The organism is Leptolyngbya sp. AS-A5, from assembly GCF_039962495.1.
GTDB lineage: Bacteria > Cyanobacteriota > Cyanobacteriia > Leptolyngbyales > Leptolyngbyaceae > Leptolyngbya.
This window is the reverse complement of sequence record NZ_JAMPLL010000004.1, coordinates 227,693-285,363: the sequence shown is the minus strand read 5'-3', so window position 1 is coordinate 285,363 and position 57,671 is coordinate 227,693. Positions and strand designations below refer to the sequence as shown.

The window sequence follows — 57,671 nt, the reverse complement described above, 5'->3', positions numbered from 1 at the left end:
TTGCGATCGCCGTGATTTTGCAGAACGCAGTGGATATGGTTTGCATTTTCTTTCCGTCCGCGCCGCTCGTGACATCGCCGCCCTGCCCGAATTAGACTGGCAATGGTTCACTGAGCTTTGCATTAGCGAAGAGTAGGGAGAGAAAGAATGAAGTGCGGCAATCAAAGCCCTAAAGTTGATCGGCATTTCCGATCGTTTCTATCAATGGCTAGATCAGTTGAAATGGAAGAGAATGTCTGATCCGGACGCTGCACCTGATCCGAATTCTACGTAATGTATGGAAGTCCATAATTCCGCAATTCCGCTCATGGGAAAACCTCGAAAGAAAGTGCAGCGCGATCGCGATCTTGCAGAATAGAAATGCTAAGTGATATTCAAGACCCGTGGATGGCTTTCCAAAGATTTCCGTCAGAAGAGCTATTCAATCACGTTGCTCCACAGGTCTTGAATACAACTAATTTGCTCAGTCAGCGATCGCGCTTTTCAGGCTTATACCGAATTAAACATAGAATGCGACAGATTCTCGCCCCCTAAGTCCCCCAGAATGGGGGACTTAGGGGGCGAGAATCTGTCGCATCCACAAATCAATCTGGTATTATTTTCCATTGCTACTTAATCTTTACAAGAGCCTCTAAGCAGGTCGAAAATGACTTCTGTAACATCGCTAACAGATGTTCTCCTCAACTCCATTAGAAGAACAGCAGTTTGGCATCTATGCTTACTTTTTCTTATCTTTGCGCTTCTTTTTGCCCAATTTTTTAGATGCCACAGGTTCAGTAGGATGCAATTTATCGATCAAAGTTTTCGCACCTGAAACCGCACCCTCAACTGCTGTCATCGTAGTGTTACCTGCTGTTCCAACTGCCTGCTGTACCGATCGCCAAGTCCCCACTTTAAGCGTATCCACCACGTCGTCTAGTGTTGGTGCCACGTCTCGAACAGCATCGCGAACTGCCTCAATCACATCTTGTACACCCAGTGGCGAAGCTCCCATCCCGGAGGCTAGGGTCATGCCAGGTTGCTCTACTGGATGCGCGATAGTATGAGGAAGTTCTTGACCATTGCTGCCGTTCTCAGCCGTTGCAGGCAAAGGAGCATGAGCAGGAAACTTTTGCAGGAGGCGTTCGATCGCCGCTTCTATAATCTGTCCAAGCAGCACACTCGCCATCACCATGCCCGCAGTCTTGATGCCTTGTCCAGCGCTATCTAAGCGGGTCTGATTCTTCTGGTCTTTAGTCTCTTTGTCTTTAGCTTTTTTATTGTGTTTCTTTTTAGATTTTTTCTTAGTCATATCACTACTTCAATCACAGGTGTTCTACTCTAGCTCTCTGCTCTTGCTCACGCCTTCTGCATTAGGAGAGAGCATTTCCGGCAGTTGAGCAAGCAGCCGTTTGAGTTGAGGATGTTGCACCTTTTTGATTGCTTGTAAAACGCTAAACCAGCGCCGCTTTCTGACTTTCGCTTCTGCCCAATCTTCGAGAACGACTTCAACTTGCATGAGAAAGACTTCGACTCGACAAGGCAAACCTAGCTTTCGGCGCTGATAGTCTCCGATCGCCGGAGTTTTGACTAAACCGCGAACTCCTGCTTCTTCGTAAGCTTCTTTTGCTGCCGAGTCCGCTGCGGACATGAACGGTTCAATCCAGCCCTTGGGAATGCTCCAACGATCGGCGTTTTTGGCGGAACTCCGTTTAGTTGTAGTAACTAAGAGCACCTCAATGTTACCCGATTGAATACGGTACGGAATCACGCCAGACTGATGGATTACTGAAAATTCTTTTTGATCAGAATGAGACAGTTTCAACATGAGACAGTTTCAACGATCGTGCGATTGAACTCTTCTTTATTATCTTCTTTATTAATAGTGTCTGTTCAAAGGGAAACTTGCAATCCTGAGAAATTTAAACCTAGCTGCCTCTGTCTGTAGCTAGGTTCAGCGGTCTATCTCTGGCAGGTCGAGTAAAACAGTCCGTCTTGCTACGGTTTGGAGGTCGAATTGGTAACTACTTTATGACCTATACAACTTCGGGAACGGCAAACGATTTAGTCGAAGCGTTTCAGCAATTGGATGCTGATACTCAGCTTGCGTTGTTCTGGTTTATTTACAAGGAAATGGGCGGCGCGATCACACCAGCCGCACCTGGTGCAAGCACCGTTTCGCCCGCGATCGCAGAAGGTATCTTCAACCAAATTAAAGAACTCCCCCACGAAGAACAATTAAACGTACAGCGCGATTTGATTTGCCGCCGCAACACCCAACTCACTCGCGAATATGGCGCACTGGGTGATACAACCAAGCTGCTCGTCTGGTACTTGTTGGCGCAGGGCATGGAAAATGCAACGATCATCCCCATGCCGCCAGGATATCAGCTTGCAGAAGAGGCACAGTCTTTGCTCGATCGCGTGAAGCAAATGGAGTTTGAACAACAAATCACCTTCTTCAGAGACTATGTTGCACCGATGGGCGTTGATCCAACTGTGGCTGAAGTTGATCCTGAAACCGGACTGTAATTTTTAAGTTTCACAGGAAGTAAACTACTCCCTCTAACCCTAAGCGGGTATGGAGGGAGTAGTTTACGCCGATTTAGTTGAATTAGGGGTTGTTCCGTCTTAATTTCCTGGTTTTCCTCAACAAACACTTGATCGACCGTTCCTGACACTCGTGAGCCGATCGAGCGAACCTTTCCAGTGACAGTCGCATTATCCGTCGATTGATGCGCCGAGGAAAATTGCCAATAGAGTTAGCCGAATGTACCCGCAGCGATCGCATTGGGAGATCTCAGATGATTTGGGTTGATAATCATTTAACGAGGCAGCTTTCATTGGAAATTTCACAGTGAAGCGATGAACAGATTAGAGCTAAAGAGTATTGATATACCTGTTTATTTAGCGCTAAATATTTTAACTAGAATGCTCATATGCAAAAGTTATTTAGCATACGTACTATTTAAGAAAGAGAAAACTGCACCCTTTAATCGGTTCTCCAACAGAAGCGGAGGTATAGCGATCCGAAAGGAAGTGGGGAGTGGGGTGTCGATATAGCTCAGCTCTCTCTTTCAAGTTAAAGCCTGCTGCTAAGCTCAAATATCGGGCTAAATCTCTGATAAAGTTTGCTATGACCCCTGGGATTCATGTCACATGGACGAGACTTTAGACCCGAATCCTCCTGAGCTAGAATTACGCATTCGTGCCTTTAGAGCACAAGTTCAGGCGTTTCAGCGATCGATCACTGCTCTGCCGCAACCCGTTCAACCCGCGATCGATCACTCTCTCTCGACTGTCCTTGTTCAACTCGAAACTCTGCTCAATCCGCACTCTGCGTCGCTGCTGATCGCAACCCACCAAACCGAAGAACAATGGTTAGCACTTAGTGCCTGTCTACCCTTTGGCATTTTTAGCTGTAATGTGCAGGGACAGTGTACCTACATCAATTCCCGTTGCGAAGAGATTGTTGGACATACGCTCGAAGAAAGTATTGGAGATCGTTGGCTAAAGTATGTGCATCCCGACGATCGCGATCGGATCTTGCCTCGCTGGATCGAAGATGCTAGGGCAGAGCAACCTCACACTGAGCAATTCCGGGTTATTACCTCGGCTCAAGAAATCCGATGGCTGCACGTCAGAACTGCTCCGATGTTTTCAGAACAGAACGAGTTAATTGGGCATACCGGAACGATCGAAGACATTACTATTCAGAAGCTAGCAGAAGCCAAAGTCCAAGCGTCTCTACAAGAAAAAGAAGCATTACTCAAAGAAATTCATCATCGCGTCAAAAACAATTTGCAGATTATTTCGAGCTTAATTTATTTACAAGCACAGCGCATTCAAGATCCTGAAGTAAAACAAATTTTCAAGGATAGTCAAAGCCGGATTAGTTCGATGGCATTAGTTCACGATACTTTATACCGCTCTGAAGATTTTGCCAATGTCAACCTCTCAGAATACGTACAATCTTTGACGCTGAGTTTATTCAACACTTATCGAATTCAGCCAGAGCGCGTGAATTTATCGGTTCAAGTTCAGCCAAATATCGTAGTCAGCCTAGAGAAAGCAATTCCATGTGGTCTAATCCTGAACGAACTGATGACCAACGCTTTGAAGCATGGATTTATGGATGAAGAAATCGGAGAAGTAACCGTCATCTTGAACCATGATTCTTCTAAGGTTTGCTTAATCGTAGAAAATGACGGAAAAATTCTTCCTGAAAGTTTTGAGCTACAGGAAATTCGATCGATGGGGTTACGCTTAGTGAATGCTTTAGCGAATCAATTAAACGCTCAGATTACAGTTGAAAAAGCTCAAAAAACTCGGTTCAATGTCACATTCAATTGTGCTTAAATCTGTTGCTTAAAATATCTCAACAGAGCCTACAATAAGAGCGAATTAAGAAGTGAGAACGGTGAGCGTGAAAAGAATTCTTGTGGTCGAAGACGAAAGCGTTGTCGCTTGGCACGTGCAGGAAGTATTGCAAACATTTGGATACCAGGTGATTGCGATCGCAACCAGTGCCCGTCAGGCAATCCAAATTGCCACCACCCAGCGCCCGGATTTGGTCTTGATGGATATTTGCTTGCAAGGAAAAAGCGACGGCGTTTCTGCGGCAGAATATCTCTATCTCAAGCTGAATCTTCCCGTTGTTTATCTCACGGCTCACGCAGACGAATACACGCTCAGACGTGCCACCGAAACCTCTCCGTTCGGCTACCTGATTAAACCGTTTCACGAAGCAGATTTACACACCACGATTCAGGTTGCCCTGCGTCGTCACCAGATGGAAGCGGCTCTTAAGGATGTCCAGCAATGGTATGCCACCACCTTAGTTAGCATTGGGGATGCCACGCTCGCCACCGATGTCGATGGATTCATCACGTTCATGAATCCCGCCGCCGAGTTCTTCACAGGCTGGACGCAGGAGCAAGCCTTGGGAGAATTTGCAGGACGGGTACTGAATCTAATCGATGAAGAGACCGGAGCGCCCATCAACAACCCGATTCTGGCAGCTTTATGCCAGGGTGATACAATTACATTGCCCGCTCGTGCAGTTTTACGATCGCGCGACGGAACAAAGCGCCCTGTCGGTGACAGTGCCTCTCCAATTCGCAACCGAGATGGAGAGATTATTGGTGGCGTTATGGTGTTTCAGGATATGAGTGATCGCTGCCAGCGCGAGTCGAGTCTAGATGCCCAAAAGCAAATTCTGGAGACCACGCAATCGCTGTTGAGCGCTCAGCTAAAAGAGCGTACTGAACAGCTTCAATTTGCAATCGCGGTTGATCGACTCCGCCAGCGTATTTTCGATCAGTGCGATACCGATCGAACGGAATTTCTCCAGTGGATGCTGCAAGAAATTGGGCAAACGCTAAACCTTCACTACAGTTGGATTGCCTTTCACGACCCAGCCGCGACGATTTCGACGATCGCAGCGGAGTTTAATGCTGAAGATGCGGAACCGAGATCGCTGCTGCGGCGCACGGTAGAAATTGCGAAATTCTCGTCGTTTTATTCGCGGCTGTTTCAGCGCCAGTGCTGGCTCTGTCCACCCCTAGAGACCCTACCGCCGATTTATCGCGCCCTGGCTCAAGTGATTGTCTGCCCCATTCAGGGAAAGCACGGCACGATCGGCGAATTCGGCATTATTCTGTCAGAGTACCTGCGCTGGAGCGAGTTTCAAGCCGAGGCGATCGGACAACTGGTCAGCCAAGTGATCCGAGCCTATCAATCTGCCCAGCAAAACCAGATTGCACAAGCGCAGATTGTGGAACTGAGTCAGCTCAAGGCGCTCCAGGATGAATTTATTGAGGCGCTGTCTCACGAACTGCGGACACCGCTAACAAATATGCGAATGGTGATCGAGCTAATGCAGCACGGGGTTGCTTCTCTGATCGATCCAGACGTTCCCAACCCTCATGTTCAACGGTTAGATCAATACTTGAACATTCTGCGGCAGGGGTGGCAAGAAAAATTCCGCTTGGTGAGCGATTTACTCGTGTTTCAAAATTCTTCAAGTTCTTCAGATGCGATACCCCTGAACGAAGTGCAAATTCATGATTGGTTAGCGCTCTTAATCGAGCGATTTTCGCGAGACACCACGATCGTAATTCAGCTTAAACAAACTCTAGACCCAGTTCCCAAACTGCTCGTTCACTTGCCTACCCTGGAAAAAGCGCTGAGTCAAATGCTCTTGTATCTCAATCAGTTGACTCCTGATTTACCGATTCAACTCCACACACAAATCGATCTTGAGCAGCAAACGTTTTGCCTCTCCGCCAATTGTGCTTTGAAGAGCGGCAACGAAATCGGGCTTCAGCAAGAACAAAATATTTCTAGCCTGAGATTGGCATTGCTGCGGCGATTTGCATTTGATTTAGGTGCAGATTTAATCGTGAACCAGCAATCGGAAATGACGGTTCTGAAGCTGGCTCTACCCATCAGAATTGCCTAATCCTTATTCCAAACCTAGCTCTCGTCTCAGTAGATTAATCGATTTGCCCACAATAAAGTTTTCGCAGCAGATGACTTGAGGCGGGCGAATGATGTCATCGCGAGAAGCTGAGATCGTTGCTTTTACGCTTGCACAACTTATCTGATCAAAGCAGAAAATCGTTTGTGCCGTTCTCACCATTGCATTGAGTTTATAGCGATCGTCTATCTGTGCGGTCATGACTAACAGGTCATCGCCGCGCAAGCTGTGGATAATCACCTCCGCTACGCCGACAGTGCCACCGCTCAGGCTGACAATGCCTAAACAAGTGCCTTTTGGCATGACTTTGACCAGCTTCAATTCCTGCTCAAAATCGTAGATATCGATCGGAATAACTCGCGCTGCTTTCGGAGACGCGATCGCTTCAGCTTGGGCGATAAAGTAACGACTGGTCACGACGGTACTCGATCGCGTTTGATCTAGCACTTGTCCAAGTTCTTCCATTGGCACAAGCTGCATCGGAATTGCCAGAGCGCGCTCTAGTTCCCGCATCAAAACTTCCCCGTTTGCCAAATCATGCTGGGGAGCCGTCACGAGAACTGAAGCGCTACACCGCAATCGCCAATCAATCTCTGCAAGAAATAATTCTCGCGCTTGTCCGAGTGAACAGCCTTGTTTGACCAGTTCATCCAAACTAGATTGAATGATTTTGTGGGCTTGGGGATATTGTTCAAGCAGGGGAGACTTGATGTGTGCCCCTGTATCGTGCCCTTGATCGCGCACATAAATTCCAGACCCCGCTTGAGCATCGACCACGCCTGCATCTTCTAGTTGGCGATACACTTTGCTAATTGTGTTGCGGTGTAGTCCGGTTTGCATTGCCAGTTGTCGAGTGCTGGGTAAACGATGTCCGGGTGGAAATTGCCGCGATGCGATCGCAAATAAAATCTGGTTATACAGTTGAGTTGATGCCGGGATATCGCTATCTGGCTGAATATGAAATTGCACCATGCCCGTGCCCTCAAACCTCAATCATGGAATCTTACTAGGAAAAATCTTTTAGTTGTTGTGCTCTTAATTAGCCCACAAACGTTGTCCTCATTTTAGAAGAGACAGGAGGCAATGAGTTGGGTACTTCTTCGGGGTTGCGATTTTATCTGGTTGACATTAATTCTACTGACCCTGATACAGACAGTATAGCCTGCGACATTTCGATCCCCTTTTGAGTTTGTCACGGTAGTTAAAGTCAGAACGGTCTGTTCTCGTCGATCTAAAGTTGCGTTTTTCGTTCAGAATACGGAGTGTTGTGTTGTGAGACGCGATCGTGAATTCCTCCTGGATCAAACTTTCAACTGGTTCGCTTGATATTGATGCCTACATCAGCGAACCGGATGTTTCCGCATTGGGTGCCATTATTGTGGTTCAAGAAATTTTCGGGGTGAATTCGCATATTCAAGCAGTGACAAAGCGATTGGCGCAAGCGGGCTACTTGGCGATCGCGCCCGCGATTTTTCAGCGAACTGCACCCGGATTTGAGGTGGAATATAGCGAGGAAGGCACCAAGCTTGGGCGATTCCACAAGGATCAAACGACAGCAGATCAATTGCTGAGCGATTTGAGCGCGACGATCGCGTTTCTGCAAACCAAAGGCTTTAACGAAGTGGGTACGATCGGGTTTTGCTTCGGTGGGCACGTTGCCTATCTGGCAGCAACGTTGCCCGAAGTCAAGGCGACCGCTTCCTTCTATGGTGCGGAAATTGCGACGATGACACCGGGCGAGGGAGAACCAACGATCGCCCGAACGCCAGAAATTAAAGGAACGCTGTATGCTTTTTTCGGTACACAAGATCCACTGATCCCGATCGACCAAATCGACCAAATCGAAGCCGCGCTGAAAGAGCATCACGTTGATCATCGCGTCTTTCGTTACCCAGCAGGACATGGATTCTTTTGCGATCAGCGATTGGACTACAATTCAACTGCGGCGGCGGATGCTTGGGGACAAGTTAAGACGTTATTTTCGAGACTAAGGCACTAGAATTAGAAAGCCAGTTAAGTGGCGATCGTATTTTTCAGGAATCAGTAGAAATGCCAGATCGATCGACTAATGCTTCCTTTTCGATGGAAGATTTCGCTAAAGCTCTAGAGCAGCACGATTACGAGTTTCAAAAGGGGAAACGAGTGACGGGTAAAGCGTTTAGCTATGAAAGCGATGGTGCTTTAGTCGATATCGGAGGAAAATCTCCGGCGTTTTTGCCGATCGAAGAAGCGAGTGTGCGACGGGTGACGGATGTGTCAGTAGTGCTGCCGTTGGATGAGGAGCGAGAATTCGTCATTGTGCGCGAACAGGATGCCGATGGGCGCGTGACCATTTCTCTGCGTCAGCTTGAACTTCAGAAAGTTTGGGAACAGCTCGCGGATTTGCAGGCAACCAATCAGAGTTTACAGGTTCGGGTGACTGGCTCAAATAAAGGTGGTGTTACCGTTGATGTGCAAGGATTACGAGGCTTTATTCCACGATCGCACTTAGTCGAACGCGAAAATCTCGATGCGCTGAAAGGGCAGACACTATCTGCGACGTTTTTGGAACTGGATCGCGATCGCAACAAAATCGTTTTGTCAAATCGTCTGGCAGCACGAGCGGCAAACTTCAGCCAGTTAGAAGTGGGTCAACTGGTCGAAGCAACGATTACCAGTCTCAAGCCGTTTGGTGCGTTTGCCGAATTTGATGGCACAACGGGTCTACTTCACATCAATCAAATTAGTAAGAACTACATCGAATCCCTTCCCTCGCTGCTGCAAGTCGGACAGGTGATTAAAGCGATGATTGTCGATTTGGATGAAGGGCGAGGACGAATTTCGCTTTCGACTCGTGTGTTCGAGAATTATCCGGGAGAAGCGATCGAGGACTTTGCCAAACTGATGGACGAAGCCGAATCGCGGCAGGAACGCGCTCGGAAAAATCTGCTGGGTTAAGGATAAAGAGGGCGATCGGGCTTGGACTAGAGCGATCGCCCTTCTAAGCAGCATTAAAGCCTCAAAGTTCTAGGGCTTTGAGCAATCTCGCAAAGTTTCTTGATTGTTGTATCGCTTCCAATATTCGATCAATCGATAGTCTGGCTTCTGGAACAAGTTCCACCTGCTAGATTTGAGCAACTTCTGATACTTTTTCGGAGAAACTATCTTTAATGTTGCTGCGGCTGTGCGTAAATATAGCGATCGTAGTCCGGTCTTTTGTAAAAATCTAGCAGCCGCTTCATTGCGATTGATTGCAGTATCAATCAAAAGGATCGGAAAGCGCGTGAGTGCTACATATTTCCAAAACTGTAGCTTCTCTCCAGGAGCAGCAAAGAACTCTGTATCGTGAATGTGTGTATGGCGCTCTTCGGGCGCAGGAAGTTCGGTGTAGTAGTAAAAATTGATTGCCTTACGAGTCATCCCCGCTGGCAAAGTGACATCAGAAACACTGTGAAAAGCATATCTTGTATTTTCAAAGACAACGCAGCGATTGAATAATGGCTCGATCACCACGTTTTGCTTGATTTTCCTATCCCATAAGTTCAGTTCGCCGCCATACCCAGGTTGCCATCCTCGATTGAAGTAAGTGAGCAGGGTGAGACGACGGTAGAAGTGGGTGTTTAAGTGACGATTGCGATCGCGGTGGATTTTATGTACGCCCCCCTTTTTCGCAGTTAAAAATCCGGCACCCTGGTAGAGCGGATCGCAGAATAAGGGTTGCTCTACCCCAAAAACTTCTTGCATATACTTCCTGAATTCTGGAGATTCAAGCAGCTTGAACAAGCTTCTTGAGCTTGCGCGTTGAACGATCGTTTGGTGGCGGGGATTGAGGTGCCAACCGTCTAGCAATCCATAATCTGGGGAGTGACGTGGCATTTCCTCTGGCTTCGGAAAGTTCCGCTCGATTTGGTGAGCCAAGTCATCGTCTAGAAAGTTATCGATGATGATGTAGGGAAAAGGGTCACGAACGACTTGGATGTTGTTTAGCGTGTGAGTCAATGTCATAGCACTTCGTCAGGAAATGTACGTGTACGAAATGGTAGAAGTCCATCTGAGATGGCGGGAGCGATCCTTGCTTACAATTCTGCGCTCCAAGTTTGGGCATAGTTGGGCATAAGTTCAATCCAGACACTAGGGAATAGACCCGCTGTATGTATGAGGGATCGCTCTGTCTGATACTCTTACTTTCAAATTCTTCGATCGCACCCCTGAGCAAGCTTATCTCTATGAGTAAGCGACACAACCTTGATGCGGTTCAATGTATAAGAATTAATCTAACAGTGCAAGGTTTAACGCCAGCCTAAAGCGATCTCTAGCGTTATCTTTTTCTTACTGTAAATTCTTTGTAAAGAAGACCGAAATTCAACGGAATAGATCGCTAAATCGCATCGTCCTGAATTATAAAAGCAAGATCAAGCTAAAACAGTTCGATAGTAATATTTTGGGTAATGGAAGAATAATAAAATACAGTTGCGAACAGCGCGAAAGCAGGGTATTGCTTCACTCTATTTCAAAAAATTCCTTAATAACACTGTTATTACGATTAATTATTTAATTATTTGTAAGCAGTACAGTGAGAGTACGTAAATTGATTTACGTACTCTCACTGTACTAAGTAGCAAGTCCTACTTCGTTTAAAGGTTGGGCGTTGCATCGCTGCTCGATCGCACTTAACACCTCCGCTTCTTGAGGAGAAATGCCGTCTTTGCTTTCAGCAATGCGGCGACACTGAGCCAGCAAAGGTGCAGCAAAATCGCAGTTTAACTGATCAAGTAATGCGCCGAGCGGTTGAGGCGATCGTAAGTTTGTCTCGATTGTTTTAAGCGAAGAAGGTTCTAGCTGTAGGGTCTTCAAGTCTGGAAGAATTGACTCCCAGGTTTTTCCTGGATAGCTAGCAAGCAGCATCTGTGCAAGAACTTGATCCATGATGGCTTGCTGATTGATGGCTAGATTGAGATAGTTTTCGCTCTGCTGATGAATGCGTTGGAGTATTTCAGTCTCGGGTTCATTGTTTGCCAGCTTTGCTTCATAAAATCGACTGGCAGCATAGCCCAAGGAGTAAAGAATCGTCGCATTGGTGCTAGCTCCGATCGCGGCTCCCGCAAACGGCACATTTCGCAAGAATCTTAAGCCTGCCTTTAAAGCATTGCTTCCACCCAGCGCTAAACCAAAAATTGCTAATACTTCTCCTTTGCGCTCCGGCTCCCACAGATTCAATCCGTAAGCGGCTGCAATCTCATACACTAATGCAGTTTGTAGTGCCGTGGTTGCGGCGAGATCGAGCGCTAACAATGCTGTTGCAAACCCTGGAAGGATACTTGTGACAAAACCTGTGCTTCCAGCTTGTACTGCTTTTTTGACAATTAAACGATGTGCAATCTGCGCCGCAGTTTCATCGGGAAATTGGCGTTGAAGTTTTTTCGCTGCTTCCTCGGCTTTTTCGAGGTCAACTTGATTGCTAATTCCAATCAGCCATTCTAGCTTCAGAACCCCTGCGAACCGTCTGACAATGGGATTTCGCAGGAGTGGAAAGTTCCCGACAAAATCTAAGACATAACCTGCACGTCTGCTTAAACGCCCGATCCAACCGATCGAGCCTTGGGCGATCGTTCTCCCGAAGTCGAATACGTTTGCAGCGCTACTTTTGCGGGTGCTTAAAGAATTGTGGGTGGGCTTGTTGGAGGGTGCCATCGATTTAGATTGCAGAACTTTAATTAACAATAATGACTGCTATAAAGAGCAATTCCATCATTCTTAGTGAACAACCTTGAACAGCCCAGAGTGTTAGAAACACTGGGCTGCTGACTAAAAGCGTTTAGTTTTTATTGGTCGTATGATCCTGCGTTATGTTTTTGCTATCAGGATTTGGAGCGTCTGGCTTTGCTGCTTGCTTGGTTTTAACTTTGAGTTCAACGGCTTTGACCCCGTTAATCTGCCTAGCTAAAGTTCCGATTTTACCGAGTTGGCTTTGATCCACAACTGTACCGCTCACTGTAACCTTTCCATCTTTCGCATCTACTGCTAATGCACTGTTTGGCAGATTGGCCTCGAGCTTCGATCGCACTTCGCTCGCGAGGTCACTATCATCCCTTACATTTGGATCGCCAATCGCTTGATTGCGCTGCTCCCGCGATCGAATATCGGAATTCAGTTGCTTTCTGCGAGTTTCGTCAGTCGCATCATTCTGACTCGCCTGTGCAGCAGGTTTGTCTACGTTTTGACTGTCTGGCGCTGTTGTGGTGGTATCAGGTGCTTCACTACTCGTTTTTGCAGGGCCGCAAGCTGCGGTACTAATTGCCAACAGACCACTGAGGAAAAGAAGAGTAACTTTTTTCATGACTTTACAAAATAATTGGCTAAGGAGCGAGAGCATTCTTTCCCGCTCCTGATGTTGATTTAACGTTGGTCTAGATCACGATCGACGATCGCATTGCCTTCGGTGTGGACATCGATTTCTTCACGACGCAGGGTTTCTTCGACGGCAAGAGTTTCTTGAACCACTTCCTTGCGAACAACCACTTCCTCACGCACAAAAGCTTCCTTCTGAATTTCGGGAGTTTCTTCGTACACTTCTACGTGAATTTCTGCGTTACTAAAAGCATCGCTTCCTGCCACCGCTTCTGTGTTGGTCGGAGTGATCCGCTCGATCACAACCCGCTCTTTCTCGATCGGAACCGAGACTTGACGAGTTTCGGTTTCAATATGCTTACCGATCGCGACTTCTCCAGTCTTATTGCGATCTTTGTCTACAATCAAGCGTTCTTCGTACAAGCGAACCGCTTCATCATCGGTTGCAGGAGTGCGATCGACAATGGGTGTTGCAGGCGTTTCCATTCTGGTGGGAGCGACGACCGGAGCCGTTGTCTCAACTCGCTTTTGGGTTGCGACCGGGGCATCGGTCAAGGCGGCACTGCTTTCGAGCGGCATCATTGCGGGCGTAACAGCAGCCTGATGAGTATTCGTGGGCTGATCATAAACTGCCCAGTCGTGCAGTCCATTTTGGTGATTGAGGATTGTTTCAGCACGTCGGATTTCTTCGTCTGTGCCATCCACAACCACAAGATAGTCGCCTTGCTGAACGCGATCGTTGTAGATCTTAGCTTCACGTTCAGGAATTCCGAGTCCGACTAAGCCACCAAGCAATCCACCCGATGCTGCACCGATCGCGGTTCCTGCGGCTGCGGTTGCCAGCGTGGTTGCGGCTGCACCCGCCAACATAATCGGGCCTACGCCCGGAATCGCCAGAGTTCCTAAGCCGACGAGCAAGCCTGTTAAGCCACCCAATGCGCCGCCAGATACGGCTCCAACACCTGCGCCTTTGTCCGCTTTGTTGCCCATGCACTTGGTTGTCTCTGCGCCTGCAATGTTCTTGTCGTGATCTGCATCACGAGCAATCACAGAAACGTGATCCATATTAAATCCTGAAGCCTTCAGCTCATGCAGCGCGTTTTCTGCATCTCGGCGATTAGAGAAGATTCCAACTGCTCTTTTGTGGTTGCTCATAGGGGTGCTTTGATGACCTAAAACCATAATATTTAAATTCCAAAATGAGATTGATTAATGAACAGGTCCGTACAGGCTCAATTAACACTAAATTGAATGACAAACTCATCAGCTAAAGGAGGCATTGATCAATAGAAAATCTATCCACCTTGAGAGAGATAACGATCTTCAATCAGTCGCGAAGTGGGGAGTGGAGTGCCGTTTCCTTTTCAACATCCCTACTCCCTACTCTTTTTAGCGCTCACAACTCAACCAGAATCGTTATAGATTCGGGGATCGAATTGGGATTAGCGATGACCGAACCATTTCGCTGCGATCGCGCCGAGGGCTGCCCCTACCATTGGATTACTCAGAAACTTCACCAACGCAGGCTGATCCGCCAACACTTCTTGGAAAATATCGGGATGGTTGTGGTACGCAAAACTCGCTAGCTTACTCACATCATCCGCGCTCATCCGGCTAGGATGGTGGGTCGAAAGACCAAGCTGATGTTCTAAATCGCGATCGTGAATACCGCGTTTTTTCAGATGGCTGAAGAACTCACGCGCAACATCATCGCGCTCGTTCGGTTGAATTTGCGCGATCGCTTTTTGCAATTCGGGTTCCATTTGCTGAGTGGGGACTCGATCAGGATGGAAAGACCGTTGGAACAATTGATGGCGCTGATCGCGGGTTGTTCTTTGAGCAAAATCATCAAAGTTTTGATAGTCCTGCGAGCTGTCTGTATCTCCCAGGCTTTCTTTGTTTCCGCCTGCTAAGTCTTGCATCACCTGACGCTTATATGCATCACTACTTGTCATTGTTTTATCTCCTAAGTCAAATCGCAATTAATTACTAACCAGCTTGATACTGGATCTGCTTCGATTGCTCATCATATTGAGCAGTCAGAATCAGCTTTTTATCAGGCGCATAAACTAAAACTGTTAAATCTTGATTCGGAAAGTTCTTGTGGAAGCCTTGAGCCAGCGATCGGGCTAAGTCTCTCACTTCGTTGGGTTTGACCTGCGGCGAAATCACTACCCCTAGCTTGTTGTTGTCCCGCACATAAGCATCCTTGATCAAGCCTTTACTGGCACTGATCACCCAGGTACCAAAGTCTTGACCCGCAGACGAATTGCCATAGGCAAGTTGTCCATAGCTACTGGTGCGATCGATTTGCGCTTGAGCGGGGGGTTGTTTTGCCGTTGCTGCCCCACCGCACGCAGTCGTTAGGGTTAATAAAAGAACGAGCGCGATCGCGGTTAAAAATCTACGCCCTTGTTGAAAAAAACTCACATTTACCTCCTTCTTTTCTTAAGTAATCGGAGTGCTTTTACTTAAGAGTAAAGAGGCTGCGCGATCGCAATTCACCAGTCTGTGGTGTGATCCCCAAATGCGTCTAACGAAGCCCTAAGATAGACACGATAGACAGATGATGCTTTGATGCCGGATTCCTACGCTGAACATCAGTACACTCGTTTCGATGTTGTACTCAATAGGAATGATTGGATATTAATATGAATTCATTAAAGCTAAATTCTGATGAGTGCTCTGCTTTTGGTCAGCTTGTGTTGCAGTATTTAGAGGAAAATCCGCAGACGAATATGAGCCAGCTTGCAAGAGAGGTGAACATCTCGCGGGCGGGATTTGGGTGGATTTGCCTCAAGCAAAGCAACCCCGATGAAGAAACGGCAACTAAAGTGGCTCGATTAATCGGTGCTGATTTAACGGAGGTGGCGCGACTGGTGCATGAGAACAAGCTAGAGAAGTTGGCACAGCGCCATCAGCTTGTTTATGCAACTCGCTTCAGCAAAGATGCGTTTCACGCTGCGATTCCGCTTGAAGATGCGATCGCTGGATTGAATGCTCTGTTTCAAGCCTTTCACACGGTAACGCAGAGTATTCCAGAGCCTGAAAAACCGACTGATTTTCAGATTTATAAGCAAGCTTATGAGATTATCAAACGAGATTTTTTAAGCCGAAAAATTTCAAGAAAGCACTACGATTCCCATCAGGATCGAAATTAAATTTGGGCGATCGCACTTTTCTGAATCTTAGGCAAGTTAGAAACCTGTCACATTGTCGATCCTCTTTGGTCTGCATCTCCTTTTAGATAGAGAAAGCACAACGGGGATGTGTTCTAACCACTTCACCTGAATAATCCCCGATTCAGGCGATGAGACAGATTATGTTGAGAAGATTTCGGCGATCGCTACAACAATTTTTTACGCGAACTCGATCGATCAACAAGCAACCACTGAATGCAGTGAGTTTGATTGTGATCATTTTGATCGATATCTTCATTTTAGTTAATGTATTTACGGGTCTGAATGATATTAGTAATTGGACAATCAGCCCGAATGAGGCTTATCCCTGCTATTCGGAGTGGCGCGACTATCGAACTTCTACCGCACAAAACAAAGATTTCGAGAGAGTTCGTAGCGCCGTGGTGAATAACTCTCCTGAGATATTTCCAGGAGAAACATCGCCGCGATCGCTGGGATTTCAGGAGCGATATCAGCAAGCGAATCAGGGGAGATTGGGCAGTGTTTCACCGACTTGTCTAGCGTTTGGAGGACTGAAAGACAAGGTTGATAATCCTACAAACCAGAAGCTTGTTAAAACGCTTGACCAAAAACAAAACAGCATTGGCAATCTAGAAAATTCTAATCGCAACATTCGCGCTCAATACGATTCGACACTGCTGGAAAAGATTGCAGGACAAGATCGTGACCAATCGATTAATAATGTGGGTGCCGAGAAAGCCAAAGCACAACTCGATCAAAACAATCAGCAGATTGCTCAACTGAGAGGAGAGATTGCCAAGCTGAGAACAGAATTAGTCGCGAAACCCGAAAGCGTTGAGTTTTTTAATCTTCTTAGAAATGATGGAGCGTTCACTGAGGTTGAGCAGGGATATAAACAAGCATCTTTTTGGTATCCCAGCATTCAGCTAGCATTTCAAGCCTTGTTCCTTGTACCTCTGTTGATTGGTGCAGGGTTGGTTTATCGGTTTGCGGAGCGGAAGCGCTATGGGCTGGTTGCACTGATTAGCTGGCATTTGCTGATCATCTTCTTTATCCCGCTGATTCTGAAAATCTTTGAATTTCTGCAAGTTGGTGCATTATTCAAGTTCTTGTTCGATATCATCAGCGCGATTTTTGGTGGATTGCTGTTTCTGGTGAGCTATGCCTATATTTTGCTCATTCCGATCGCAGGATTTGCCCTGATCAAGCTCTTCCAAAAGATTGCCGTTCGGACTAAACTCCCGCCTTCTGCATTAGTGCAACAGTCTCGCTGTCTTAACTGTACGAGAACCTTGAAGCACAATGAAAACTACTGTCCGCACTGTGGCTATCATCAAAATTTAGAGTGCCACAACTGCCATCAGCCAACTTACAAGCACTTACCCTACTGTCGCAACTGTGGAACAGAGCAAGATTTGAGTCGATCGGACTAAGGCTTTAATCTACAATAATCTCGGTTTGCTTCTCAAGCTCCGAAATTCAGATTGCTCTAATTGATTCTACAAGGACTCTTTGTGCTCAGAAAAGCGATGTTCAAAAAAGCCATTATTTCAACTCTACTGCTGGCTGGAATTTGCGCCCTTCCAGGGATTTCAGAGGCACGTCCTTCTCGTTCCAAACCTGCTCAGCAAACTCGAAATGTTCCAGGGCAATTCGATTACTATGTAATGGCGCTTTCTTGGTCTCCGGATTACTGTGCAACAAATGGCAACCGTGATCCTCAACAATGCGGCACAGGACGGCAATTAGGCTTTGTACTGCATGGCTTGTGGCCCCAGTACGATCGCGGCTATCCACAAAACTGCACTACCGAAGCATTTAACCCAAGAATGCAGCAACAGTTTCCGGGTCTTTATCCCAGTTCAAAGCTATACAGCCACGAATGGGAAAAGCATGGAACTTGTTCAGGTCTATCTCAAGTGCAATACCACCAATTGTCAAAAACGTTCAAAGAGAGTGTTACGATTCCCGATCGCTATGTCCGCCCAACTCAACCATTTCGTGTGACTTTGACGCAGCTTAAACAGGATTTTGTCAGGGCTAATCCTGGTTTTACAGCAAACAGTGTTGCTCCGAGTTGTTCGGGGTCAGGACGGTTTTTACAAGAAACACTGGTGTGCTATTCAAAGGATGGCAAGCCTGGGACTTGTAGTGAAGAAGTGTTACGCCGATCGCGAAGAAGTTGTGGTCAGGCGAACTTTTTAGTGCGGAGTGTACGGTAAGAATTACAGATATACAGTTTTGCTGCGTTGCAAGTAGTTTGCAACGCAGCAAAAAAGTCGAACGGAACTTTTAAGCGACGATCACTTAAATCGCCTGAATCCATTCTTTGATGTCGTATTCCGTCCAGATTTGGTTTTGCCAATATGGATCAGACTCAATCAAATCACGCACGATCGCTTCATTCTCAGCCTCGTAAATTCCAAACACTTTAGTTACATCTTTGGTCGGGCCGATCGTAATCAAAATTCCATCTTCCTTTTGTTTGGCGAGTCCATCTAAATGAGCTTGGCGATATGGTGCTCTTTTTTCTAGCACATCTTCGCAATAGCTCCCCCAAACCACATATTTAGGCACAATCTCACTCCTTAGCTTCTCAGTTCTACGCGGAATTTCTCGGTTAATGCTTCACGCACTTTCTGATGAACCGGATCGACATCTTCATCTTTCAAGGTGCGATCGTCGGCTCGATACACCAATCGAAATGCTAAACTTCTTTGACCTTCCGGGACACGATCGCCTATGTACTCATCAAACAGTTCCACAGATTCGAGCAGCTTACCGCCTGCTTTAACGATCGTGCGCTCTAAATCACTCACCGCAACGTCACGCGCTGCGAAGAACGCAATATCGCGATCGGAAGCGGGATAAGTTGAGAACGGCTTGAAGATCGAAACCATTGCTTCGTCCGTCTCAAGCTGTTGAATCACGACATCGAGATTAAGCTGGAACACATACACTTCATCCGGTAATCCGCGCTCTTGACGCAGTTGGGGATGGAGTTGCCCAAAGGTTCCTAAGCGTTCACCTTTCACCCACAATGAAGCAGTACGTCCCGGATGTAGTCGAGCATCACGACGATCGGGCTGGTATTCCACGGTTAAACCAACACGATCGAAGACGCTATCTAAAACGCCTTTTGCTTCAAACCAGGTCATCGGCTGGTCTTTACCCCCACGCACCCACTTACCCTGAGCCGGATCGCCGCCGAGAATGCCCGCGATCGCTTCAGATTCGATCAGTTCTTCTTCTTGAGCAAAGATGTGACCCACCTCAAACCCGTTCAAGGCTCCATTGCCTTGCTCTAAGTTGTATTGGAATGCCTCGATCAAGCCATTGATCAAATCAGTTCTCAATGCAGAGTATTCGGTAAACAGTGGATTTGCCAGAACAACCTGACGTTCTTCTCCAGGTTTACCCAAGGAATAGTGCATCACTTCGGTTAAACCTGCGGCTCGGAATGCTTCGCGAACTTTGCGCTTAATGACCTGATCGATCGACAAATACCCTAGCTCAGTCTTATCCGGCAAAGTATCTGTGAACTTGTTGTATCCATACAGCCGCGCAATTTCTTCGATCAAATCGATCTCGCGCTCTAAGTCCCGGTAGCGATAAGGCGGAACAGTCACAATCCAGGTTTCTGAGCCATTCGACTGCAACTCACAGCCCAAAGCCGTTAAGGTGCGTTCGATATCACTCGCTTGCAGTTCGCCTAAGTCCTCATCGAGTTCGACCATACCTAACACTTCGCGAACGCGCTCTAAGCGAAGCTCGATCGTTCTCGTTAAAGTACCTTGTCGATGGTCGATCGTGCTTTGCGCCGTAACCGTTCCGCCTGCCGTTTCGAGAATGAGTTCGATCGCTCGGCGGCAAGCGGTTTCCAGTCCTGCCCAGTTCACCCCGCGTTCATATCGGGCGGATGCCTCGGTTCTCAAGCCTTGCGATCGTGCCGATTTACGAATTGCCGCAGAATCAAAAATCGCCGCTTCGAGCAGTACATTCTGAGTCGTATCGCTGACTTCTGTTTCTTCTCCGCCAAACACCCCTGCTAACATCGTCGGCTTGTCGTTCACCGTGATTAACAAGGCTTGCTCTTGCAGTTTGCGGTCTTGACCATCGAGCGTTTTCACCGATTCGCCCGATCGTGCAAATCGCACACCCATTTCGATTTGATCACTTCCAGCGACTTGAATCAAACGATCGAGATCAAACGCATGAAGCGGTTGACCCCATTCGAGCATGATGTAATTCGTCACATCGACAATGTTGTTGATCGATCGTACTCCTGATGCTAACAATCGACGCTGCAACCACAACGGCGAGGGGGCAATCTTGACGTTCTCGATCGTCGTTCCGATGTAGGTCGGGCAAGCTTGAGCATCGCTAATTTTGATTGACAAAGCGCGATTTTGCTCGACTTGCGGTGCGGCGGGTTGCGGGAGTCGCAGCGTTCCGCCTGTTAACGCTGCGACCTCTCGCGCAATTCCAACCAAACTGAGCGCATCTGCCCGATTTGCAGTCGAAGTCAAGTCTAAAATGGCATCATCTAATCCGAGGAGCGGACGCACATCCATTCCCGGCTGCAACGCGCCCGTCACAGTCTCATCAAAAATGTGAATACCTTCTGATTCTTTAGTCAGACCCAGTTCCGACAAAGAACAAATCATCCCTTTGGATTCCACGCCTCTGAGCTTGGCAGGCTTAATTTTTAGATCAACATTCGGTAAGTAAGTTCCAAGCGTTGCCACCGCCACAAAAATATCGGTTCGGACATTTGCCGCACCGCAAACGATTTGAGAGGGACTTTCACCGCCAATATCGACTGTGCAAACACTCAAGCGATCGGCATTCGGATGCTGTTCTCGCGTCAGCACTTTCCCGACGACAACCCCATCCGCCCAAGTGCGTCGATCTTCTATGTCTTCTACCTCAAACCCCGCCATCGTCAGCTTTTCCGCCAACGCCTCTGGAGTCATCGAAATATCTATCAGTTCCCGCAGCCAATTGAGAGAGATACGCATCCGTTGCCTTTAAATTCACGCTAATCAAGCCTCATTTTACCGCTCTTGTTGATCCTGCTGTCCGGAGAAATCAGAGGGCAAATAATTGCAGGTAGCTCGATAGCATCGCTTGACCATAAAACAAGCTCAAACCCGCGCCCAGCGCTAGAAACGGGCCAAACGGCATCGCTTGACGACGCGACAATCGCCCCAATTTTAGCGCGGCAATTCCCACGATCGCCCCCGTTAAACACGCCAAAAATCCCCCGATCAGCATCAACTGCCAGCCCAGCCACGCGCCGATCATCGCCATTAGCTTCGAGTCCCCGGCTCCCATGGCTGTTTGTCCCAGAATCATCGAAGCGACGATCGCAATGAGATCCAATAGCCAGATTCCGACGATCGCGCCGATTACAGCCGTAATGAATTCCCCAATTGCGCCAACGATCCCGCCGCTTAAAAAGCCAACGATCGTGCTGAACACCAACCCCAACACTAATCCCGATTGCGTCAATGGATTTGGTAACGTCATCGTATCGAGATCAATCATCGCCAGTGCAAGCAGCCAACTGAGAAATGTCCAGTATCCAAGCGTTTGTATCGAGATGCCGAAAATCCAGAACACGATGACAAATAAAATACCTGTAATTGCTTCGATTAGCGGGTAGCGAGGAGCGATCGAGCTTTTACAATGAGCGCATTTTCCTTTCAGGCGTAGCCAACCGAACACAGGAATATTCTCGCGTTTTCGCAGGCGAGTTAGGCAGTGGGGACAGCGCGACGGCGGATAAATCAGCGAGAGTCCCGCAGGCAAGCGGTAGATTACGACATTCAGAAAGCTCCCGATCGAGGCACCCACAAAAAACACCAAAACCAGAGCCGGGACAGCAAGAAGATCCATACATTCAGCAAGCATCAGGGCAGACTTCATTTAACTCGATCGAGCTGAAATTCGTGCCCTTCTCTTGTGATTTTTACTCGATTAATTCAAACGGCACAAAACATTCTTGAGGTAGTAAAACTGGCTTGCCCGAAAAAATGATTTTGCCGCGATGCGTAATTCGATTAATCGCCACGCCCAACGGACGATCGATCTCAGGATGTACGGCAAAATAGGTTTCATAAATCAGCCGCGCCGACTGAATTAGAGTCGGATCAAGATAAGTTGTAAAGTCATTTTCATTCACGTCGTTTCCAGTCTCAACTTTCGCTAAAACGTTCATTATTCAAACTTGTCCATATACAGATTGACTGTATCCTATGTCAAAATTCACCATTGGTACAAAAAATCAGTAAAATTTGTTGAAAAGGAACTCTGCATATGCACAGAGTAGGATATTGCACAGACTACTTTTCATCAAATTTACTTTTCATCAAATGTCCAAGCGTCTGTCCAGTCTTTGGGAACTCCTCGATCGAGCAATTCCGTTACCCGATCAACATAAAGTTGTGCTGTGTAATCGTTAGGATTTGCCTTTAGAACCTCTTCAAAATGGCGTTTTGCTTGATCGAACTTCGCTTCTCGGTAACACTCAATCCCCTGATCAAATATGGGCTGAGTTTGCCGCTTCAGCATCCGATTTTCTTCTGTCTCTGCATCTAAAATTTCATACACGGTGATTGGTTCGTTGCGTCCTTTGACGATCGCTCGATCGAGAAAGCGAATTTGATATTGCCCCGGATTACTCAGATACTCTAAGGTTTGTCCAGAGATTAACATCGAAACTCCATAGTATTTGGTTAGTCCTTCCAGTCGAGAGGTGAGGTTGACGGTATCCGAAAACGCATCGCCTTGAATTCGATTAGTTTCCCCAACCATGCCCAGCATCATGTGTCCGACATGAATTCCGATGCCAACTTGAACCGGCAAATCTCCCCGTGCCATTCGCTCAACATTGTATTCTTGTACCCGAAGCTGTTTCGCGACTCCAGCCGCCACCGCATCGTCTGCTCCTTCTGGAAACACTGCCATCATGCCATCACCGAGAAATTTGACAATAATGCCATAGTGATTGCGAATTTCTGGACTGACACGCTTGAGATAAGCATTGACAAAGTTAAAATTATCCTGAGGCGACATCGATTCTGAAATCGTCGTGAACGATCGAATGTCACTAAACATTACCGCCATTGTTTTACTGACATAATCGCCCAACTGCACTTCGGTTACAGACTCTTTGCGGAGAAAGCGCAGATACTCAGACGGAAAGAAACGGGCAAAAGATTCATTCAGCCGCTTGAGTTCTTCCTGGCGAGTGTTAACCGTGCCGACCATCTGAACAAACACACGCGATAGCTGCCCAAGTTCATCATCGCGATCTCTGACTTCGCTTAAATCTTCGGGCTTAAAGGTATGTTCTTCAACCGAGACGGCTGCTTTGGTGAGCTTATTCACTTGCTCAATGTACTGTGCTTGACGCAGGTTCTCATCGCGCAGTTGGGCTTCGGCTTCTTGGCGCTTGCGGAGGTTATTGTAGGCTCTGGAGTGATAGCGAATCCGGGCAATCAGTTCAACCCGATCGGGCAACTTCACTAAATAGTCATTTGCACCCAGTTCAAAAGCTTGAGCCTTGATCACGGGTTCTTCTTTACTAGATAGAACAATCAGGGGTACATCAGCAGTCGGGGCATCTTGCGATCGCAAAAATCGCACCACCAATAATCCATCCATCTGAGGCATCACTAGATCTTGCAAAATCACAGTCGGATTGCATTGTGCTGCGGCTTTCAGGGCATAAAGTGGATTGTTGCAGTAGTGGAATGCAATATCTGCTTCAGGAGCCAGCATCTTTTGGATGGCTTCGCTGATGATCGCTTGATCATCAATGAGTAGGACTGTGATGGGATCGCTCATACTCATGATCAATGGAAACGGTGCAGTAAGGCAGTGGCGATCGCATCAGGGTTGAGCACATCCACAGCCGCACTTAGCTCGATCGCGGCTTTGGGCATTCCGTAGACCACACAGCTTTCCTCAGCTTGAGCGATCGTGTACCAGCCTCGCTGACGCAATATTCTCAATCCTTCTGCTCCATCCCGCCCCATACCTGTGAGTAAAATAGCAGCACCTTGATCTTTTCCATATTGTGCCACGCTTTTGAAGAAGACATCGACCGACGGACGGTAAGGATAATCGGTTGGATAGGGCGTATAAGCTAAGGTTCCGTTCGATTGCAAACAGAGATGATCATTACTACAAGCAAATAAGACTTTACCTTCTGTGGGTCGATCGCCGCTCATGGCTTTGCTGACGGGGAGCGCAGTTTGTTGATCTAACCAATTAATCATTCCCATCGCAAACTGCACATCGACGTGCTGCACAATCACGATCGCAGCGCTAAAATCGGGTGGCAATTGAGCAAGAATCGTGACGAGCGCTTTTGGCCCGCCTGTTGAAGCCCCAATGACGACTAAGGGCGATCGTGACTGGATGGGAGTAAACTCAGTCTTTCCAATCAGTTTGCCAATGGTTTTGATCTTTGACAGCAGTAACCGTGCATCTTCGGGCGTTCCTGAACTGCTGAGAATGGGTGTATTGACGGCATCGAGTGCGCCATGTCCCATTGCTTCAAACACTTTTGCAGAACTATGCTCCACATCTGCTGTCACTACCAGAATGGCACAGGGCGATCGCTGCATGATTTGCCGCGTCGCTTCGATGCCGTCCATTTCTGGCATAAACAGATCCATTAAAATTAAATCGGGTTGATCCTGAGCGCATTTTTGTACCGCTTCTGCACCGGTGTAGGCAATCCAAGCAACCTGATGCTGAGGAGCCTGCATTAACACTCGTCGCAGCGCTTCCACGGCTAAGCTCATATCATTGACGATCGCAATTCTCATAGCTTACTGCCCGATCAAGTCAACGACTGCCTGAATCAAAGAGTCATCCTGAAAGCTATTTTTAGTTAAATAATAATCTGCTCCCGCTTCGAGTCCTTGCAGTCGATCAGATTCTCGATCGCGATAAGACACCACAATCACCGGAGTCGATCGTAGATGCGGGTTGGCTTTGACCTGCTGAATTAGCTCAATTCCGTTCATTCTAGGCATATCAATATCTGTAATCACTAAATCATAAGTCTGATTGCGAACCGCATTCCAACCTTCCATTCCATCGATCGCGACATCGACTTGATAGCCTTGTTTTTCCAGCAGCTTGCGTTCGACTTCACGCACCGTAATCGAGTCATCCACGACCAGAATCCGCTTTTTCGGCTCTGTGGTTTCAGTGTGGCACGGAGCAGTGAGTCGCCCCGCATCGAGCAATGTGTTGATCGATCGCACCAAGTCCGAAACATCCACAATCAGAATTAATGAGCCATCCGTCATTAACGCTGCGGCGCTGATATCTTGAACTTTTCCTAAGCGCGAATCGAGCGGACGTACGACTAGCTCTCGCTCTCCTAACGTGCGATCGACGATTAATCCATACTGTGCAGATTGGTAGCTCAAAATCACCACGCAAAGAGAATCAGGAAGTGCAGGCGCGTGGGGTAAATCAAACACTTGAGCCAGAGAGATTAAACCGATGTTTTGATCGTTGAACGTAAAGTACGGTTGGTTTTCGACTAGGGAAATTTCCGCACGATCGAGGCGGAGAACACGATCGATGCGCGAGAGAGGAAACGCATATTGTTCGCCAGAAACCTCGACCAGTAAAGTTCGGACTACAGAAAGCGTCAGCGGTAGCTGAAAGTGAAAGCTCGTTCCAGTCCCCGGTGAAGCAATCGCGCGGACAGTACCGCCGACTTCCTGCGCCATCGCTTTTGCAATATCTAGTCCAACGCCACGCCCAGAAAGTTCTGTGACTTTTTTAGACAGCGAAAACCCAGGGAGAAAAAGAAATTCCATCAGTTCTGTATGGGTCATGCGACGGGCAACTTCTGGAGGTGCAAGCCGACGGCGAATTACTTGTTGTCGTACCTGATTTGGATCAATGCCTCGACCATCATCGGAGACTGTAATGACGAGCATTCCACCCCGATGGAAGGCTTCAAGCTGAATGGTGCCTTCGGGAGATTTTCCGGCACTGATGCGCTCTTCGGGAGGCTCTATGCCATGGTCTAGAGCATTTCTTAAAAGATGAGTCAAGGGTGCTTCGAGTTTGGTGAGAATATCGCGATCGACGGCTGTGTTTTCGCCGAGAATTGAGAGTTTGACTTGTTTTCCAAGCTGTCGCGCTAGGTCTCGCACCATGCGAGGAAAGCTTTGCACTCCATCGGAAAACGGGCGCATCTGCGACTGAATGACTTCCCGGTAAAGCTGATCGCTGAGGTTATCTGTGCGACGAATGTATTCACCGAGTTCAGCGATGCGATCGCTCAATAAATTCCGACATTCTCGCTCTTGTTGGCGTAATTGGTCGAATGCTTCAATTTCGTGAGACTGTTGAAGTTCTTCTAGCATTTTAGACAGGGCTAACTGTCTTGAGCGAATCTGCATCAATGACTCGGCAAAGGGTTGAAGCCAGTAAGCTTCGACCATTGATTCTCCGGCAAGTCCAACAATTCGATTGAGATTATCGGCGCTGACTCGTAGGACGCGATCGAGCTGGGCAGTGTTTTCAGGTTCAGGGGGATCGTGTTGGGGAGTGGGAAGTGGGGAGTGGGGAGTGGGAGCGGGAGTGGGGAGTGGGGCTAGGATAGGTTCGGATTGATCTAGCGACAGCGATCGATGGATTGTTTCTAGTTCAGAGCGGTGATGAGAGAACCATTGCTGGACATCTTGCGTTTGGCTAATGGATTGAATTAAATCCACACCTCGAAACAAAGCATCGATCTGGGCAGCATTTAAGCTGAGGGTTTGTTTTTGAGCAGCGACGAAACAATCTTCCATCTGATGAGCTAACTCGACTGCAGCATCTAGACCCACAATGCGGGCGGCTCCTTTGATCGAGTGGGCGGCTCTCATCAAGGCTTCGAGTTCTTGGAGTGAATTTGGAGTCGCTTCGATCGCAACTAGCCCGCGATTGAGAATTGCAGTTTGAGCTTCAACTTCTTGCCGAAACAATGCCATCAATTCTGGATCGCTCTGCATTAAGTTCTGAACGGGTGCAGGTGGGGCTGTTTCTTTAATAACTTCGATTTGTTCTGGTGGTGCAGGAGAAGCGATCGACTTGGGTTGTTCCGGCTGAAATGAAGTGACTTCAAATTGAAGGGGTCGATCGACGTGGTAGCTATCATCGATCAAAGTTTGCGTTTTCGCTAAATCCTCAGCATGATTGAACAACCATTGTTTTGAGTTTGCCGGATCGAGCTGACACATCTGGAGCAATAAAGTACAGCCATGCAGTAATGACTCAATCTTGTCAGGGGTGAGAGAAAGCTGACCAGCATGAGCCGCAGTGAGACAAGACTGAATGACCTCTGCTAAGTGAGTTGCAGCATCGAACTCAATCAAATGAGCAACGCCCACGATCGTCCGAATCGATTGCAACGCCTTCTCAATTTCATGAATTAGATCCGGTTGTTGTTGGAGAGCAGTCAGGGATTGTTTTAAGCGATCGACTTGAGTTTGGGTTTCTTGCCGAAACAGATCGCGCATTGAATAGCTCATAGCAGTCTCCGATCGAGCGTATCAATCAGCAATTCTGCATTCAGATAGTTCACCTTTTGATCGTTACAGATCAGAATGCCCTGGGTATAGGCTGCATTTGTTTTTGTAATCACAACGGGTGGAGCTTGAATCTGGCGCAGCGGATAACGATGAATACCATGCACTTGATCAACCGGAAACACCCATTTCCGCTGAGACGTACCGACAATCAGCATTCGATCGTCATCTGAAGATGCAGCAGCTTCTAAATTGAGAAACTCTCGCAAGGATGCACAGAGCAGAACTTCACCCCGAACATTGGTTAATCCCAGAAATAACCGATCGCTCCGCCGAGGCAGCTTATGAATTCGAGTCGGACGAATCACTTCTTGCAGCGATCGGATTGAAATCGCAAACTGCTCCTGTCCCAGTCGAAACAGAATCAACGACAGCATTTCTTCCGTTGATCGATCGCTTAAAGCTGATCCGCGTTCAGCAATGCTCGTCGTCCATTCCTGAACATAATCGATCGGCACGTCACGTTCGAGCAGAAGCCGTCCGGACTCCGAATACACAGAGCAATTGTGGCAATGCGTCACCTGCGCAAGTTGCTCACAAGTCTGATTGCCTTCTACGCCAATTCGATTCCAGCAATCATTGATATCATCGATCGTGATCATGGCTTTACACCTTGAACTGCGAAATCTCACGCTGTAAGCCTCTCGTTGCATCGTCGAGTTGTCTCAGGGCGTGATTGGTTTCTTGAATCGACTGTGCGGTTTGTTGTGAAGCATCGCGTAGCTGAGCGATCGCAGTGCTAATCTGCTCGGCTCCTCGATATTGTTCATCCATACTTCGGTTGACGCTGACAAATTGCGGCGTGAGTCCCTGAACTTCTGTGATAAAGCTTGCAATTTGCTCACTCACATTGCCAACTTCTTCGACGTATTGCTTCACTTCATTGCGGAACTTATCAACCTCGACTACACCACTGGAAACAGAGGACTGCATTTCTTTCACCATCTGTTCAATTTCCAGCGTTGCGACTGCGGATTGGTCAGCTAGACGACGAATTTCACGCGCCACGACTGCAAATCCAGCTCCGTATTCTCCAGCTTTCTCAGCTTCGATCGCAGCATTAAGCGATAGCAAATTTGTCTGATCTGCAACTTTTGTGATGGTGGTGACGACTGAATTGATATTGTTCGCCTTTTCATCCATCACTTTTAGCTTCGAGGAGATCGAATTCGTTGCATAAGCCAATCGCTGCATTGCGGATTGAATCTTATCTAGATTCGTTTGACTATTGGATGCAGCATCGGTCGTTTCTTGTGCAGTTTTTACAACCTCATCCATCGACTTCACTAAGCCTCCAGCGGTCATCGCAATCTGTCGCGCTGTTGCATTCACTTCGTTCATTGAAGCAAACTGCTCGTTGACCGTGGCTTCGAGTTGTTTTCCGGCGGCTGCAATCTGCGTGGTTGACGTGCTGATTTGAATCCCTGATCGCTGAGCTTGCGAGATTAATTTATTCAAGCTTTTGATCATGTTTTGAAACGCATTCAGCAGTTGTCCGACTTCGGTTCGGTCTTTGGTGTCATCTAGGGAGTAAGCAAGGTTTCCGTCTGCGATCGCTTCTGCGGCATTCACGACTTTGGGAAGCTGCTGTCTTAAAGGCAGGCTATTCAACAAGCCAACAATCAGGGTTAAAATGAGCGCGAGCAGCGTTCCGACAATAATTAATCTCAGCAAAAAGCCTTGAGAGTCGCCAGCAGAAGCTTGAATTTGAGCAAGTTCGTTTTCAAGCTCACTCACAACTCGATTGCGCCGCGCTTGTAAGTCTGTAATTCTAGTCCGTAAAAGCTGTGTTCTTGCTTGAGGCAAATTGTTCTGACCCACTAAGCGAAAAACATTTTGGAAGGTTTCATCGGACTGCTCGATCAGTTGTGACAATTCATTCGCTGCCCCTCTCACTCTGGGATTGTCGGCAGTTTGTAGCTGTTGAGCTTTTTCTATCGCTTGTTTGCGCCCGTCGTTGTAAACTCTCGTAGAGTTTGCTCGTTGTTCTGGAAAGATATAGTATCCCCGAGCGGCAGCAACCATTCGGTTGATACCATCCACTAGAGCATCGGTATTTCTAATATTTTGCTCCACTCTTTGAGCTTGAGCTTGGAGTTGAAAGGCGCGAGTAGATGAGCGGTAGATGATCGCGCTTAAGATGATCAGAAAAATTAGCGGGATTGAGTATCCCAGTAGGATGCGATTGGTGATTTTGTTGAGCATAAAAGTAATAACTATAAGTTGAGAAGCCGTTGTACTCTTGCTTTTAGGCGGGTTGCTGTTGAGAGATCTCCTTGTTGTTCTTTTAAGACTGCTAATTCAATCAAAGCATCATAGAAGTTAGGGTTAAGATAGATCGCTTTTTGAAAGGCTTGTTCTGCGGGTTGAATTTGATTGAGCTCCTGATAGATTTTACCGAGCAACAGGTAGGCGTTCGCGTTCGTGCGATCGAGCGCAAGATGGGCTTTACAAAGCTGAGCAGCTTCGGTCAGTTGTCCGCGATCGACCAGTTGTTTAGCTTGCTCTAGTTTGGAAAGTGAGACTGCGGGAGTAGGCTTTGGTTTTGGCAGTGCAGCAATAGGCGCTTTAATAGACGCTTTTTGAGGTGCGGCTGGAGGCGGTTTAATTTTCTGATAAGCAAATGCGACAGGATGAGCCACAGGTTGATACTGTTGCGATGAAATCTGTAGGGTTTCTGCGGAGCCAACAAATAGTAAGCCAGAGACACTGAGAGCCTGATCCAGCGTGTTGATTACCTGCGATCGTGCAGGTTGATCTAGATAAATCAGCAGGTTTCGACAGAAAATAACCTGATATTGATGTCCAAGTAGACTGTTCGGTTCTAAAAGATTCTTCCGCATGAATTGAACTGTCTCGCGAATGTGCGATCGCACCTGATATCGGTCTTCAACCGTTTGAAAATAGGCAGGATTAATTGATGTTTCTCCCCGGAATGCTCGCTTAGTATAAGTGGCTCTTTTCGCTTTTTCCAGAGCAACTTGACTAATATCGATCGCATCAATCCGAAACTGAGCGCTGCTTAGTCCTGCTTCGAGCAGAGTTATCGCGAGCGAATAAGGTTCTTCTCCAGTCGAGCAAGGTGCTGACAGAACGCGCAAGGTAGAATTTGGATTCCATTCAGTTTTGATCCAATGTTTCAAGCACACAAAAGGTTCACGATCGCGAAAGAACCAAGTCTCAGGAACGACAACCGTTTCGATCAGCGCATCGAGTTCTTCAGCGGAACCCTTCAGGCGATTGTAGTAATCTTTTAAAGTCGGAAGACCGCAGCACAAACGACGCTGCTCGATCGCATAGGCAATCGAGTTGGAACCGATGCTATTTGCATCTAATCCAATTTTCTGTCTTAACATTGCTTCAATCGTTGTTTGTACCATTCACCTAACCAGTTCCTCCGCCAATTAGTGCAACGTTTTGAACATCTGAGACCAGCGCCTCCCACCGTAATCGCTGAATCATGTCTTGTTCGTGCATCAGGACTTCACCTAGATAGGAGCCATCATCGTTTTCAGCCGATGGCATTAAGTCAGGCTGATCGAGCGTTTCTGTGACTCGCTCGGCTAACAATCCGACATAAGCGCGATTGCCCTTTTTGGTAGTGTAGTGCAGCATCATAATTCGGGTACTGTAGCGCGATCGGCAAGGCTCCCCCTGAATCAGTTGGCATAAGTCAACAACAGGCACAATACAATTGCGATATTGAAACACACCTGTGATGTGCTTCGGAGCTTGGTGAATTTTTCGCAGCAGCACAAGCGGCAGCACTTCTACAATGTGAGTGCTGTCGATCGCATAGATATCTCCAGCAATATGAAAAAGCAACAATAACATTGCTGTGGGCTGCCGAAATAAGTTCGTTGCTGAGCTTACCGCGAACTCAACTGCCGCAGTATCTATCTGGGGAATTAAAGATCGAAGATGGACTCGATCTGCTTGCGGATTAACTGAAATGGAGTTTCTTCTTTCGTTGCTTCAGTCACGGTCACTCCCAAACTTTTAAGCGCTTCTTGACGCTGAGACAGTGCCTCCGCAATCTGGTCGGCTAACTCATGATGGCTACTGAGTAAGCTCTGTAGATTAGCGTGATCCACGATAAACAGAATGGTATCTTCGATCGTGCGTAACGTCGCGCTTCGGGGTGTCCCTAACAACAGCGACATCTCTCCGATAAATTCGCCCGATCGTCGGACTGCCACTTGTTGATCGATCGATTCCACCACCACTTCGACCGCACCCGACAGAATCAAATAAAACGCATCGCCCGGATCATTCTCCCGCGCAATCACTTCACCTGCTGCTAGCTTTTTTCGATAGCCTTTTTCGATCACTTGGCGCAATTCGACATCAGAACAATGTTGAAAGTAGCTCACTTTCTTCAGCAAATCGCGCAAAAGCCAGCCGCTAATCGGTTTATCAGGTGCGATCGCTTTAGGCGGTGAGCCATTCTGGATGCCTTGCAGCAGTTGAGCGATCGTGGGTAAATCGTTAAACACAATATCAGTCGGAGCCGCTTTCGTATCCAGGTCGCGATCGCGAAATTCTGCTTCGATCAGAAATTGCAGGGCGCTTTTGATTGAATCTTGCTCGATCGGCCGCTCGATCCACACCAGCAATTCAAACTTCAACATCGATTTTTCAGCATCCAATCCCTTAAAGTAGACTTCCGGTGAAGGAGCCGCTAATACTCGTGATTCTTGACGCGCCGCCGCTAGCAGGGCTTCCATGACCGTAAGCGAATCACTTTCATCAACGACTAAAATCGGGATCACAATGCGGCACTTTGGATCGCGATAGCTCCAGTTGACGACACCATTCTCTAGAAATCGACTATTCGGCACAATCACAAACACATTGTTAATTGTCCGGATAGTTGTACTGCGAATCGAGATGTCTTCAACAATCCCCGCTAATTGCTCAACCTCAATATAATCTCCAACCTTAACAGGCTGCTCAAATAACAATGTGATGCCGCTAATGAAATTACTGGTAATGTTCTGTAGGCCAATCCCGAACCCAAGCCCGATCGCGCCTGCAAACACCGTCAGTGAACTGAAGTTAATGCCCGTTGATTCAATCACCACGAAAAAGCCAATCAGCGTCACTACGTAACTGCCGATCGTGGACAGGGATTCGCTTGTACCGATATTCAAGCCAACTCCCGGAAACACTCGCTGTTTCAAAAGCTGCTTGGTTAAATTAGAAATAACCAGAACAATGATGAGTTGGAACAACAATTCGACCATAGAGCCGATCGAAAATTGCTTCCCACCAAAGGTGAATAAGTGAGTTGAAAAGAAGTTAGACAACTCTTCAAATAATCCCTGAACAACGATTCCGTTGAAGAGTTCCTGAAGTTCCATAAGCACAGCGTTTGAACCTACACAAAAATTAACCCTCTGACTGCACCAATCGTTTCCATCTGAAGAAGGATTTCGATCGATCTCGCGTGACTTGTTTTGGTGAGCTAGTGTAGGCTGAAATTGCTTTCCATGCTTTTTTATCAATTCAACGCGTGAAGAATGCACCTGCCAAAAAGCATGAGAACCAATTGTTCCTGAATCTCATTTCAGGTGGAACAATGGGGACTCTCACGGTGATTACCAGCGTTTCGTTTGGAGCAGTCATCTTTTCAGGTGGATTCTCTGAGGCGCTTCCCTGGGGAATTGGCGTGCTGTTGTTTAGTGCAGCAGTGATCAATACGATCGCTTCTTCATTCAGTTCGTATCCAGGTGTAGTTGCAACGCTTTCGGATAATTCGATTCCAGTTCTGAGCCTGATTGCGCGTCAGATTGTCGAACTGATGCCGAATGCAACGACTGAACAAAAGTTACTCACGCTGTCTGCAACGATCGTGCTGAATTCGATTGTGGGCGGTGCAATTCTAATGGCGTTGGGTAAGTTTCGGCTTGGCGGACTGATTCGATTTATTCCTTATCCGGTCGTGGGTGGGTTTATTGCCAGTACAGGACTATTGTTAGTTCAGGGTGCGCTTCAGTCGCTCAGTGGTGTTGATTATGATCATTTAACCGTGTCAGTCTTTTTGCAACCGAATGTGCTGCTTCAATGGTTGCCTGCGGTGTTTTTTGCGCTGGCGATGTATGTCCTGCCAAAGTCGTTTCAGCATTTTCTGTTGCTTCCAGGCATTATTGTGGCATCGATCGCGCTCTTTTATGCCGGACTGGCACTCACCGGAACCACAATTCAGCAGGCAACAACACAACAATGGCTACTCGGAACAATGCCACCGAACGCATTGTTTCAATTTACTGCGATCCCAGCCGTTACCCACGCTGATTGGTCAGTCGTAACTCAACAGCTCCCGACTCTAGCCGCATTATGGCTAATTGAAGCGATCGCGTTATTGCTCAACGCCAATGGCATTGAACTATTGGTGAAACGCGATTTTGACCTGAATCAAGAATTGAAGATTGCAGGAGCAGCCTCGATCGTCTCTGGTTTAGGTGGCGGTGCGGGTGGGTTTTCGAGTTTGAATGAGACAGCACTCGCGATCCAGTTGGGTGGACGATCACGATTAGTCGGACGAATGATTGCGGCGCTGTGTTTTGCAATTGCGTTTGGTAGTGCTGAGAGTTTAGCCTACTGTCCGAAGTTCATTCTGGTTGGATTACCGCTTCTGTATGGGATTGAACCGTTGTATGAGTGGATTTATCAGGCTTGGTTTCGGTTTTCACGATCGGACTACGGGATTATTTTGCTGATCGTTGCGGTGACGGCAACGGCGGGATATTTGCAGGGAATTGCAGTCGGATTGATGGCTGCGATCGTGCTGTTTGTGATTCAGTATAGTCAACTTGCCATCACGAAACGCATTAGCTCAGGGACATATCATCACAGCAATGTTCTCCGAACACCCGAAGAAATGGATATTCTTGAAGCAAAAGGTCAGCAGATTTTGGTGCTAGAGCTACAAGGATTGATCTTTTTTGGCACAGCAAACAAGTTACTCAATCAAATTCGCGCTCACCTAGACCAGAATTCACAAGTCAGGTTTGTCATTCTGGATTTTCGATTAGTGAGCGGACTTGATGCTTCTGCGGTGTTAAGTTTTGCCAAATTAGGACAGCTTGCAACCGAGAAACAGGTGCATCTATTGTTTACGCAATTGTCTCGTGAAGCAAAGCAATGGTTAAGTCAGGGAGATTGTTTAGATGAAACTGCTCCATTGTGTCATCGATTTGATGATCTCGATCGTGGCTTAGAATGGTGCGAACAACAAATCCTACAGGCTTACCCGTTAATCCAACTTGAACCCAGTTCAGAGTATCCCGATCGTGCGTTTCGTCGCTATTTGAAGTCTGCGTTTCTCGATCCGGAGCAGGTTGATCGATTGATGTTAATGCTGAAAACTTGTGTGCTTCAGCCTGGAGAGTATTTGTTTTATCAGGGTGATCCGTTTGATGGATTGTACTTTGTTGGTTCAGGGCAAGTGAGCGTGGTGATAGACCTGGATCAGAAGCAAACGAAGCGAATTCGGACTTATACGATCGGGAACACGATCGGTGAGATGGGCTTGTATCGCCAAACAGTACGCATGGCTTCCGTCGTGGCAGATAAGCCGAGTGTGCTGTATTTCCTCTCTTCTGAGGCATTCGAGCAGATTGAAAGTTCTAATCCGTTGTTAGCTGCGAATATTCATCGCTTTGTGGTGAATCTGCTAGCGGAACGGCTCGAACATCGCGAACAAGAACTCAAGAATTTGCTGAGTAACTGAATTGCAAAGTAGCTACCCCGGAATAGAGCAGCTACTGATGTTGACTGAACTCAATTAGCGAACAACTAACCCCGCTTTGGGTTTACGGCTAGGAGGTTTACGATCGGATTTGCGCTTGAGTCCGATCGCGAGTGCTTCTTTGCCATCAGAACCAAATTGCCCTTTGACAACTTCTTTCATCGCAAGAACCGCATTATGAAAAGCCTGTTCTGCCTGACGTGCAGCTTCGGCAGCTTCGCGGGCGAGCACTTGCTGTTCGATTTGGCGTTGTTGCATAGTCAGCATCGTTCGGTAAGCAGCTTGTAAGCCTTCTGGAGTTGCTTCTGTACGGTTTGTTTGATAGCCAGCAATGGTACTCAGCCCATTCATTGACTCGATATCTTGTTGCAGAATCTCGCGGGAGAGACGTTTAGTAGGCATGGATTTTCTCCATCTTTATAAGGTGTGCTTTTATCGTTCCCTGAGAGAGATTGAAAATTGGAAGGGCATAGATCTGGCTTGCTGAGGGACGATTTACAAGTTTTCCGTGAATTCCACAAAGAAATAGAATTCGCACGTCGTCGAATTCTATTGGCACAGTGAAGTTATGTATATTCCGCAGCGCCAATCGAGTTCGACGCAGCGCCAATCGAATTTGACGTAGGGAAAATCGAATTCGCGTGACAGAATTATGTATATCCCGCAATGCCAATCGAATTTTTCCTGCGTCGAATTCGATTAGCGCTTTTGCTCTTTTATCTCACGATCGATCACTCTCTAAATCCCCTCTCGCCCTTAATTCAACGATCGATGTCTTCTCAGTTTCAGCCCTATCTTGAGTCGATCCGTGCCACTTATGAAAAGTGGTGGCAGCTTTACACGCTAACGGATGCTGCGGGAAAAGAACGGCAGGCAAAACAAGCAGCGCTGACATTTGATTTTGGGCTGATGGTTCAAACGGTGAAGAAAGAGGAGCGGCGTGAGGAGGAAAAGATCGAGCGATTTTCGGTACTCGAAGGGATTCGGAAGTATGCAGAGCAGCACGTTTTGTTAGTCGGGCGACCGGGTTCGGGGAAGTCTACAGCACTGGCGCGGTTGATGCTGGAAGAAGCAACGATCGCATCGTCAAGACTTCCGGTGTTGGTCGAGTTGCGGTATTGGCAGGGATCGATCGAGCAATTGATCCGCGATTCGTTTACTCGACATGAAATGCCTGCTGAATTGTTTGAGGAGGCGTTAGGTCGATCGCTGCTCTTGTTTGACGGTGTAAATGAATTGCCATCGGAGGAAGCGCGATCGCAGTTATCCGCCTTTCGCCGTAATCATCCCAAACTGCCGATGATTTTCACGACACGCGATTTAAGCCTTGGCGGAGATTTGGGAACTGAGAAGAAATTAGAAATGCAACCGCTCACCGAGGCGCAAATGCAGACGTTTATTCGAGCGTATGTGCCAGAGCAAGCGGAGCAAATGCTGCGGCAGTTGAAAAACCGATTGCGGGAGTTTGGACAAACGCCGTTGCTGTTGTGGATGCTGTGCGAGGTGATTCAACAAAGCCCAGATTCGACATTACCCAGAAATTTAGGCGAGATCTTTAGGGCGTTTACAGAAGCGTATGAGCGAAGTAGCGTCCGTAAGCATGAGGTCGCAGCTCTTAAAGGAGACGTGAAGCCGTTGAGCGATCGGAGATTGTGGAAAAAAGCTTTGAAAGCTTTGGCTTTTCTAATGATGAAAGGAGAAACGCCTGTTGATTTTCGAGCGGTCATTGATCGAGATGAAGCAGAAGAAGAGTTAAACCGAATCTTTCCAAGCGAGCCATTTCCAATTCGCGACCTTCTGGATGACTTGCTCAAATATCATCTGCTACGCAAGCAAAGCTCAGATCAAATTGAATTTCAGCATCAGATGATTCAGGAATATTATGCAGCGGAGGCACTACGGGAGCAGTTGCCCAAGTTAGAGAATGAGCAACTAAAGCAGGAGTATTTAAATTTTCTGAAGTGGACGGAGCCTATAGCATTAATGCTAGCCCTGATAAACAATGAAGCAACAGCGCTACGAGTGGTACAGTTAGCCACCAAAGAAGTTGATTTAATACTAGGGGCAAGACTGGCAGGAGAAGGGAAATTAGCATTTCAGAATACAACTGTAGATGTTCTTAAACAATTGGAATTAGCTCAGCCAATTAAGCTTACTCTTTTGCATAAAACATTTTCAGAAAGCCTAGTTCCAAGTTTGCTGAAAGACTTAAATGATGAAAGTGACTGGAAGCGGGTACACGCAGCATACGAGTTGGGCGAAATTAGCAGCGATGCTGCAATTGATGGCTTAATTCAAGCACTTGGAGATAAGAATCCTGAGGTACGTTTTTACTCTACTTATGCACTTATCAAAATTGGTAGCGAGAATGTAGTTAATAGCTTGACGCAAGCTATTAACAGCAAAAACTGCTACGTGCGTGAGAATTCTGCTAAAGCACTAGGGGAGATCGGCATTTCAAAGGCACAAGAATCCCTAATTAAATCTCTAAGCGATAAAGAAGCTAATGTGCGTAGTGCGGCTGCTTATGCGTTAGGAAGAATTGGTTGCGAACTTGCTGTTAAGGATTTAATTCAAGCTTTGACAGATAAAAGTTCTCATGTACGTAGTAGTGCTGCTTTAGCCTTAAGTAGAATAGGCTCTCAAAGCGCTAATTGTGCAAGATTTGCCCTTATTCACACTTTATCTGATGAAGAATCTGAAGTCGTATATTACGCCGCTCAAGCTCTCGCAGAAATTCAGTGTGAAGAAGCGATCGCAGCTCTCGTTCAAGCTTTTCGTGACGATAATTACTCGATTAATCAGGCAATTGCTGAGGCTCTTAGAAAGATTGATAGTAAAGCTTCTAGAATGGTTCTTATTCAATGCTTGGAAAGTAACAGTGCATCCGTGAGAAGGGCAACTGTACAAGCATTAGGCAAGAAAGAAATTAAATATGCATTAAATTCTATAATTCAGGTTTTCGAGAATGATACTGACTCTTACGTTTTAGCAAGCGCGGCTTCTGCATTAGGTGAAGATAGTAGCGATATAGCAGTTAATACTTTGATTCGAGGCGCAGAAAGGGAGTCTTGGGAAGTGCGTCGCCATACAGCTCATGCATTAAGTTCTGTTTCAACAGATAGAGCCGTTGCTGTACTTCTTCAACTTATAAACGATGAGAATGCTGAGGTTCGCTGGATATCAGCCCTGTCTTTAGGAGAAATTAGGAATGAAGTAGCAATTCCTGCACTTACTGAAGCTTTAATGGATCAAAGTGCAGATGTTCGCAAATGTGCTGCTGAGGCATTAGGCAAAATTGGCAGTAAATCGGGAACCTCCGCTCTGCTTAAAGCTCAGGCTGATCAATCATCAGAAGTTCGGATTTGTGTGATTGAAGCACTGAAATCAATTAATGATACTGCTGCAATTCCCTGCTTAATATCACTCTTAGATGATGAAGATATGTCAGTTCGTCGAAATGCCGCTTCTGCTTTAAGTCATTTTGGGAGTGATGCAGGAGTTGAAACTTTAATACAGGATTTACTAGAAATTTCTGCCTTGTACACTAGTTTAGACGAACAAGCAGATTTAGGAGCACTACCTGATGAATACGAGAGTTCGAGAATTGCCATCGCTTTGGGACAAATTGCTAGCCCTGAGATAATAAAACGAATTTACGAATGTGCTCTAACGGCTGAAATACCTGAAGCTTTCAACGCAATTGAGATGATTCAGTCTAGATGCAAATTCTACAATTATAAAGTTTTTCAATCCTTTCTCAAAGCACAGAAAGCCGATCGACAAACTCCCCAAAACAACGAGTCGAACGCTATAACAGTACAAACCATAGAGAGGTTAACGATCATGACCGACAAAGCCCCGATTTTCAATCAGCAAAATGCAACGATCGGAGTGAATTACGCTGCTGAAGGCAGCAAACAAGAATTTACGCAGCACAATCATGCTTCAGAATCTAGCACAGAAGCCGAACAACAGCTTGCCGACCTCCTTACACAACTCCGGGCGAAGTATCCTAGCAAAACTGATGCAGAAATCCTCAATATTTTAATCAACGGCTTCGCCACGATGCCCCAAAACAATCCGCAAAACTGGCAACGTTGGCAAGACATCTTCAGCGTCATCTTTGCAGGCGGAATCGAAGCCACTAAAATTCTCGTCCCTGTTGCTGGCATCCCGATCGAAGTTCTCAAACGCCTCTACGAAGTCTACGATCGCAATCGCACACAACTTCCAGGAACCTAAGTCATCTGAGATACTGTTCAAAGTCAAAGAACTCTAGTAACTCTTTCAACGAAGTCCGATCGCTCGTCGGTGTCGTCGCCTCTACTTCTTGAATCGTTTCCGCCGTTAGATACTGAAACACCTCTCGACGCAGCTTATCGATCGCATCCTTCGGAAACGCTTCGATCTCCTGCTCAAACCTTGCCAATCGGCTTTTTGCCAAATTCACCTGAAATCTGCAGCGTCTTAACAAGCGTTGTCGAATGTTCTCTGCAAGTGCTGGATCAGTCGCTTCAAGATCAACGATCGCACCGGATTGCAACAATGGCACCACATCTAAGTTTTCTTCCAAAAACAATAGGCTGCCTTCCCGGTTGTACATTGCAATTCCATCAATTCCTAATGCTCCCAAATCTGCAAGAGCAAGAATCCGAGCGACGATCGGCAAGTCGGGTTGATTGAGAGCAGGCTGATAGATAGATTGTTCTCTCACATCAAAATTACAAATTGTTGCATTGATCGCAGATCGAATGATGAATCGATCGCCTTCAATCGAAACCGTCGAACAGTGCAAATCAAGATAGTCAAACAGTCGCTCAAGGGTTGCAGCCTCACTCATACCCATCGATCGATATCTCGCCATATGAGGATGTAACTGCACTTCAAACACTTGCACCATGTCGTGAGCAATCACACAAAGATCAAGCAAGCGTTCAATTTGATCAATCGCATCTGCGCCCAAATCAGATCGAATGGCTTCATAAATCAACTGCGCTCGACGTTGCACCTGAGCAATATGATCGCGGGTGTGATAGTACAGTTGATGAGCTTCAATCTGTCGATCGAACTCTTGTAGCGATGATGCTTTAACCTTGTTAATACAATCGATAAAAGTCGGTGAAGATAAATCGGATTGCGGCACGTCGGGACTCGTCGAACAACGATTGGAGAGCACTTCATTGTAGTAGATGGCTCTAGAAATGAGTATCTTCCTAATGGAGTTTAAGCGCTTCCAAATCGATAACCCTTGCCATAAACAGTCGTAATCAACGGCGTTTCGCCTTTCGCTTCTATCTTGCGACGGAGTAGTCGAATCTGCGCGACTAAAGCATTACTGGTCGGTTTCTCGCTCTCGCTCCAGAGATACTGTGAAATTTGCTCATGCGTCAGAAGCTGATTCGGTTGCCGCATCAAATAGGCAAGCAGTTGACTCTCTTTTTCGGAAAGCTCGATCGCTCGTCCATTGCGATATGCCACTTGATTTTGGACATCTAACTCCAAGCCATCGACCCGCAATCGAGGGATAGCAGCAGGCTCGATCGTCGTCGGTCGGCGCAACAACGCCCGCACCCGCGCCAAGAGTTCTCGCAATTCAAACGGCTTGACGATGTAGTCATCTGCCCCGGCATCGAGTCCCTGAACGCGATCGTCGATCGTATCTTTTGCCGTGAGAAACAGCACCGGGGTTGCGTCCCTGAGCGATCGAAGATGCCGACAAATTTCTAAGCCAGAGTGCCCCGGCAGCATCCAATCCAAAATCAACAAATCATACTGATTTGCCGACGCAAGCTGTAAGCCACGATCACCATCCTGCGCGACATCCACCTCATACCCTTCACGGGTCAACGAACGGCTTAGTGGTTCAGCCATTTCAATTTCATCATCGACCAGCAGAATTTTCATGCCCCAAGACTTAAAGGAAAAAGAATCGATCCGGATCTAAGATATAGATTCTGACATTTCTCTTAAAGAGTTTGATGTATGTTGACGGTTGCATTGCCGAAAGGCGGATTATTAAAAGACAGTATTCGGTTATTAAACGCGATCGGGCTAGATTTTAGCGCGTTTCTCGAACCTGGCAATCGACAACTGCAAATTACAGACCCAACCGGAACCGCGAAAGCCTTATTAGTGCGGAACGCAGATGTTCCGGTGTATGTCGAATATGGGCAAGCACAGCTTGGAATCGTGGGTTATGACGTGCTACGAGAAAAAACGCCGAATGTAGCGCATCTGGTGGATTTAGGGTTTGGGCAGTGCCGGATGTCGGTTGCAGTGAAGGCTTCGAGTCATTATCGATCGTCGTTAGAATTGCCGCTGCATGGTCGTGTGGCTTCTAAGTTTGTTCACTGCGCCCGTGAGTATTTTGAGAACTTAGATTTGCCGGTCGAAATCGTGCCGCTTTACGGATCAGTCGAGTTAGGCCCAATTACGGGAATGTCAGAAGCGATCGTCGATCTAGTCGCCACTGGAAACACTCTGCGAGAAAACGGACTGATCGAAATCGATGTGTTGTTTCACAGTACAGCGCGGCTGATTGCTCATCCGTTAAGCTATCGACTGGATACGGACAACGTGAGTCACGTTATTGATCAAATTCGGAATCAACTTACTGCCGCGATCGTATGATTTCTTCTCGCCGCCCCCAACAAACTGACTGGCGTTTATTTCTCAGCCTTGCGCCTTACGCCCGTCGGAATGCGCGATTTTTGCTGCTGTCGCTGGTGTTTCTGGTTCCGTCAGCGATCGCCAGCACCGTACAGCCGATTCTGATTGGTAAAGCTGTTTCTCTGTTGAAGCGTGAACCTTCTGCCTTCGATTTTCCCTTTAGTTTTTTGCGCGACTTCTCTCTGGAAACTGGATTAAATGCCTTAGCGCTTCTATTGCTTGCAACCGTCTTACTTCGATTGGTGTGCGATGCGGCTCAGGGATTCTTAGTTCAGAATGTTGGTCAGCGAATTACTGCGAATATTCGGAGTGATTTGTTTACTCATGTGACTTCGTTGGCGGTGCGATTCTTCGATCGCACTCCAGTCGGGAAGTTAATCACCCGCCTCACCAGTGATGTTGAAGCTTTGGGAGAAGTCTTTTCAACAGGTGCGATCGGGGTTGTCGGCGATCTGGCAACGATGCTGTTTATCGCAGGCGCAATGTTCCTGATTCAGTGGCAACTGGCGTTACTGTTGATTTCTATGCTGATTCCGGTGACGGGATTGATTGTGTATTTTCAGCAGCAGTACCGCAAAGCGAACTATCGAGCGCGTGAGGAACTGTCAGAACTCAACTCAATGCTGCAAGAGAACATTACCGGAATTGGGGTTGTGCAGCTATTTCGACGAGAGCAATTTAACAGTGAACTATATCGCACTGTGAATAAGCGCTATATCAAAGAAGTCGATCGCACGATCTTTCACGATTCTGCGGTTTCTGCCACCTTGGAATGGGTTTCGCTTGTTGCGATCGCAGGTGTTCTCGGCGTGGGCGGTTGGCTCGTCACCGGTGGAAATCTCAACTTTGGGGTGCTTTCAACCTTTATTCTGTATGCTCAACGGTTGTTTGATCCGTTGCGTCAGTTTGCCGAAAAATTCACCGCAATTCAAGCCGGATTTACCGCAGTTGAGCGCGTCAGTGAGATTTTGACGGAACCGATCGAGATTCGCGATCGGGCAGACGGACATATTCCTCCTTCTAAAAACGAAGGTGAAATCCGCTTTGAAAACGTCTCGTTCGCCTACAAGTCGGATGAATATGTGCTGCAAAACCTCGATTTCACGATTCGTCCGGGTGAGCAAGTTGCGTTAGTCGGGCCTACCGGAGCCGGAAAAAGCTCGATTATTCGCTTACTCAGTCGGTTGTATGACCCCACTAGAGGCAGAATTTTACTGGATGGAGTAGATATTCGCGATTTGCCTCAAGCAGAACTGCGGCGACGAATGGCGATTATTTTGCAAGATGGCTTTCTGTTTGCAGGCGATGTGAAGAGCAACATCACGCTAGGAGAATCCTACAGCTTTGAGCAAGTTCGATCGGCGGCTGAGCAAACCAATGTCGATCGCTTGATCGAACAATTGCCCCAAGGCTACGACACCATGCTGCGTGAGCGCGGCACGAATCTCTCTGGCGGGCAAAAACAGCTACTTGCATTTGCTCGCGCAGCGATCCGCGATCCGAGAATTCTCGTTTTGGACGAAGCGACCGCCAGCTTAGATGTCGGAACCGAAGCCCTGATCCAAGAAGCGTTAGAACGATTGCTAGTGAATCGAACTGCGATCATTATTGCTCACCGACTTTCGACGATTCGGAATGTCGATCGCATCTTGGTATTAAAACGCGGTCAGCTTGTCGAATCGGGAACGCACGACGAGCTTTTAGATTTGGGTGGACTCTACGCCAGCTTATATCACTTGCAGATGTTGGAGAGTTAATAGATACCTGAGTTCGGCGGATTTTTCGCTTCGTTGATGTCCAGTCGTGCCCCCTAAATCCCCCATTTTGGGAGACTTTGAGAATCCAATCTCCTTCTTCTTTGGCTTGAAGACCCCCACGAGTGGGGGATTTAGGGGGCTTGCAAGATCTGTAGCGATTAAAGATCAATTTGGTATGAGATTCATACAATCAGTTCGTTTCCTGACAACTCAAACGCAGTGATACCGAATTAAACATAGAATGCGACAGATCATACTCAAAGTCCCCCATTCTGGGGGATTTAGGGGGCGAGAATCTGTCGCATCACAAATCAATCTGGTATGAGAAAACCCAACTCACGTTTGATAAAGTTGTCCCGCCTTCACCTCTAAAATCTGTGCTGAATCTATCCACTGAGCATCAAACGATCCTAGATGTGTTGTGGTGATCAAGGTCTGAAACCGATCCTGAATCGCTTCTAACAATTGATTTTGTCGGTTTAAATCCAATTCCGCCAACACATCATCTAACAATAAAAGCGGCGGCTCTCCGATCACATCTTCAATCAATTTAAGCTCTGCTAACTTCAACGCTAAAACTAAAGTCCGTTGTTGACCCTGTGAACCATACTGACGAGCAGGCGTTTGATTAATCAAAAACTCCACCTCATCCCGGTGCGCTCCCACTAACGTCGTTCCTTGATGTTGTTCTGCGATCGCTCTTGCCTGAATCTTCTCTAAAAATGCCTGCTGCAACGCTTCCGGCGTATCCGTCTCAGCAGTAACATTCGGCGCATAGTGAATCTCTAACTTTTCCGTACTGCCACTAATTGCTTGATGCCACTGTTCCGCAAACGGCGCTAATCGACCTAACACTCTCGCACGCCGTCGAATTACTCTTGATCCGGCGATCGCTAACTGAGCATCCCACAGCGCTAAATCCGGTGATGAAACGGCTCTGCCTTCACTTTCCTCTTTTAATCGCGCTCTGAGTAAAGCATTTCGCTGCCGCAGCACTTGGTTATATTGTTGCAGCACATACGCATAAATCGGCTCAAGTTGAACTAAGAGCGCATCAATCCAATGTCTACGCTGCTCCGGCCCTCCCCGTACTAAGTCCAGATCTAAGCTGGAAAACTGCACCATGTTTAACGTGCCGAGAAAATCGAGTTGTCGCCGCATTGATACCCCATTTTGCGCGACCGATCGCCGCCCACTTTCGCGCAGCGTCATGCTTAGCTCAATTTCTCCAATTTCGCGCTTTAAGTTTCCGGTGATTTGAGACAGCGTTTCACCGTCGTAAATCAAATCACGATCGCGGGAAGTCCGATGCGATTTCAGCGAAGACAATAGCTCCACCGCTTCCAGCAAATTCGACTTTCCCTGAGCATTGTTGCCGAGCAGAATCGTTTTTGCAGCCGTAAAATCAATGTGCTGGTCGTGATAGTTACGAAAATTGCGAAGATGCAGGGAGCGCAGATACATATAAGCGACAGAACTGAGCATTCGGAATTCGGATAATCCCCGAATTCTTCCCAAGTGTATCAAATCAAGCATAAAAGCCGCTCTCAGATTGAGGGCGGCTTAAGGCTGATGAGGAATTGGACTTAGCGCTTCTGGCTGAAATAGAACCGGAAGAATAACTTCTCTAGTTCAATCCACACAAACATCAATGCGCTCACACCCACACAGACCATCAATTCGTTGAACGGTAGATAGTGTGTGCCGAAGAAGGCGCGTAAAGGCGCAACATACACTAACAACAATTGCAGAATCGAAGTCAAAATCACCGCACCCCAAACATAGAGATTGGTAAACGGATTCAGTTCGATCGTTAATCGATTGTTGGAGCGAATTGCGATCGCGTGTCCCATCTGTGCGAGACATAGAGTCGTAAACACAATCGTTTTCCAGCGATCGGCATCCAAGTTGCCGCCGAAGTTTGTCGTCGTGTAATTGTACGCCCAGACCATCGTTGAAATCGCGAGAATCGCTAACACAATCCCGATCCGAATCATGTACGTCCCCAAGCCGCGCGCAAAAATGCTTTCTCCCGGATTGTTCGGCGGACGGTTCATCACGTTCGGTTCTGCCGGTTCAACCGCCAGCGCCAACGCAGGTAACCCATCGGTTACAAGGTTCATCCACAGAATTTGTAGCGGTGTGAGCGGGACGCTTCCGGTGGCAGCGACGGCTGGAATTAACACCACTGAAGCGGCAATCGTAATCACTTCCCCAATGTTCGATCCCAGAATGTACTTGATAAAGCGGCGAATGTTGGTATAAACTACGCGCCCTTCTTCGGTCGCAGCGACGATCGTCGCAAAGTTATCATCCAGCAGCACCATATCCGAAGCTTCTTTACTCACATCGGTTCCGGTAATTCCCATTGCGATCCCGATGTCTGCTTGCTTCAGTGCAGGGGCATCATTTACTCCGTCTCCGGTCATTGCGGCAATTTGTCCCCGACGCTGGAGCGCTTTTACAATCCGCAGCTTGTGTTCCGGTGCAACCCGCGCATACACACTGACGCGATCGACGTTCTGTTCGAGTTCTTGGTCGCTCATCACTTCAAGTTCGCGCCCAATTAGCACTTCATCTCCGGGTTTGGAAATGCCCAAATCCTGTGCGATCGCGCTGGCGGTCAGTTGGTGATCTCCAGTAATCATTACCGGACGAATGCCTGCGGTGCGGCATCGCTTCACCGCTTCGCGCACTTCAGGACGCGGCGCATCAAGCATATCCACCAAGCCTAACCAGACTAATCCTTGCTCTGAAGCTTCGTCAGCAGTTTCTGGCGGCACTTCTTTCAGAGGCTTGTAAGCGAATCCCAAGACCCGCAGACCGTTTCCAGCAAGTTCATTGTTGCGCTGAAGAATCTGAGCGCGCTGAGCTTGAGTAATTGGCTCGACGCGATCGCCAATCTGAATCTGATGACAGCGCTCTAGAACAATTTCTGGCGATCCTTTCGTGAACATCAAGAAAGGTGTAGAGAGAAAGTCTGTTTCCGATTGCAGTAAGCCTGCGGCATCCTTGACGATCACACTCATGCGTTTGCGATCGGACGAAAACGGAAACTCTGAAACCCGCGGAAGTTTGCTGCTCCACTGATCGCGCTCTAATCCTGCTTTCGCCGCAGCCGTTAACAACGCTCCCTCAGTTGGATCACCAATAATAATCCACTGTCCGCCTTCTTGTTGCAGAATCGAATCGTTACACAAGGTACAAGCGAGAAGCAAGGCTCTCAATTCTGGCTGATCTGCGGGAATAACTCTCGATCCATCGATCAGAAATTCACCGTCGGGTGCATAGCCTTCACCTGTAATCTTTGGGCTGGAGCTAATTGTATGCAGCGATTGCACCACCATTTTGTTCTGGGTCAAAGTCCCGGTTTTATCAGAACAAATCGTCGTCACAGACCCCAACGTTTCTACCGCAGGCAGCTTCCGAATCAACGCTTGTCGACGCACCATGCGCTGAGTTCCGATCGCCAACGTTACTGTAATGACCGCAGGCAAGCCTTCAGGCACGACTGCCACCGCCATACTGAGCGAGGTTTGCAGCAAGTTTTGCAGTTTGCTGAAATCGCGAGTAATGATCAAGCCACCGATCACGACGATCGCCACCAGTACCAGTGCCCCTGTCACTAGCGCTTTACTCAACTGATCCATCCGCTTCTGCAACGGAGTCGGCTCCGATTCCACACCCTGAATTTGTGCAGCAATTTTTCCGAGTTCCGTTCGCATTCCGGTTCCGGTCACTACCACCGTGCCGCGACCGTTGACTACTTCAGTGCCTTGATAGATCATGTTGATGCGATCGGCAGGCATCGCATCCTCTCTGACCGTAATCTTGGCGTTTTTGTTGACGGCTTCGGCTTCTCCGGTGAGTGCTGCTTCTCGGATTTGCAGGTTTGCCGCTTCGAGAATCCGCCCATCTGCCGCCACCTGAACCCCTGCTTCCACCAGCATCACATCACCCGGCACCAGATACTTGGAATCGACCTCGGTGACTCGTCCTCCCCGCAGGATGCGTACCCTCGGCGACGAAAGTTGCTTAAGTGCCGCTAACGCTTTTTCAGCGCGGCTCTCCTGAACATACCCTAATGCACCATTTAGCACGACGATCGCCAGAATCGCGATCGTATCCTTAAAAGGCACTTCACCAGGCTTGAGATTGTTCTGCGTTAGTGCGATCAGATCGAGAATTCCAGAGACGAGAGCGACACCAATCAGCATCAGCAACATGACGTTCTTGAACTGATCGATCAAGATTTCCCACGGACTACGACCGCCAGATTCCTCTAGCTCGTTGGTTCCGTATTGATCCAGGCGGAGTGCCGCCTCTTGTTCACTTAAACCCGACTGAACATCGCTTTTCAGGGTTGAGAGCGATTGGGTGGTATCTAAGGTATGCCAAGCTGTGGTTGGCGACGGAAGTGAATGACCAGACATAAGAGACTCAGAAGTTATGGGATAACTGCCGTGTGGCACTTTAACATAGTGCCCAACAGACAAAGCATAGCACTAGCAATTAGTATTTTTTCCAAATTCGTTATAAAATCTAGACAATATCGTTTCAGGATACCGGTGTGAAGCGTCTGAAGGTACAGATTGAGCAGGTTATAGGTTGAGCAGTGCAGATTTGCGACTTTAAATAATGGTGAGCCATCCGTTTCTTCCCCCTCAGTTAATCGGGCGAGATCAAGAACTCGATCAAGTCAGTCAAATTTTGCTCAGCGATCGCGATCTGCTCTTAGCAGGTGTGCCCGGAATTGGTCGGCGTACTCTGATTCGAGCGGCGGCTCGTGATTGTGGCGCAAAAGTGCTAGAAATCGACTGTCTCCGCGCTACAAATTATTGCCGATTCTTGCAGTTACTCGCAGATGCGATCGTCACGACGTTTGAATCTCCCGAAGAACTGACCTTTATCGATCGCTGGAGTAAAGATCATCCGTTCATTTTGCGATCGACAGGCGGCAGATCCCAGATCATCTGGCATTCGTCACCGGGTAAGGAATGGGCTTTGTTTGAGGCGCTTTTGAGGCTGCCACAAGCTCTAGCGGAATGGTTTAACAGTCGGGTGGTGATTGTATTTCTGAACTTTCCGCATCTGAGGTCATTCGATCGGTCGAATAAATGGGAGCAGTATTTACGTCAGGAAGTCCGGCGGCAGAGTCGGGTGAGCTATGCGCTGATCGCAACTGTGGCAGAGCGTTGGACAGAGACGAAAGAATTGCCAGTCGTGTCGCTCAGTCCGGTATCGAATAAAACAATGCAAAATTGGATTGCTCAAGCGATGCTAACTGAGCGGTTAGAGCTTGAACCAGAGAGCTTAGTGCTGTTTCTCAATTATGTGCAGGGGCATTTTGGCGATGCGATTACGCTGGCGCGGCGGATTTGGCTGGAGTATGGCAAACGTGAAGCGGTTCGCAAGAATTTTGAGCCAGTCACCGTGATTCAGCCGCATCATGTCGATCGCAGCGCGATCGGGCTGATTCAAGATCTTTCGGTGACGTTTGAATCGCTGATTTTGCTGTTGCCGTATAGCCAAGTTCGGGTGCTAGAAAGCTTGGCGCTTGATCCGACAGATAGCCCTCATGCCCGCGAGTATATTCAGAAGCACAATCTGTCGCGGGGGGGCGGGCTGCAAGGAGCGCTAGCAAGCTTAGAGCAGAAGGGTTTGGTGTACGGAGCCGAGTTGGGCTATCGGATTGCCTTGCCGCTATTGGGCGCGTGGCTGAGACATCGACTCACCTAAAAAATATTTCGACTACCATAGGTGCGATTCAATTTATTTGCACAGAGGTTAAAAACCGATATAGTCAAAGCATCTACTGTTATACAGAGCAGACTATGTCAAGAGCAGGGAGCGCATTAAGGCAGGTGCTTGAATCCCACAGCATCACGCAATATCAACTGTCGGCGATGATGGGGGTGAATCGATCGAACTTCAGTCGCTGGCTCCGGGGTGAGCGCGATCCATTAGCTGAAGTTGTAGTCGAAATTTATAAGGCGTTAAAGTCAGTGAATCCGAAGGCGGCATCAGAGTTCATTCGCTTGTATTTAGAGGTCGCACCTGATGAAGAGGTTTAACCTCTTTACCATTTTTAACCTCTTTACCATTGCGGTACGTTCACCCAAGTTCCAGTCTCGTTTGATTCGTGCGCGCGATCCATCAGGAGTTGTGAATATACGCCTTCTTTTAAGGAAGGTGAAAGGGACTCTTGGCGATCGATCCCTAACACCCATTGATCAACGACGCGGATAAACGGCGCGATGCGTCCATCTGCAAACACTTGCTTAAACGCAAAGTGTGGCGGAATTTCGAGTTCTGCGAGTTCTTGTCCTATAGGTGCGCCCCAGAGCTTGAATCCGTGAACGTAGTCTTTCTGATTGTCGCTGCCAAGAATGAGAGTGCCGCGATCTCCATACACCTCAATCCAATGGCCCCGTCCTTGAGCGGTAACGGAACTGATACAGATTTGGCACGGAGTTCCATCTATCAGTTCTAGCGTGACATTACAAGTGTCATCGGAATCGACGGGTTTGAGTTCGCCTGTGGCGGGATCAAAACGGCTCGAAATGGCGGTACTGAGACTGGCAGTTAAGCGATCGACTTCACCAAATAGCCACGCGATGTAATCAAACGTATGAGAGCCGAGTGCGCCCAAGGCACCGCCGCCTTGATCTTTGCAGGCGTACCAATTCCAGGGGCGAGAGGCATCAGCGCGACTAGAAACGAGCCAATCGATTTTAATTAAGCGTTTTTGTCCGACGTAATTTTGCTCAAGCAGATCCGCAAAATGCTGCCAAGCGGGAACGAAACGGAACTCAAAATTCATGCTGGTGACAACGCGATTTGAGCGCGATCGACGGTATAAGTCTTTTGCTTGAATCACGTTTAATGCGGTGGGTTTTTCTAGCAGCAAATGTTTCCCGGCATCGATCGCCATTTTTGCCATATCGAAATGCAAAAATGGCGGCGTTGAGATGCTGACAGCATCAAGGTTTGGCAGTGCCAGAACTTCCTCGATCATTGAGCAAGCGTGAGGAATTTGATGAGACTGTGCGATCGCTTGTGCTTTTTGTGCGTCTCGATGATAGACCGCAACCACTTCAGTCCGTGGATGTGCTTGAAGTCCAGGAATGTGAACTTTCTGCCCAAATCCCGTTCCAACAACTGCTACACCAATCTTAGAGCCTGTCATTTTAATTTTATTGAAGTTCGATCGCGTCTTGCTCAGTCTACTGCAAAATGGAATCGATCTCGGCGTACTTAACAACGGGCAAACTTATTCTCAGCTAGAATCACCACTAGCACTGGAGTTTAGGAGCAGGGTTATGCAGTTTTGGGACGCGTTGCTGAGTCAAAGTGTGGAAACGGTGATCAATCCGATCGTTGAGAAATTTAAGTGGCTGATTGTGAGCGCGATCGTGCTTCTGATACTCGGTCTATTTGGCTTACAGTTCCTACCGCATTTCGCAACCACGGTTGAGGTGAGAAATCTTATCTTCTCAGGACTGCAAAACGCGGATCAATTAACCTCAGCCACAATGACAGCTAAGGCGACCATCCGCGTCGAAGAACCTACTGACGTGTTTGGCTTACAAGTTGGACAAACAAACCTGGTTTACGAAGGCGTATCCCAAGTGCAAGCAGGGATTGATCTTAAACAGTTGCAAGTAAAATCCGTGAGTCCGAGCAAAGTTCACCTGGTTCTGCCTGCACCTTACATCCGAGACATCGGGTTAAACGTGGGACATTCGACCATTCTGGCAAACTATAGTGAATGGTTTGCCCCAAAAGCCTCTGCTGAACTGGAAGAAGAAGCGCAACTCAAAGCGATCGCTGCGATTCGCCAAGAGGTCTATAAAAGCAACATTAGAGCTGTTGGGAAATAGGGGATACTAGGAGCAGCAAGATGAATTCAAACGAATGCTAGACCTTGAACGAGCGCTGAACCAAGATCGCCTACTTCGAGCATTGACTGGACTGAATCGCAAAGCTTTTGATGCCTTGCTACCCAATTTTGAGCAAGCGTATGAGGCAAGTCGAATTGCTGCAAAGCCTGTGCGGAAACGGGCAGGGGGAGATGGACGTAAAGCGAGACTAAGCAGCATTGAAGCCAAGCTGTTCTACATTCTGTTCTACTTCAAATGCTATCCCACGTTTGATTTAGCTGGCATTTTGTTTGACCTTGACCGTTCGCAGACGCATGAATGGATGCACGAATTACAACCGGTTCTCGAAGCAGCTTTGGGGACTGAGATGGTACTGCCTGAACGCAAACTCCGCAGTCTTGAAGCCTTCATGGAAGTGTTTCCAGGCGTTGAGCGCGTGATGATTGATGGAACCGAGCGTCCGGTTCAACGACCAAAAGATACTGAACAACAAACCCTGAACTATTCCGGGAAAAAGCGTCGCCATACCCGCAAACATCTGGCGGCGGTAGACCAAACCAAACGAGTGCTTGTATTGAGCAAAGCGCGTGAGGGAAAGCTGCACGATAAGCGCTTTGAAACCGAGGAGGAGATCGCGTTTCACATTCCCGACGAAATTCCCATTGAAGTAGACTTGGGGTTTCAAGGCTTGCAATCCGAGTACACAAACATTCGCATTCCACATAAGAAACCCAGAGGAGGCGAGTTAACCAACGAACAAAAGCAAGAAAATCGCAGTTTGAGCCAGTCGCGGGTCGTCTGCGAGAATGCGTTCGCAGGCATCAAGCGCTATCGGGCGGTCAGCGCGATTTACCGCAATCACATTCAGGATTTTGATGACCATTTGATGCTCACTGCTGCTGGATTGTGGAACTTCTACTTGAAAGCAGCTTAATCTCAGAAACAAAGAGCAGATTTCTGCTACAAGATCAAGTTATTCCCCAACAACTCTAATATTACAAGACGGCAGCAAATAACAGTGCCAAACAATTGCTCACTGAAATTCTACGAAAATTGAACTATCAAACCATTGTGATTGAGACCCAGGTTCCCTAGGATGGAGCCTGTGCAAAGTGACGCTAACTTAATCTCATGCTTTGTTTAGTTCATCTCTTAGCACAGATGCCAAGGGATCTTTACTGGGAAAGCTCGGCTTCATTGTTCGTCGATCATTTCTAATCGTTCAGATGTTCAGTTTTTTTGACGATCGCTTTCCGCAATCGAGAAAGACCAAACACAGCAAAGCCAAATAGCGGATTGAATGCAAATGGCACAGGCGTAATACCTGAGTCAGTAATCGCAACCTGGTTTAGCCGAAACTGTCCACCCGCAGCAGTGGTATTGTCTCCAATAAAGATTGTATTGGCGGTTTTGTAAGGATTTGGAATACCACCCGCATCAGGCTCTGTTGTGTAATCGCGCAATCGACCCGCTAGGAGCGGCGTGGTATAGTTGCCGTTTGTATAGAGATAATAAGTGTTGCCCAGAATTGACAAATCATATTGATTGACAGTCGTTCTAGTGTCGAAGGCTGCTCCTTCTGCTTGAGTGAATCGGGGTGGTTCGGTTGCACCATCTTCTTGCGCCCAAACTCGATCGATAAAAAAACCAAGCTCGATCGCCTTGGTGGTATCAGTGCTGACGATAAGAATGCTCAATCCTGCACGATCATCTTTACCATCTCCATTCTTATCGGCTGGATTGCTGCTAGCTGAGAAATTTCGAGACTCTTGTAGCAGTTGCAGATCAAATCGAAGGTTATATCCTGCATTTGAGTCTAGCGATATGTCAGTCCGACCATATCCAGATTCGATATTGTTGTTTGTCATACTGCTAAACGTCGTTCCGCTTGCGTCAGAGGTCTGAGTAGATGACGCAGTTTGGGGAAAAACAAATGGATTTCTGGCAACATATAGCCAGCCTTGACTATTGGGGGGCGTACCGCTAGCACCGTTGTAAAGGACTGTAGTGAGCGCAAAAGCACTTTCCGAGCCGAGAAGCAAAAAGGCGCTAGTGAGGGTCGTTGTAAGTAGTTTTTTCATCAAGTCTGACCATGATTGTCATGAAGTGCTGATCGTAGCTTTCCCCATCGAAAGGGATTCGTACCGTAAATTCAACGAGTCGTTAGCCTTGTGTTTGCATCGGAGCTTTAAGCAAAAGATCTTGGCTGGAAATTTCACGTCGTTGTCTCAATTGTTGTGCTGGATGGCACAGAAAAATTGCACGATCGACACAACCCTTAGAAAGTCGATCGCGCCTGCCTGCTGAAGCTCACTCATCAATCGCCCCGAAAACACAGCGCGAATTCATGCTGCATTTGTGGCATCAGTGTTTGAGTCTTGGCTAATGTCACTAAATAGGTCTCAATACCTCCAAATAAATTTCCAGCATACAAATGCAGAATTTTCATCACCTATTCTCTCTTCATCTAAACCAAAATTGGCTGTACCACTTCTTGATGAATTACCCGCTGATAGATTCGTAAACTTTCTTGCGCCATCAACACTTGGTCAAACTGCTGCGATCGTGCTTGAGCCGCGATCGCAAACTTACCACGCAGATGTGGCTCTCGCAGCAATCGATTCGCAGCATTCGCCAGTGCGGCCGGATCATTCACTGGCACGGTTAATCCCTCAACTTCATGACGGCTCACCCAGGTGACTCCACTATCTGGAATTGCTGCATTGATCACAGGACAAGCACTCGCCATTGCTTCCACTTGCACCAAGCCAAATGCTTCGCTCCGAGCATTCGACGGAAACCATAAAGCGGTCGCACCACGATAAGCTCCAATCAGTTCATCCTGGCTGACATGCCGCTGAAACACCACACGATCGCTTACGTCACAGTCGATCGCATGTTGCCGCAGAGACTCAGCAAGCTCTCCTTTGCCCACAATGATCAAAGTTCCGGGAACTTTTTGCAAGGCTGAAATTGCAATGTGCAGCGCTTTATAGTAAACCAATCGTCCTACACAAAGCCAAATTGGGCCTGGATATGTAGCTCTAAGCTTTCTCTCATACGCGATCGCAGTCGCACTTGGTTGCCGATAGACCGACAAATCAACTCCTAGGGGCAACACTTCAACGCGCCCCTGGTACGGACGCAAAAAAGTTGACCCTGCTAAATAGCTCGGATTCGTGACCAGAACTCGCGCTGCACGTTCATATACATAGTTTAATAAGGGATTTACAACATGCTTAAGGACTTGCTGCTTCACAATATCACTGTGATGCGTCACCACGAGCGGCACGGAAGAATTTGCTAGTGCCCAATGCAATGCCATTGCAGGATTGGGCGCGTGTAAATGAGCAATATCATAGGAAAAATCCTTTCTGCTGAAGTGCTGAGAAAAGGCAGTAAACAAATCAAACCGCGCTACTGTTCCCAATCGCCCCAATCGAATCACGCGAACATTGCGATCGACTTCTTCGATGGTAGTCGTTCGACTCGTTTCTTGACCTGTTTGATCACACGCATTTACACAGACAACATCAACTTTTGCGCCTAATGCAGCTTGTGAAGTTGCCAATGCTCTAACATGAGTTTCGATTCCTCCAGGCTGGGGTGGATAGTATTTTGATAAGTGACAAATCCGAAGTGGAGCACTTGGATCACGTTCTACAGCGCGAATAGAATGGGACGATACAAGGTGATCTGAGGTTGGCAAGTAAGACATGGCAAGAATAGCAGTGTCACAATGTAGGCAACAGGCAAATTGCAAAAAATAGAGCAATGCAACACAGAAGCAGCAAAGCGGCGGCTGTAGAGACAATGCAGCTTGGTAAATGCTTGAACTCCGCTGATTGGATTGTACTGAGTGTATTTTCTTTTGAGGCTACGTGAATGTGCGGTTATTTCAACTGCTTGCTCAAAAACCGCTCGAAATTCTAGTCATTTCTCACAATGTGCTGATCAAGCTAAAACACTGTGCTATTAATTCAGCGTCTGAACTGAGTAGAAGCATTGAGAACTGGGCAGGCATATTGCAAAGCAACGATCGCACAAACGATCACGTAAAAAACCCCGATCTTTTAAGTCGGAGTTTTTTAGCTCAGTAGAACCCGCTATTAGTTCCCTAATAAAAGCCGTAATAGTCCAAATGCTCCCGTAATCGGGCTAACAACTGCACCTAACAAATCAGACACCTTCGCGGTCGCACTGCGATTGACCACAATGACATCATTTTGACGAATCGCCGGATTAGAAGCCTCGTCTAATCCTCTTGTCACATCAAACTTGAACTCTCGCCGATCGACTTTCCCGTCCGGCATCAATCGAACTAGCTCGACCTTTGCTCGATTTCCTCGCCCTGGATTAATTCCTCCGGCAGCTAAAACAGCTTGCATGAGTGTAGAATTCGGACGCACTGCCACCCCTCCAGGTCGCATTACCTCACCAACAACATTCACCTGAATCTGCTCTGGTGAGAAATTGCTCATAGCTATACTGCTCACCTCGATTGGATCAAGTTTAGTTGCAGTTGGAACAAAAATCGTATCGCCGTCTTTTAGCGGTACATCCTGCGCCAGTTCACCCGCTTGCAAATACTTCCACAAATTGATCTTGATTGTTTCTTGTGAACCATCGACTTGAGGACGACGGACTTCGATCTCCCGAATGTTTGCCATCTGAGCAATTCCACCTGCGGTCTGAATCGCTTTAGAAACGGTGGGCCATTGGCTTCCCCCTTCAAAAGAACTCCGCTGCGCCAAACTGGACTGTGTGATTTCGCTACCGATCGTGCTCACGATATAAGACCCCGGACGATTCACAGCACCAATGATGCCAATCTTCAAAGGACGAGGTGCCAGTAAACTCACCGTAATCACCGGATTTTGCACAAATTTCTTGTAGCGCTCCTTCAGTTGTTCAGTTGCTTGAGCGATCGTTAATCCCTGTACCGAAACGCCACCAACCCATGGCAAATTCAACGCGCCATCCAGCAAAACCGTATATCGCGGCTCAAAGGTCAGCTCAGGGATATCAAACATCTCCACCCGCACCAGATCGCCTGCACCCAGCTTATAGCTGCTATCGACAGGTACGGCAACCGTTGCGGCAGTCGGCGCAGGCTGCACTCCAGGAGGAACAGGCGACGATTGCAACACAGGCAGCGGCATCGATCGAGCAGTCGGCATCGGAGACTGTGCCAATGCTGCGAACGGTTGGACTGCGGTTGCCGTGAGCGCAAGACAAACGCGGGACATCAAGCGATTGAGAGCTTCATTCATAATGCAGTCACATTAACGAAGTAAGAAAGGATCAGGGGAGGCTGACCTACAGTAAGGGATCGCACTGATTTCACACTCTGTAATATCCCCAGAATCTTGAATATTGCTCTGGTAGTAAATTCCGTACTCCTACGGACTCTGGAACGCAAAGAGCATGGAATACTGGGCGCAAGCTGATCACACTCGGTCAGCAAATCTTCGCGAGTAGCATCACGGATTACCCTTTCTAAGCCGCATGAGCATTAATCCTTTATCGAAGCTGTACCAATCCGATTCAAGCCAAGAACCAGGGAACGCCCTGCACTTCGTTAGCTTTAAAGGCACTGATAGTCGATCGGAACTCGATCTCAAGAAAATCTGGGACGTGGTGCGACGACGCAAAGTGTTTGTCGGCATGATCGCGCTGATTTTGTTTTCGGCAACGATGTCCTGGTCAGTCACCCGCAAGCCTGTCTACATGAGTATGTTTCGGCTGCTGATTGAGCCAACAAAACCCAATCCAGCCCAACAACTTGGGGTGCCGCTAGAGCAAAACGTAGGTATCAACTATACGACCTTAGCGAAAGTGCTGACGAGCGCAGAAGTCCTAGGGCCTGTGTTCACAGCGCTGCAAAAGGAACATCCGTCTCTTACGCGGGATCAGTTTTTAAAGAATCTTTCAGTGACCCGATTAAAAGAAACTGAAATTGTTGAAGTTAGCTATATCGATAACGATGCGAATCAGGGATTAGCGATCACTGAGAAGCTGTCTGAAACATATCTAAATTATG

Annotated in this window: 48 protein-coding genes (1 of these 48 cut by a window edge); 17 read left to right on the top strand and 31 right to left on the bottom strand. The window is 47.6% G+C overall.

All coding sequences use genetic code 11. The features are described 5' to 3' along the window. Nucleotides 1-718 precede the first annotated feature (718 nt). Together NC980_RS08200 and NC980_RS08195 are read right to left on the bottom strand one after the other, a co-directional pair. On the bottom strand, nt 719-1,291 hold the full coding sequence (locus tag NC980_RS08200; RefSeq protein WP_190378420.1) for a hypothetical protein: 573 nt from the start codon (nt 1,289-1,291) through the stop codon (nt 719-721). 24 nt (nt 1,292-1,315) lie between these two features. Continuing rightward, nucleotides 1,316-1,807, bottom strand: coding sequence for an NUDIX hydrolase (locus tag NC980_RS08195; RefSeq protein WP_190378419.1), 492 nt, complete (start codon nt 1,805-1,807; stop codon nt 1,316-1,318). A 203-nt stretch (nt 1,808-2,010) separates the two neighbouring features. Between NC980_RS08195 and NC980_RS08190 the strand changes: the two genes are divergently transcribed. The 3 genes from NC980_RS08190 to NC980_RS08180 all read left to right on the top strand — a co-directional run bounded on the left by NC980_RS08190 (nt 2,011) and on the right by NC980_RS08180 (nt 6,442). Then, nucleotides 2,011-2,511 carry an orange carotenoid protein N-terminal domain-containing protein gene (locus NC980_RS08190; protein ID WP_190378418.1) on the top strand — a complete coding sequence of 167 codons (501 nt, stop codon included), beginning with the start codon at nt 2,011-2,013 and terminating at the stop codon, nt 2,509-2,511. A 627-nt stretch (nt 2,512-3,138) separates the two neighbouring features. Next, nucleotides 3,139-4,338, top strand: a complete 1,200-nt coding sequence (locus NC980_RS08185; RefSeq protein ID WP_190378416.1) for a histidine kinase dimerization/phosphoacceptor domain -containing protein — start codon at nt 3,139-3,141, stop codon at nt 4,336-4,338. Nucleotides 4,339-4,405: 67 nt separating this feature from the next. Further along, nucleotides 4,406-6,442, top strand: a complete 2,037-nt coding sequence (locus tag NC980_RS08180; RefSeq protein ID WP_190378415.1) for a response regulator — start codon at nt 4,406-4,408, stop codon at nt 6,440-6,442. 3 nt (nt 6,443-6,445) lie between these two features. Here NC980_RS08180 and NC980_RS08175 read toward each other — a convergent pair whose 3' ends face one another. Further along, nucleotides 6,446-7,432 carry a GntR family transcriptional regulator gene (locus tag NC980_RS08175; protein WP_190378414.1) on the bottom strand — a complete coding sequence of 329 codons (987 nt, stop codon included), beginning with the start codon at nt 7,430-7,432 and terminating at the stop codon, nt 6,446-6,448. Nucleotides 7,433-7,745: 313 nt separating this feature from the next. Between NC980_RS08175 and NC980_RS08170 the strand changes: the two genes are divergently transcribed. Then, nucleotides 7,746-8,459: a dienelactone hydrolase family protein gene (locus NC980_RS08170; protein WP_190378413.1), complete on the top strand. Its 714-nt coding sequence runs from the start codon at nt 7,746-7,748 to the stop codon at nt 8,457-8,459. 50 nt (nt 8,460-8,509) lie between these two features. After that, nucleotides 8,510-9,397, top strand: coding sequence for a S1 RNA-binding domain-containing protein (locus tag NC980_RS08165; protein ID WP_190378412.1), 888 nt, complete (start codon nt 8,510-8,512; stop codon nt 9,395-9,397). A gap of 69 nt (nt 9,398-9,466) precedes the next feature. On the opposite strand, the gene NC980_RS08160 is transcribed toward NC980_RS08165, so the two are convergent. From NC980_RS08160 to NC980_RS08135, 6 genes are all read right to left on the bottom strand, one after another. Further along, complete coding sequence (locus NC980_RS08160) at nt 9,467-10,444, bottom strand: 2OG-Fe(II) oxygenase (protein ID WP_190378411.1); 978 nt, start codon at nt 10,442-10,444, stop codon at nt 9,467-9,469. Nucleotides 10,445-11,050: 606 nt separating this feature from the next. Further along, a complete protein-coding gene (locus NC980_RS08155; RefSeq protein ID WP_190378410.1) occupies nt 11,051-12,130 on the bottom strand; it encodes an EcsC family protein in 1,080 nt (359 codons plus the stop codon). Between the two features lie 124 nt (nt 12,131-12,254). Further along, complete coding sequence (locus tag NC980_RS08150) at nt 12,255-12,776, bottom strand: BON domain-containing protein (protein WP_190378409.1); 522 nt, start codon at nt 12,774-12,776, stop codon at nt 12,255-12,257. 59 nt (nt 12,777-12,835) lie between these two features. After that, complete coding sequence (locus NC980_RS08145; protein WP_242027106.1) at nt 12,836-13,942, bottom strand: DUF2382 domain-containing protein; 1,107 nt, start codon at nt 13,940-13,942, stop codon at nt 12,836-12,838. Between the two features lie 287 nt (nt 13,943-14,229). Then, the gene (locus NC980_RS08140) at nt 14,230-14,742 is read right to left on the bottom strand and encodes a hypothetical protein (RefSeq protein WP_190378407.1); all 513 of its coding nucleotides are present in this window, start codon (nt 14,740-14,742) and stop codon (nt 14,230-14,232) included. 34 nt (nt 14,743-14,776) lie between these two features. Next, nucleotides 14,777-15,217, bottom strand: a complete 441-nt coding sequence (locus tag NC980_RS08135) for a hypothetical protein (protein ID WP_190378406.1) — start codon at nt 15,215-15,217, stop codon at nt 14,777-14,779. A 221-nt stretch (nt 15,218-15,438) separates the two neighbouring features. Here NC980_RS08135 and NC980_RS08130 point away from each other — a divergent pair, with 221 nt between their 5' ends. The 3 genes from NC980_RS08130 to NC980_RS08120 all read left to right on the top strand — a co-directional run bounded on the left by NC980_RS08130 (nt 15,439) and on the right by NC980_RS08120 (nt 18,170). After that, complete coding sequence (locus tag NC980_RS08130) at nt 15,439-15,948, top strand: hypothetical protein (protein ID WP_190378405.1); 510 nt, start codon at nt 15,439-15,441, stop codon at nt 15,946-15,948. 161 nt (nt 15,949-16,109) lie between these two features. After that, the gene (locus tag NC980_RS08125; protein WP_190378404.1) at nt 16,110-17,381 is read left to right on the top strand and encodes a hypothetical protein; all 1,272 of its coding nucleotides are present in this window, start codon (nt 16,110-16,112) and stop codon (nt 17,379-17,381) included. A 96-nt stretch (nt 17,382-17,477) separates the two neighbouring features. Then, nucleotides 17,478-18,170, top strand: a complete 693-nt coding sequence (locus NC980_RS08120; RefSeq protein WP_190378450.1) for a ribonuclease — start codon at nt 17,478-17,480, stop codon at nt 18,168-18,170. Nucleotides 18,171-18,255: 85 nt separating this feature from the next. Here the strand turns inward: NC980_RS08120 and NC980_RS08115 are convergent, their stop codons facing one another. The 12 genes from NC980_RS08115 to NC980_RS08060 form a co-directional block, all read right to left on the bottom strand. After that, nucleotides 18,256-18,525, bottom strand: coding sequence for a YciI family protein (locus tag NC980_RS08115; RefSeq protein ID WP_190378403.1), 270 nt, complete (start codon nt 18,523-18,525; stop codon nt 18,256-18,258). An 11-nt stretch (nt 18,526-18,536) separates the two neighbouring features. Further along, nucleotides 18,537-20,969, bottom strand: coding sequence for a phenylalanine--tRNA ligase subunit beta (gene pheT / locus NC980_RS08110; RefSeq protein WP_190378402.1), 2,433 nt, complete (start codon nt 20,967-20,969; stop codon nt 18,537-18,539). 70 nt (nt 20,970-21,039) lie between these two features. Then, nucleotides 21,040-21,849 (bottom strand): A24 family peptidase, encoded by an 810-nt coding sequence (locus NC980_RS08105; RefSeq protein ID WP_190378449.1) that lies wholly within the window; start codon nt 21,847-21,849, stop codon nt 21,040-21,042. Nucleotides 21,850-21,922: 73 nt separating this feature from the next. Then, nucleotides 21,923-22,171, bottom strand: a complete 249-nt coding sequence (locus NC980_RS08100; RefSeq protein WP_190378401.1) for a hypothetical protein — start codon at nt 22,169-22,171, stop codon at nt 21,923-21,925. Between the two features lie 140 nt (nt 22,172-22,311). Next, the gene (locus tag NC980_RS08095) at nt 22,312-23,802 is read right to left on the bottom strand and encodes an adenylate/guanylate cyclase domain-containing protein (RefSeq protein ID WP_190378400.1); all 1,491 of its coding nucleotides are present in this window, start codon (nt 23,800-23,802) and stop codon (nt 22,312-22,314) included. Nucleotides 23,803-23,810: 8 nt separating this feature from the next. After that, nucleotides 23,811-24,791, bottom strand: coding sequence for a chemotaxis response regulator protein-glutamate methylesterase (locus NC980_RS08090; RefSeq protein ID WP_190378399.1), 981 nt, complete (start codon nt 24,789-24,791; stop codon nt 23,811-23,813). 3 nt (nt 24,792-24,794) lie between these two features. Beyond that, nucleotides 24,795-27,506 (bottom strand): hybrid sensor histidine kinase/response regulator, encoded by a 2,712-nt coding sequence (locus NC980_RS08085; RefSeq protein WP_190378398.1) that lies wholly within the window; start codon nt 27,504-27,506, stop codon nt 24,795-24,797. Beyond that, nucleotides 27,503-28,165: a chemotaxis protein CheW gene (locus NC980_RS08080; protein WP_190378397.1), complete on the bottom strand. Its 663-nt coding sequence runs from the start codon at nt 28,163-28,165 to the stop codon at nt 27,503-27,505. The genes NC980_RS08085 and NC980_RS08080 overlap by 4 nt, the downstream gene beginning before the upstream one ends. A 4-nt stretch (nt 28,166-28,169) precedes the next feature. Further along, on the bottom strand, nt 28,170-29,768 hold the full coding sequence (locus NC980_RS08075) for a methyl-accepting chemotaxis protein (RefSeq protein WP_190378396.1): 1,599 nt from the start codon (nt 29,766-29,768) through the stop codon (nt 28,170-28,172). Nucleotides 29,769-29,779: 11 nt separating this feature from the next. Further along, nucleotides 29,780-30,943, bottom strand: a complete 1,164-nt coding sequence (locus tag NC980_RS08070; RefSeq protein WP_190378395.1) for a protein-glutamate O-methyltransferase CheR — start codon at nt 30,941-30,943, stop codon at nt 29,780-29,782. A gap of 4 nt (nt 30,944-30,947) precedes the next feature. Beyond that, nucleotides 30,948-31,397, bottom strand: a complete 450-nt coding sequence (locus NC980_RS08065; protein ID WP_190378394.1) for a chemotaxis protein CheW — start codon at nt 31,395-31,397, stop codon at nt 30,948-30,950. 74 nt (nt 31,398-31,471) lie between these two features. After that, nucleotides 31,472-32,926, bottom strand: coding sequence for a mechanosensitive ion channel domain-containing protein (locus NC980_RS08060; protein ID WP_190378393.1), 1,455 nt, complete (start codon nt 32,924-32,926; stop codon nt 31,472-31,474). Nucleotides 32,927-33,078: 152 nt separating this feature from the next. Here NC980_RS08060 and NC980_RS08055 point away from each other — a divergent pair, with 152 nt between their 5' ends. Next, nucleotides 33,079-35,298, top strand: coding sequence for a solute carrier family 23 protein (locus tag NC980_RS08055; protein ID WP_190378392.1), 2,220 nt, complete (start codon nt 33,079-33,081; stop codon nt 35,296-35,298). Between the two features lie 54 nt (nt 35,299-35,352). Here the strand turns inward: NC980_RS08055 and NC980_RS08050 are convergent, their stop codons facing one another. Continuing rightward, a complete protein-coding gene (locus tag NC980_RS08050; protein ID WP_190378391.1) occupies nt 35,353-35,718 on the bottom strand; it encodes a hypothetical protein in 366 nt (121 codons plus the stop codon). 264 nt (nt 35,719-35,982) lie between these two features. Here NC980_RS08050 and NC980_RS08045 point away from each other — a divergent pair, with 264 nt between their 5' ends. Further along, nucleotides 35,983-39,561, top strand: coding sequence for a HEAT repeat domain-containing protein (locus tag NC980_RS08045; protein WP_190378390.1), 3,579 nt, complete (start codon nt 35,983-35,985; stop codon nt 39,559-39,561). A gap of 1 nt (nt 39,562) precedes the next feature. Here NC980_RS08045 and NC980_RS08040 read toward each other — a convergent pair whose 3' ends face one another. Both NC980_RS08040 and rppA read right to left on the bottom strand, forming a co-directional pair. Further along, complete coding sequence (locus tag NC980_RS08040) at nt 39,563-40,462, bottom strand: hypothetical protein (RefSeq protein WP_199298651.1); 900 nt, start codon at nt 40,460-40,462, stop codon at nt 39,563-39,565. An 80-nt stretch (nt 40,463-40,542) separates the two neighbouring features. Then, nucleotides 40,543-41,223: a two-component system response regulator RppA gene (rppA, locus tag NC980_RS08035; protein WP_190378388.1), complete on the bottom strand. Its 681-nt coding sequence runs from the start codon at nt 41,221-41,223 to the stop codon at nt 40,543-40,545. 78 nt (nt 41,224-41,301) lie between these two features. Between rppA and hisG the strand changes: the two genes are divergently transcribed. Both hisG and NC980_RS08025 read left to right on the top strand, forming a co-directional pair. After that, nucleotides 41,302-41,949, top strand: coding sequence for an ATP phosphoribosyltransferase (gene hisG / locus NC980_RS08030; protein ID WP_190378387.1), 648 nt, complete (start codon nt 41,302-41,304; stop codon nt 41,947-41,949). Next, nucleotides 41,946-43,745 carry an ABC transporter ATP-binding protein gene (locus NC980_RS08025; RefSeq protein ID WP_190378386.1) on the top strand — a complete coding sequence of 600 codons (1,800 nt, stop codon included), beginning with the start codon at nt 41,946-41,948 and terminating at the stop codon, nt 43,743-43,745. Before hisG ends, NC980_RS08025 begins: the two co-directional genes overlap by 4 nt. Before the next feature lie 336 nt (nt 43,746-44,081). Here NC980_RS08025 and recF read toward each other — a convergent pair whose 3' ends face one another. Together recF and NC980_RS08015 are read right to left on the bottom strand one after the other, a co-directional pair. After that, nucleotides 44,082-45,209, bottom strand: coding sequence for a DNA replication/repair protein RecF (gene recF, locus NC980_RS08020; protein ID WP_190378448.1), 1,128 nt, complete (start codon nt 45,207-45,209; stop codon nt 44,082-44,084). A gap of 122 nt (nt 45,210-45,331) precedes the next feature. Continuing rightward, nucleotides 45,332-48,178 (bottom strand): cation-translocating P-type ATPase, encoded by a 2,847-nt coding sequence (locus NC980_RS08015; protein WP_190378385.1) that lies wholly within the window; start codon nt 48,176-48,178, stop codon nt 45,332-45,334. Between the two features lie 205 nt (nt 48,179-48,383). Between NC980_RS08015 and NC980_RS08010 the strand changes: the two genes are divergently transcribed. Further along, nucleotides 48,384-49,484 (top strand): ATP-binding protein, encoded by a 1,101-nt coding sequence (locus tag NC980_RS08010; RefSeq protein ID WP_190378384.1) that lies wholly within the window; start codon nt 48,384-48,386, stop codon nt 49,482-49,484. Nucleotides 49,485-49,579: 95 nt separating this feature from the next. Beyond that, entirely contained in the window at nt 49,580-49,819 is a 240-nt protein-coding gene (locus NC980_RS08005) for a helix-turn-helix transcriptional regulator (protein WP_190378383.1), read from the top strand. 23 nt (nt 49,820-49,842) lie between these two features. On the opposite strand, the gene NC980_RS08000 is transcribed toward NC980_RS08005, so the two are convergent. Next, entirely contained in the window at nt 49,843-50,934 is a 1,092-nt protein-coding gene (locus tag NC980_RS08000; RefSeq protein WP_190378382.1) for a Gfo/Idh/MocA family oxidoreductase, read from the bottom strand. Between the two features lie 133 nt (nt 50,935-51,067). Here NC980_RS08000 and NC980_RS07995 point away from each other — a divergent pair, with 133 nt between their 5' ends. Further along, nucleotides 51,068-51,628, top strand: coding sequence for a DUF4230 domain-containing protein (locus NC980_RS07995; RefSeq protein WP_190378381.1), 561 nt, complete (start codon nt 51,068-51,070; stop codon nt 51,626-51,628). Between the two features lie 34 nt (nt 51,629-51,662). Next, nucleotides 51,663-52,562, top strand: a complete 900-nt coding sequence (locus NC980_RS07990) for a transposase family protein (RefSeq protein WP_190378380.1) — start codon at nt 51,663-51,665, stop codon at nt 52,560-52,562. Between the two features lie 280 nt (nt 52,563-52,842). Here NC980_RS07990 and NC980_RS07985 read toward each other — a convergent pair whose 3' ends face one another. The 4 genes from NC980_RS07985 to NC980_RS07970 all read right to left on the bottom strand — a co-directional run bounded on the left by NC980_RS07985 (nt 52,843) and on the right by NC980_RS07970 (nt 56,901). Beyond that, nucleotides 52,843-53,709 carry a hypothetical protein gene (locus tag NC980_RS07985; protein ID WP_190378379.1) on the bottom strand — a complete coding sequence of 289 codons (867 nt, stop codon included), beginning with the start codon at nt 53,707-53,709 and terminating at the stop codon, nt 52,843-52,845. 236 nt (nt 53,710-53,945) lie between these two features. Next, the gene (locus NC980_RS07980) at nt 53,946-54,077 is read right to left on the bottom strand and encodes a hypothetical protein (protein WP_277881514.1); all 132 of its coding nucleotides are present in this window, start codon (nt 54,075-54,077) and stop codon (nt 53,946-53,948) included. Nucleotides 54,078-54,095: 18 nt separating this feature from the next. Further along, nucleotides 54,096-55,346 (bottom strand): glycosyltransferase, encoded by a 1,251-nt coding sequence (locus tag NC980_RS07975; RefSeq protein ID WP_190378378.1) that lies wholly within the window; start codon nt 55,344-55,346, stop codon nt 54,096-54,098. Nucleotides 55,347-55,737: 391 nt separating this feature from the next. Next, nucleotides 55,738-56,901, bottom strand: coding sequence for a polysaccharide biosynthesis/export family protein (locus tag NC980_RS07970; protein WP_242027103.1), 1,164 nt, complete (start codon nt 56,899-56,901; stop codon nt 55,738-55,740). Between the two features lie 235 nt (nt 56,902-57,136). Between NC980_RS07970 and NC980_RS07965 the strand changes: the two genes are divergently transcribed. Next, nucleotides 57,137-57,671, top strand: partial view of a polysaccharide biosynthesis tyrosine autokinase gene (locus tag NC980_RS07965; RefSeq protein WP_190378377.1) — the 5' portion only. The gene runs 1,739 nt beyond the window's last position; 535 of the gene's 2,274 nt are visible here — the first part of the coding sequence; its start codon is at nt 57,137-57,139; its stop codon lies beyond the right edge, outside the window.

Excerpts from the sequence above, each read along its gene's own strand:
- NC980_RS08200 (WP_190378420.1), bottom strand. The coding sequence starts at position 1,291 with ATGACTAAGAAAAAATCTAAAAAGAAACACAATAAAAAAGCTAAAGAC.
- NC980_RS08195 (WP_190378419.1), bottom strand. The coding sequence starts at position 1,807 with ATGTTGAAACTGTCTCATTCTGATCAAAAAGAATTTTCAGTAATCCAT.
- NC980_RS08190 (WP_190378418.1), top strand. The coding sequence starts at position 2,011 with ATGACCTATACAACTTCGGGAACGGCAAACGATTTAGTCGAAGCGTTT.
- NC980_RS08185 (WP_190378416.1), top strand. The coding sequence starts at position 3,139 with ATGGACGAGACTTTAGACCCGAATCCTCCTGAGCTAGAATTACGCATT.
- NC980_RS08175 (WP_190378414.1), bottom strand. The coding sequence starts at position 7,432 with ATGGTGCAATTTCATATTCAGCCAGATAGCGATATCCCGGCATCAACT.
- NC980_RS08165 (WP_190378412.1), top strand. The coding sequence starts at position 8,510 with ATGCCAGATCGATCGACTAATGCTTCCTTTTCGATGGAAGATTTCGCT.
- NC980_RS08160 (WP_190378411.1), bottom strand. The coding sequence starts at position 10,444 with ATGACATTGACTCACACGCTAAACAACATCCAAGTCGTTCGTGACCCT.
- NC980_RS08155 (WP_190378410.1), bottom strand. The coding sequence starts at position 12,130 with ATGGCACCCTCCAACAAGCCCACCCACAATTCTTTAAGCACCCGCAAA.
- NC980_RS08150 (WP_190378409.1), bottom strand. The coding sequence starts at position 12,776 with ATGAAAAAAGTTACTCTTCTTTTCCTCAGTGGTCTGTTGGCAATTAGT.
- NC980_RS08145 (WP_242027106.1), bottom strand. The coding sequence starts at position 13,942 with ATGAGCAACCACAAAAGAGCAGTTGGAATCTTCTCTAATCGCCGAGAT.
- NC980_RS08140 (WP_190378407.1), bottom strand. The coding sequence starts at position 14,742 with ATGACAAGTAGTGATGCATATAAGCGTCAGGTGATGCAAGACTTAGCA.
- NC980_RS08130 (WP_190378405.1), top strand. The coding sequence starts at position 15,439 with ATGAATTCATTAAAGCTAAATTCTGATGAGTGCTCTGCTTTTGGTCAG.
- NC980_RS08125 (WP_190378404.1), top strand. The coding sequence starts at position 16,110 with ATGTTGAGAAGATTTCGGCGATCGCTACAACAATTTTTTACGCGAACT.
- NC980_RS08120 (WP_190378450.1), top strand. The coding sequence starts at position 17,478 with ATGTTCAAAAAAGCCATTATTTCAACTCTACTGCTGGCTGGAATTTGC.
- pheT (WP_190378402.1), bottom strand. The coding sequence starts at position 20,969 with ATGCGTATCTCTCTCAATTGGCTGCGGGAACTGATAGATATTTCGATG.
- NC980_RS08105 (WP_190378449.1), bottom strand. The coding sequence starts at position 21,849 with ATGGATCTTCTTGCTGTCCCGGCTCTGGTTTTGGTGTTTTTTGTGGGT.
- NC980_RS08100 (WP_190378401.1), bottom strand. The coding sequence starts at position 22,171 with ATGAACGTTTTAGCGAAAGTTGAGACTGGAAACGACGTGAATGAAAAT.
- NC980_RS08095 (WP_190378400.1), bottom strand. The coding sequence starts at position 23,802 with ATGAGCGATCCCATCACAGTCCTACTCATTGATGATCAAGCGATCATC.
- NC980_RS08090 (WP_190378399.1), bottom strand. The coding sequence starts at position 24,791 with ATGAGAATTGCGATCGTCAATGATATGAGCTTAGCCGTGGAAGCGCTG.
- NC980_RS08085 (WP_190378398.1), bottom strand. The coding sequence starts at position 27,506 with ATGAGCTATTCAATGCGCGATCTGTTTCGGCAAGAAACCCAAACTCAA.
- NC980_RS08080 (WP_190378397.1), bottom strand. The coding sequence starts at position 28,165 with ATGATCACGATCGATGATATCAATGATTGCTGGAATCGAATTGGCGTA.
- NC980_RS08075 (WP_190378396.1), bottom strand. The coding sequence starts at position 29,768 with ATGCTCAACAAAATCACCAATCGCATCCTACTGGGATACTCAATCCCG.
- NC980_RS08070 (WP_190378395.1), bottom strand. The coding sequence starts at position 30,943 with ATGGTACAAACAACGATTGAAGCAATGTTAAGACAGAAAATTGGATTA.
- NC980_RS08065 (WP_190378394.1), bottom strand. The coding sequence starts at position 31,397 with ATGTTATTGTTGCTTTTTCATATTGCTGGAGATATCTATGCGATCGAC.
- NC980_RS08060 (WP_190378393.1), bottom strand. The coding sequence starts at position 32,926 with ATGGAACTTCAGGAACTCTTCAACGGAATCGTTGTTCAGGGATTATTT.
- NC980_RS08050 (WP_190378391.1), bottom strand. The coding sequence starts at position 35,718 with ATGCCTACTAAACGTCTCTCCCGCGAGATTCTGCAACAAGATATCGAG.
- NC980_RS08045 (WP_190378390.1), top strand. The coding sequence starts at position 35,983 with ATGCCAATCGAATTTTTCCTGCGTCGAATTCGATTAGCGCTTTTGCTC.
- rppA (WP_190378388.1), bottom strand. The coding sequence starts at position 41,223 with ATGAAAATTCTGCTGGTCGATGATGAAATTGAAATGGCTGAACCACTA.
- hisG (WP_190378387.1), top strand. The coding sequence starts at position 41,302 with ATGTTGACGGTTGCATTGCCGAAAGGCGGATTATTAAAAGACAGTATT.
- NC980_RS08025 (WP_190378386.1), top strand. The coding sequence starts at position 41,946 with ATGATTTCTTCTCGCCGCCCCCAACAAACTGACTGGCGTTTATTTCTC.
- recF (WP_190378448.1), bottom strand. The coding sequence starts at position 45,209 with ATGTATCTGCGCTCCCTGCATCTTCGCAATTTTCGTAACTATCACGAC.
- NC980_RS08015 (WP_190378385.1), bottom strand. The coding sequence starts at position 48,178 with ATGTCTGGTCATTCACTTCCGTCGCCAACCACAGCTTGGCATACCTTA.
- NC980_RS08010 (WP_190378384.1), top strand. The coding sequence starts at position 48,384 with ATGGTGAGCCATCCGTTTCTTCCCCCTCAGTTAATCGGGCGAGATCAA.
- NC980_RS08005 (WP_190378383.1), top strand. The coding sequence starts at position 49,580 with ATGTCAAGAGCAGGGAGCGCATTAAGGCAGGTGCTTGAATCCCACAGC.
- NC980_RS08000 (WP_190378382.1), bottom strand. The coding sequence starts at position 50,934 with ATGACAGGCTCTAAGATTGGTGTAGCAGTTGTTGGAACGGGATTTGGG.
- NC980_RS07995 (WP_190378381.1), top strand. The coding sequence starts at position 51,068 with ATGCAGTTTTGGGACGCGTTGCTGAGTCAAAGTGTGGAAACGGTGATC.
- NC980_RS07990 (WP_190378380.1), top strand. The coding sequence starts at position 51,663 with ATGCTAGACCTTGAACGAGCGCTGAACCAAGATCGCCTACTTCGAGCA.
- NC980_RS07985 (WP_190378379.1), bottom strand. The coding sequence starts at position 53,709 with ATGAAAAAACTACTTACAACGACCCTCACTAGCGCCTTTTTGCTTCTC.
- NC980_RS07980 (WP_277881514.1), bottom strand. The coding sequence starts at position 54,077 with ATGAAAATTCTGCATTTGTATGCTGGAAATTTATTTGGAGGTATTGAG.
- NC980_RS07975 (WP_190378378.1), bottom strand. The coding sequence starts at position 55,346 with ATGTCTTACTTGCCAACCTCAGATCACCTTGTATCGTCCCATTCTATT.
- NC980_RS07970 (WP_242027103.1), bottom strand. The coding sequence starts at position 56,901 with ATGAATGAAGCTCTCAATCGCTTGATGTCCCGCGTTTGTCTTGCGCTC.